45 protein-coding genes and 1 tRNA gene (2 of these 46 running past the window's edge) are annotated in these 57671 nt (G+C 66.3%); 15 read left to right on the top strand and 31 right to left on the bottom strand.

Going from position 1 to position 57671, the window contains the following annotated elements; translation table 11 throughout:
• From KT882_RS26645 to KT882_RS26605, 8 genes are all read right to left on the bottom strand, one after another.
• A protein-coding gene (locus KT882_RS26645; protein ID WP_228893730.1) for a Maf family protein crosses the window boundary here: on the bottom strand, nucleotides 1-116 show its beginning. The gene continues 505 nt to the left of window position 1, outside the view; only the first 116 of its 621 coding nucleotides appear in the window; its start codon is at nucleotides 114-116; the stop codon falls past the left edge of the window.
• Between the two features lie 20 nt (nucleotides 117-136).
• The gene (rlmH, locus tag KT882_RS26640) at nucleotides 137-607 is read right to left on the bottom strand and encodes a 23S rRNA (pseudouridine(1915)-N(3))-methyltransferase RlmH (protein ID WP_161074074.1); all 471 of its coding nucleotides are present in this window, start codon (nucleotides 605-607) and stop codon (nucleotides 137-139) included.
• A 13-nt stretch (nucleotides 608-620) separates the two neighbouring features.
• Nucleotides 621-1352 carry a ribosome silencing factor gene (gene rsfS / locus KT882_RS26635; RefSeq protein ID WP_228893729.1) on the bottom strand — a complete coding sequence of 244 codons (732 nt, stop codon included), beginning with the start codon at nucleotides 1350-1352 and terminating at the stop codon, nucleotides 621-623.
• A complete protein-coding gene (locus KT882_RS26630) occupies nucleotides 1352-2014 on the bottom strand; it encodes a nicotinate-nucleotide adenylyltransferase (RefSeq protein ID WP_161074076.1) in 663 nt (220 codons plus the stop codon). Before KT882_RS26630 ends, rsfS begins: the two co-directional genes overlap by 1 nt.
• Before the next feature lie 20 nt (nucleotides 2015-2034).
• Nucleotides 2035-2946, bottom strand: a complete 912-nt coding sequence (hemF, locus tag KT882_RS26625; protein ID WP_228893728.1) for an oxygen-dependent coproporphyrinogen oxidase — start codon at nucleotides 2944-2946, stop codon at nucleotides 2035-2037.
• A gap of 112 nt (nucleotides 2947-3058) precedes the next feature.
• Nucleotides 3059-4327: a phosphoribosylamine--glycine ligase gene (gene purD / locus KT882_RS26620; RefSeq protein ID WP_161074078.1), complete on the bottom strand. Its 1269-nt coding sequence runs from the start codon at nucleotides 4325-4327 to the stop codon at nucleotides 3059-3061.
• A gap of 67 nt (nucleotides 4328-4394) precedes the next feature.
• Nucleotides 4395-5120, bottom strand: coding sequence for a YebC/PmpR family DNA-binding transcriptional regulator (locus KT882_RS26615; RefSeq protein ID WP_161074079.1), 726 nt, complete (start codon nucleotides 5118-5120; stop codon nucleotides 4395-4397).
• 82 nt (nucleotides 5121-5202) lie between these two features.
• On the bottom strand, nucleotides 5203-7653 hold the full coding sequence (locus KT882_RS26605; protein ID WP_267478625.1) for a DUF4214 domain-containing protein: 2451 nt from the start codon (nucleotides 7651-7653) through the stop codon (nucleotides 5203-5205).
• A gap of 104 nt (nucleotides 7654-7757) precedes the next feature.
• Here KT882_RS26605 and KT882_RS26600 point away from each other — a divergent pair, with 104 nt between their 5' ends.
• From KT882_RS26600 to KT882_RS30700, 4 genes are read left to right on the top strand one after another with little or no spacing between them, the layout of a single operon-like run.
• Nucleotides 7758-8657 carry a DMT family transporter gene (locus KT882_RS26600; RefSeq protein WP_161074081.1) on the top strand — a complete coding sequence of 300 codons (900 nt, stop codon included), beginning with the start codon at nucleotides 7758-7760 and terminating at the stop codon, nucleotides 8655-8657.
• 27 nt (nucleotides 8658-8684) lie between these two features.
• Nucleotides 8685-9065, top strand: a complete 381-nt coding sequence (locus KT882_RS26595) for a methylglyoxal synthase (protein WP_161074082.1) — start codon at nucleotides 8685-8687, stop codon at nucleotides 9063-9065.
• A gap of 9 nt (nucleotides 9066-9074) precedes the next feature.
• On the top strand, nucleotides 9075-10049 hold the full coding sequence (locus tag KT882_RS26590) for a quinone oxidoreductase family protein (protein ID WP_161074083.1): 975 nt from the start codon (nucleotides 9075-9077) through the stop codon (nucleotides 10047-10049).
• Between the two features lie 5 nt (nucleotides 10050-10054).
• Nucleotides 10055-10183 carry a hypothetical protein gene (locus tag KT882_RS30700; RefSeq protein WP_260048874.1) on the top strand — a complete coding sequence of 43 codons (129 nt, stop codon included), beginning with the start codon at nucleotides 10055-10057 and terminating at the stop codon, nucleotides 10181-10183.
• Between the two features lie 113 nt (nucleotides 10184-10296).
• Here the strand turns inward: KT882_RS30700 and KT882_RS26585 are convergent, their stop codons facing one another.
• Nucleotides 10297-13056, bottom strand: coding sequence for a M16 family metallopeptidase (locus KT882_RS26585; RefSeq protein WP_161074084.1), 2760 nt, complete (start codon nucleotides 13054-13056; stop codon nucleotides 10297-10299).
• Nucleotides 13057-13185: 129 nt separating this feature from the next.
• On the bottom strand, nucleotides 13186-13827 hold the full coding sequence (locus tag KT882_RS26580) for a DUF4136 domain-containing protein (protein WP_161074085.1): 642 nt from the start codon (nucleotides 13825-13827) through the stop codon (nucleotides 13186-13188).
• Nucleotides 13828-13989: 162 nt separating this feature from the next.
• Between KT882_RS26580 and pepN the strand changes: the two genes are divergently transcribed.
• The 3 genes from pepN to KT882_RS26565 all read left to right on the top strand — a co-directional run bounded on the left by pepN (nucleotide 13990) and on the right by KT882_RS26565 (nucleotide 17855).
• Nucleotides 13990-16635 carry an aminopeptidase N gene (gene pepN / locus KT882_RS26575; protein ID WP_228893727.1) on the top strand — a complete coding sequence of 882 codons (2646 nt, stop codon included), beginning with the start codon at nucleotides 13990-13992 and terminating at the stop codon, nucleotides 16633-16635.
• Nucleotides 16636-16664: 29 nt separating this feature from the next.
• Nucleotides 16665-17666: a class 1 fructose-bisphosphatase gene (locus KT882_RS26570; RefSeq protein ID WP_161074087.1), complete on the top strand. Its 1002-nt coding sequence runs from the start codon at nucleotides 16665-16667 to the stop codon at nucleotides 17664-17666.
• A 113-nt stretch (nucleotides 17667-17779) separates the two neighbouring features.
• Nucleotides 17780-17855: transfer RNA gene (locus KT882_RS26565), tRNA-Thr, on the top strand.
• A gap of 220 nt (nucleotides 17856-18075) precedes the next feature.
• Here the strand turns inward: KT882_RS26565 and KT882_RS26560 are convergent.
• A complete protein-coding gene (locus KT882_RS26560; RefSeq protein ID WP_228893726.1) occupies nucleotides 18076-19260 on the bottom strand; it encodes a hypothetical protein in 1185 nt (394 codons plus the stop codon).
• A 128-nt stretch (nucleotides 19261-19388) separates the two neighbouring features.
• Nucleotides 19389-20318, bottom strand: coding sequence for a LysR family transcriptional regulator (locus KT882_RS26555; RefSeq protein ID WP_228893725.1), 930 nt, complete (start codon nucleotides 20316-20318; stop codon nucleotides 19389-19391).
• Nucleotides 20319-20473: 155 nt separating this feature from the next.
• Here KT882_RS26555 and KT882_RS26550 point away from each other — a divergent pair, with 155 nt between their 5' ends.
• The 3 genes from KT882_RS26550 to KT882_RS26540 are packed head-to-tail and all read left to right on the top strand — an operon-like array spanning nucleotide 20474 to nucleotide 26390.
• The gene (locus tag KT882_RS26550) at nucleotides 20474-25051 is read left to right on the top strand and encodes a CHASE domain-containing protein (protein ID WP_228893724.1); all 4578 of its coding nucleotides are present in this window, start codon (nucleotides 20474-20476) and stop codon (nucleotides 25049-25051) included.
• A 17-nt stretch (nucleotides 25052-25068) separates the two neighbouring features.
• A complete protein-coding gene (locus KT882_RS26545) occupies nucleotides 25069-25503 on the top strand; it encodes a response regulator transcription factor (RefSeq protein ID WP_228893723.1) in 435 nt (144 codons plus the stop codon).
• On the top strand, nucleotides 25500-26390 hold the full coding sequence (locus KT882_RS26540; RefSeq protein WP_228893722.1) for a diguanylate cyclase domain-containing protein: 891 nt from the start codon (nucleotides 25500-25502) through the stop codon (nucleotides 26388-26390). The genes KT882_RS26545 and KT882_RS26540 overlap by 4 nt, the downstream gene beginning before the upstream one ends.
• A 30-nt stretch (nucleotides 26391-26420) precedes the next feature.
• Here KT882_RS26540 and KT882_RS26535 read toward each other — a convergent pair whose 3' ends face one another.
• Entirely contained in the window at nucleotides 26421-27446 is a 1026-nt protein-coding gene (locus tag KT882_RS26535; protein WP_228893721.1) for an FUSC family protein, read from the bottom strand.
• A gap of 138 nt (nucleotides 27447-27584) precedes the next feature.
• Between KT882_RS26535 and KT882_RS26530 the strand changes: the two genes are divergently transcribed.
• The 3 genes from KT882_RS26530 to KT882_RS26520 are packed head-to-tail and all read left to right on the top strand — an operon-like array spanning nucleotide 27585 to nucleotide 28929.
• Nucleotides 27585-27917 carry an ArsR/SmtB family transcription factor gene (locus KT882_RS26530; RefSeq protein WP_161074091.1) on the top strand — a complete coding sequence of 111 codons (333 nt, stop codon included), beginning with the start codon at nucleotides 27585-27587 and terminating at the stop codon, nucleotides 27915-27917.
• An 8-nt stretch (nucleotides 27918-27925) separates the two neighbouring features.
• Complete coding sequence (locus KT882_RS26525) at nucleotides 27926-28183, top strand: hypothetical protein (RefSeq protein WP_161074092.1); 258 nt, start codon at nucleotides 27926-27928, stop codon at nucleotides 28181-28183.
• A 26-nt stretch (nucleotides 28184-28209) separates the two neighbouring features.
• The gene (locus tag KT882_RS26520) at nucleotides 28210-28929 is read left to right on the top strand and encodes a DUF4386 domain-containing protein (RefSeq protein WP_161074093.1); all 720 of its coding nucleotides are present in this window, start codon (nucleotides 28210-28212) and stop codon (nucleotides 28927-28929) included.
• A gap of 4 nt (nucleotides 28930-28933) precedes the next feature.
• On the opposite strand, the gene KT882_RS26515 is transcribed toward KT882_RS26520, so the two are convergent.
• From KT882_RS26515 to KT882_RS26490, 6 genes are read right to left on the bottom strand one after another with little or no spacing between them, the layout of a single operon-like run.
• Entirely contained in the window at nucleotides 28934-30766 is a 1833-nt protein-coding gene (locus tag KT882_RS26515; RefSeq protein WP_228893720.1) for an MFS transporter, read from the bottom strand.
• A 14-nt stretch (nucleotides 30767-30780) separates the two neighbouring features.
• Nucleotides 30781-31878, bottom strand: coding sequence for an N-acetylglucosamine-6-phosphate deacetylase (locus KT882_RS26510; RefSeq protein WP_161074094.1), 1098 nt, complete (start codon nucleotides 31876-31878; stop codon nucleotides 30781-30783).
• Between the two features lie 3 nt (nucleotides 31879-31881).
• Nucleotides 31882-32649 carry a DeoR family transcriptional regulator gene (locus KT882_RS26505; RefSeq protein WP_161074095.1) on the bottom strand — a complete coding sequence of 256 codons (768 nt, stop codon included), beginning with the start codon at nucleotides 32647-32649 and terminating at the stop codon, nucleotides 31882-31884.
• A 34-nt stretch (nucleotides 32650-32683) separates the two neighbouring features.
• Nucleotides 32684-34024, bottom strand: coding sequence for a D-tagatose-bisphosphate aldolase, class II, non-catalytic subunit (locus tag KT882_RS26500; protein ID WP_228893719.1), 1341 nt, complete (start codon nucleotides 34022-34024; stop codon nucleotides 32684-32686).
• 5 nt (nucleotides 34025-34029) lie between these two features.
• Nucleotides 34030-35016, bottom strand: coding sequence for an ROK family protein (locus tag KT882_RS26495; protein ID WP_228893718.1), 987 nt, complete (start codon nucleotides 35014-35016; stop codon nucleotides 34030-34032).
• Nucleotides 35003-36172 carry an SIS domain-containing protein gene (locus KT882_RS26490; protein WP_161074097.1) on the bottom strand — a complete coding sequence of 390 codons (1170 nt, stop codon included), beginning with the start codon at nucleotides 36170-36172 and terminating at the stop codon, nucleotides 35003-35005. The genes KT882_RS26495 and KT882_RS26490 overlap by 14 nt, the downstream gene beginning before the upstream one ends.
• Before the next feature lie 322 nt (nucleotides 36173-36494).
• Between KT882_RS26490 and KT882_RS26485 the strand changes: the two genes are divergently transcribed.
• Nucleotides 36495-39530 carry a TonB-dependent receptor gene (locus KT882_RS26485; RefSeq protein WP_228893717.1) on the top strand — a complete coding sequence of 1012 codons (3036 nt, stop codon included), beginning with the start codon at nucleotides 36495-36497 and terminating at the stop codon, nucleotides 39528-39530.
• A gap of 19 nt (nucleotides 39531-39549) precedes the next feature.
• Entirely contained in the window at nucleotides 39550-40908 is a 1359-nt protein-coding gene (locus KT882_RS26480; RefSeq protein WP_161074099.1) for a Gfo/Idh/MocA family protein, read from the top strand.
• A gap of 57 nt (nucleotides 40909-40965) precedes the next feature.
• On the opposite strand, the gene KT882_RS26475 is transcribed toward KT882_RS26480, so the two are convergent.
• The 12 genes from KT882_RS26475 to KT882_RS26420 all read right to left on the bottom strand — a co-directional run.
• Nucleotides 40966-43689: a TonB-dependent receptor gene (locus tag KT882_RS26475; protein WP_228893716.1), complete on the bottom strand. Its 2724-nt coding sequence runs from the start codon at nucleotides 43687-43689 to the stop codon at nucleotides 40966-40968.
• A gap of 97 nt (nucleotides 43690-43786) precedes the next feature.
• Nucleotides 43787-44929, bottom strand: coding sequence for a branched-chain amino acid ABC transporter substrate-binding protein (locus KT882_RS26470; protein WP_161074101.1), 1143 nt, complete (start codon nucleotides 44927-44929; stop codon nucleotides 43787-43789).
• Between the two features lie 89 nt (nucleotides 44930-45018).
• Nucleotides 45019-45759 carry a substrate-binding periplasmic protein gene (locus tag KT882_RS26465; RefSeq protein ID WP_161074102.1) on the bottom strand — a complete coding sequence of 247 codons (741 nt, stop codon included), beginning with the start codon at nucleotides 45757-45759 and terminating at the stop codon, nucleotides 45019-45021.
• A 138-nt stretch (nucleotides 45760-45897) separates the two neighbouring features.
• Complete coding sequence (locus KT882_RS26460) at nucleotides 45898-47325, bottom strand: hypothetical protein (RefSeq protein ID WP_228893715.1); 1428 nt, start codon at nucleotides 47323-47325, stop codon at nucleotides 45898-45900.
• A 94-nt stretch (nucleotides 47326-47419) separates the two neighbouring features.
• A complete protein-coding gene (locus KT882_RS26455; protein WP_161074104.1) occupies nucleotides 47420-49807 on the bottom strand; it encodes a glycoside hydrolase family 3 N-terminal domain-containing protein in 2388 nt (795 codons plus the stop codon).
• 30 nt (nucleotides 49808-49837) lie between these two features.
• Nucleotides 49838-50971, bottom strand: a complete 1134-nt coding sequence (locus KT882_RS26450) for a sugar ABC transporter permease (protein ID WP_161074105.1) — start codon at nucleotides 50969-50971, stop codon at nucleotides 49838-49840.
• Nucleotides 50972-51091: 120 nt separating this feature from the next.
• Nucleotides 51092-52615, bottom strand: a complete 1524-nt coding sequence (xylG, locus tag KT882_RS26445; protein ID WP_161074617.1) for a D-xylose ABC transporter ATP-binding protein — start codon at nucleotides 52613-52615, stop codon at nucleotides 51092-51094.
• Between the two features lie 16 nt (nucleotides 52616-52631).
• Nucleotides 52632-53594 (bottom strand): D-xylose ABC transporter substrate-binding protein, encoded by a 963-nt coding sequence (gene xylF / locus KT882_RS26440; RefSeq protein WP_371869390.1) that lies wholly within the window; start codon nucleotides 53592-53594, stop codon nucleotides 52632-52634.
• Nucleotides 53595-53791: 197 nt separating this feature from the next.
• The gene (locus tag KT882_RS26435) at nucleotides 53792-55564 is read right to left on the bottom strand and encodes an IlvD/Edd family dehydratase (RefSeq protein ID WP_161074618.1); all 1773 of its coding nucleotides are present in this window, start codon (nucleotides 55562-55564) and stop codon (nucleotides 53792-53794) included.
• On the bottom strand, nucleotides 55564-56448 hold the full coding sequence (locus KT882_RS26430) for an SMP-30/gluconolactonase/LRE family protein (RefSeq protein WP_228893714.1): 885 nt from the start codon (nucleotides 56446-56448) through the stop codon (nucleotides 55564-55566). Before KT882_RS26430 ends, KT882_RS26435 begins: the two co-directional genes overlap by 1 nt.
• Complete coding sequence (locus tag KT882_RS26425) at nucleotides 56445-57212, bottom strand: SDR family NAD(P)-dependent oxidoreductase (protein WP_161074659.1); 768 nt, start codon at nucleotides 57210-57212, stop codon at nucleotides 56445-56447. Before KT882_RS26425 ends, KT882_RS26430 begins: the two co-directional genes overlap by 4 nt.
• A 31-nt stretch (nucleotides 57213-57243) precedes the next feature.
• Nucleotides 57244-57671: the 3' end of a fumarylacetoacetate hydrolase family protein gene (locus tag KT882_RS26420; RefSeq protein WP_228893713.1), read on the bottom strand. The gene runs 772 nt beyond the window's last position; the window shows 428 of its 1200 coding nt (coding positions 773-1200); the start codon falls outside the window, past its right edge; the stop codon is at nucleotides 57244-57246.

The raw sequence follows: 57671 nt of genomic DNA, 5'->3' as shown, positions 1-57671 counted from the left end.
CGCGGGCCGTCGCTGCGCAGCAGCAGCAGCTCGAAATCAACGCCGATCTGGCGCAGCAGTTCGCGCCGCCTCGGGCTTTTAGACGCCAGGTAGATTTTCTTGTCGACCGGTTTCATGATGTCGTGCTTTCACCGTTCTAAACGCGATGATAAGGGTGGTTCTGCGTAATGGTCCACGCCCGGTACAGCTGCTCGGCCAGCATCACGCGCACCATCCCATGCGGCAGCGTCATGCTGGAAATGCGTATCAAGCCTTCGGCGCGCGCTTTCAGGGCCGGGTCCAGCCCGTCGGCGCCGCCGATCAGGAAGGCCGTGTCGCGCCCGTCCTGCTGCCACAGCTCCAGCTGCTGGGACAGGCCCACGCTGGTCAAGTCCTTGCCGCGCTCGTCGAGCGCAATGATGCGCACCGACTTGGGCAGCGCCGCCTCGATGCGCTCGCGTTCGAGCGCCATGGCGGTGGCGGCGGTCTTGCTGCCGGAACGCTCGACCGGCTTGATTTCCTTGAGCACGATGCGCAGCTCGGGCGGCATGCGCTTCGTGTATTCGGCGTAGCCGGACTCGATCCAGGCCGGCATCTTGTGCCCGACTGCGGCGATAATCAGCTGCACTGCGTCCCCGGCCTTATTCGGCTGCCGCTTTTTTCAGGCGCTTGATCACGGTCTTGGCCGGCGCTTCGGCAGCGGCCTTGAGCTTGGAGGCGACCTTGGCTTTTTCTTCGCGGTTGGCCTTGGTGGAAGCGGTCAGCGACTTGGTGGCGCCCACTTTCACTTTTTTGCCTTCCGGGATGGACGGATCGATAGGCTCGGCTTTCTTGCGCGGCTTTTTCACCACGGCGTCGGTATCGACCGGCGCGGCCTTCGGCTTGGCCTTGGTCACGCCAGGCTTGCGCGCAGGGACGGCTTTCTTCTCGATGACAGGCTCGGCGGCTTTCTCTTTCTTGCCGGCGGCCAGGTGGCCCGACACTTTCTTCGGCGCGGCAGCTTCGGCGCCTTCGGTGGTGGACTTGCGCTTGGCCGCGCCCAGTTTCACCGGCTTGTCGCCCCAGATCTCTTCCAGGCGGTAGTAAGCGCGGATAGGCGCCTGCATGATGTGGACGATCATGTCGCCCAGGTCGACCAGCACCCATTCACCGGTGTCCTCGCCTTCCATGCCGATGACGTCGCCGCCGGCGGCTTTCACCTTGTCGCGCACCGAGGCGGCCAGCGCCTTGGTCTGGCGGTTGGAGGTGCCGGACACGATCGCGATGCGGTCGAACAGGCTGGTCAGGTGGGTGGTGTCGAACAGGGCGATTTCCTGGCCTTTAACGTCTTCCAGGGCGTCCACGACCAGGGTTTGCAGTTTTTTAATATCCATTATTCTTTGTAAAGATTATGTTGTTCAATATAGTCTAGCACTACCGGCGGAATAAGTAAGGCTGGCAAAGCCGGCCGCGTTCCGCGTTGTAATGCCGCACGAATGCCGGTGGCTGAGATGTCCAGCGCCAGATCGGGCGCCATGCACGTCAGTCCAGACGGCGATTTTCCTATTTGCTCCGGCGCAGCCGCGCGCCGGGCGAATTCTTGTGCCACTGCCGGCGGCAGGGCGTCCAGCCGGAAGCCGGGGCGGGCCGCCACGCACAGGTGGGCCAGCCCGAACAGCGCCTGCCAGTCATGCCAGGTGTCGAGCCGCTGCAGCTGGTCGGCCCCCATCAGGAAAGCGATGGACGCCTGCGGCCCCAGTTCGGCGCGCAGTTCGCGCAGCGTGTCGACCGTGTAGGTCGGCTGGCCGCGTTCCAGCTCGCGCCGGTCCACCGTCACCGGGAAAGGCTGGCCCGCGAAGGCCAGCGCCACCATCTCGGCGCGCTGGGCCGGCGTGGCCTTCAGCGCCGCCTTCTGCCAGGGCAGGGCGGGCAATACCACCAGCTCGTCGGCCTGCAGCAGGCGCATGAAATGCGCGCCGAGGGCAACGTGGCCGTTGTGGACCGGATCGAATGTGCCTCCCAGCAGGGCGATGCGGCGGGCCGGGGCGGGCTGCATGGCATCGGGCACCGTGTGCACTACGCCAGCCAGTCGCGGTGCGGCAGGAAGTCGGTGTACAGCGCCGCTTCCGGCGAACCGGGCTCGGGGTGCCAGTCGTAGCGCCATTTCACCACCGGCGGCATCGACATCAGGATGGCTTCGGTGCGCCCGCCCGACTGCAGGCCGAACAGGGTGCCGCGGTCGAACACCAGGTTGAATTCGACGTAGCGGCCGCGCCGGTAAGCCTGGAAGTCGCGCTCGCGTTCACCGTATGGGGTGTCCTTGCGGCGCGCCAGCACAGGCAGGTAGGCGTCCAGGAAGGCGTCGCCCACGCTGCGCACCATGGCGAAGCTTTGCTCGAAACCGGCGGCGTTGAAGTCATCGAAGAAGATGCCGCCCACGCCGCGCGCTTCCTTGCGGTGTTTCAGGTAAAAATAGTCGTCGCACCAGCGCTTGAAGCGCGGATGCAGATCATCGCCGAAGGGCGCCAGCGCGTTGGCGCAGGTCTGGTGGAAATGGCGCGCATCTTCCTCGAAGCCGTAGTAGGGCGTCAGGTCCATGCCGCCGCCGAACCACCACACCGGCGTGCCGTCGGCCGCCGTGGTGCTGAAGAAGCGCACATTCATATGCACCGTGGGCGCGTAGGGATTGCGCGGATGCAGCACCAGCGACACCCCGGTCGCCTCCCAGGCGCGGCCGCCCAGTTCCGGGCGGGCCGCCGCGGCGGACGGCGGCAGCGCCGCGCCCATCACGTGGGAAAAATTGCAGCCGCCGCGTTCCAGCACATTGCCCTCTTCCACCAGGCGCGAAACACCGCCGCCGCCTTCCGGACGCTCCCACGCGTCGCGCAGGAAAGGCGTGCCGTCCAGCGTCTCCAGCGCCTGCACGATGCGGTTCTGCAGCTCGAGCATGTAATCCTTGACGGCGGCAGGGGAGGGCGAAGACGACATTCGGCGGCGGGAAAAGAAATTGAAGGACGGGATTGTAACATGGGGTCAGTTCTGTCATCGCGTCATGCACTGGAGCATGACGCGATGACAGAACTGACCCCGGTGGTGGTGCTTAGTGTTTCAGGCCGCGCCAGCCGATGTCGCTGCGGTACTGCATGCCGTCGAAGTGGATCTTGTCGACCGATTCGTAGGCCTGCTTTTGCGCCATCTTGATGCTGTCGCCCAGGCCGACCACGCACAGCACGCGGCCGCCGCTGGTGACCAGCTTGCCTTCCACGTCGGCGGTGCCGGCGTGGAAGGTGACCGATTCCGGCGTCTCGGCCGGAATGCCGTCGATGATGTCGCCCTTGACCGGGCTGTCCGGGTAGCCGGCGGCGGCCAGCACCACGCCCACGGCGGTGCGGCGGTCCCATTCCAGTTCCACCGCGTCCAGCGTGCCGTTGACGGCGTGTTCCATCACCGTCAGCAGGTCGGTCTTCAGGCGCGCCATGATGGGCTGGGTTTCAGGGTCGCCCATGCGGCAGTTGAATTCCAGCGTCTTCGGGTTGCCCGCCGCGTCTATCATCAGGCCGGCGTACAGGAAGCCGGTGAAGGGGATGCCGTCCTTGTGCATGCCCGCGATGGTGGGGTTGATGATTTCGCGCATCACGCGCGCGTGCATGGCCGGGGTCACGATGGGGGCCGGCGAGTAGGCGCCCATGCCGCCGGTGTTCGGTCCCTGGTCGGCGTCCTGCAGGCGCTTGTGGTCCTGCGAGGTGGCCAGCGGCAGGATGTTCTTGCCGTCGCACATGACGATGAAGGACGCTTCTTCGCCGGCCAGGAATTCTTCGATCACGATGCGCGCGCCGGCGTCGCCGAAGCGGTTGTCGGCCAGCATGTGGTCCACCGCCTGGTGCGCTTCTTCCAGCGTCAGCGCCACGACCACGCCCTTGCCGGCGGCCAGGCCGTCGGCCTTGATGACGATGGGCGCGCCCTTGGCGTCCACGTAGGCGTGGGCCAGTTTCACGTCCGAGAAGGTCTGGTATTCGGCGGTGGGGATGCCGTGGCGCTGCATGAAGGCCTTGGCGAAGTCCTTCGACGATTCGAGCTGGGCCGCTTCGCGGGTGGGGCCGAAGACTTTCAGGCCGCGCGCGCGGAACAGGTTGACGATGCCGCCGGCCAGCGGGGTTTCCGGGCCGACCACGGTCAGGGCGATGTGTTCGCTTTCAACAAAGGCGGCCAGCTCGTGCAGGTCGGTGATGTTGATGTTTTTCAGGCGCGCGTCCAGCGCGGTGCCGCCGTTGCCGGGGGCAACGTAGACCATCTGCACGCGTTCCGATTGGGCCAGTTTCCAGGCCAGGGCGTGTTCGCGGCCGCCCGAGCCGACTACCAAAATTTTCATAAGACCGTTTCCGAATGTAAAACTGGGAAAGCGGCCCTGCGGCCGCTTGAAATGCTGCAGGCCGCGATCAGTCTTCGATCAGGGCGTTGGAGTAGACTTCCTGCACGTCGTCCAGGTTCTCCAGCGCGTCGAGCAGCTTTTGCATCTTGAGCGCGTCGTCGCCGGTGAACACGGTTTCGGTGGCGGGCTTCATGATGATCTCGGCCACTTCGGCCTTGAAGCCGGCCGCTTCCAGCGCGTCCTTGACGGCGGAGAAGTCGTGCGGGCCGCAGATGACTTCGAAGCCGCCTTCCTCGTCGGCCACCACGTCTTCGGCGCCGGCTTCGAGCGCCGCTTCCATCAGCTTGTCCTCGTCCGCGCCGGGCGCGAACAGGAACTGGCCGCAGTGCTTGAACATGAAGGCGACCGAGCCTTCGGTGCCCATGTTGCCGCCGTATTTGTTGAAGGCGTGGCGTACTTCGGCCACGGTGCGCACGCGGTTGTCGGTCATGCAGTCGACAATGATGGCCGCGCCGCCGATGCCGTAGCCTTCGTAGCGCACTTCCTCGTAGTTGGCGCCGTCCTCGCCGCCGGTGCCGCGCGTGATGGCGCGCTGAACATTGTCCTTGGGCATATTGGCGTCGGCCGCCTTGTCCACCGCCAGGCGCAGGCGCGGATTGGTGTTGATGTCGCCGCCGCCCATGCGTGCCGCGACGGTGATCTCCTTGATCAGGCGGGTCCAGATTTTGCCGCGTTTCGCGTCCGTTGCGGCCTTTTTATGCTTGATATTGGCCCATTTGCTGTGTCCAGCCATGTTCAATCTTCCTTCGACGGTATGCCAGTGAGGCCGGTATTTTAACATAAGGCCCCCCTGAAAACGCGCCTGGCGGGCCGGCCTAGCCGTAAGGCGTGTAGGCGAAGCCGTCGCCGATAGTGACGGCGAGCTGGGCGTAGTTTTCGCCGCTGTCGGCGAAGCCCAGCAGCACGTCCTCGCGGGTCACGCCCAGCTTGAGCACGCCGGTCCAGTAGTCGAAGCCGGCCTGTTCGTAGGGGCGGTGCAGCACGTTCTGGTAGAGCTGGGCGACAAGGGTCTCGTTGCTGAGCTTGGCGCCGTAGCGGTCCGCGAATTCCTGGCTGCCGATAAAGCTGGAGGCGATGCCGCGCATGGCCAGGCCCTGGTCGGCCATGGCGATCCAGTAGCCCAGGCCCACCAGGTCGGGCTGGCGGTCGAACGCGGCCTGGTACAGGCGGTAGACCAGGCCGCCGGTCTCGCCCGCGCCCACGTCCAGCGCCACCATGGTGTCGCTGAATTTAAGCCGTTCCATGGTGCTCAGCGTATCGACGCCGTCGGCGCCGGTCTTGTCGCTCAGCACCACCGCGCCGTTCTGGCGCTGCAGCGTGTAGCCGGCGCGCGCGCCGGCGTAGCTGGCGGTGTCCAGCCCGGCGCCGCCGTCCATCCTGTCGTTGCCTGCGCCGCCGGTCAGCACGTCGTTGCCTGCCGCGCCGGCCAGGCGGTTGTCCAGCGCGTTGCCGGTCAGGCGGTCGTTGCCTGCGCCGCCGAAGCCGTTTTCAATATCGCTGCCGAAATTGATGGTGACCTGGCCCGGCGCCGTGATGGTGGCGGCCTTGGCGCCGATGTGGCTCCAGTAGCCCGCTTCCAGGTAGAGCGTGAGGTCCTGCTTCAGGGCGCTGCCATCTATGGTGTCGCTGCCGCCGCCGTCCCAGATCATGCTGGAGGCGCCCGCGTCGAGCGCGTACACCGAGTCGCCCGCATGGGCCTGCGGCGCCACGCCGTACAGGGCCTGCAGGGCGGCGATGTCGAAGGGCGCGTAGACGTGGTAGCTGTCGCTGCCGCTGCGGTCCTCGGTGTAGCTCATGACGGTGACGCTGGTCTTGTCCTCCGCCGCCGGCAGCACGGCGGGCGGCAGGTCGAAGGGGTGTTTCAGGCCCAGCGAGTGGCCCAGTTCGTGCAGCAGGATGCGCCACATTTCCTTGCCGTTGTCGGTGCTGGGCGTCTCGGTCCACTTGGTGCTGCCGACCATCAGCACCGACGCGTGCCCGCCGTAGATGCTGGCCGCGTAGCCGCCCGAGGTGGGCTGGCGGTTGTAGCCGAAGACGATGCTGTAGGGCGTGTCGGCGGAGGCGGTTTCCACGAAGCGCACATTGAGCAGCGAGCTGGCGTAGGCCATCGCTTGCAGGGCGTAGCTTTTCTGTTCCGCGTTGAAGGGATGGAAGCCGTCCAGGTCGGTGGTGGTGAAGAAGCTGGCCGCAGCCTGGGCGAAGCTGTAGTACACCACGTGCTGCACGGTGTTGGCCGTGGTGAAGGCCGATTCATAGGTCAGCGCGTCGATCCAGTAGGGCAGCTTCTGCACGCCGGGCGCCCAGGTCCATTGCTCCACGGCGCTGTTGGTCTTGTACCAGTCGGCGTAGATCACCCCCTTGTCCTGGCCGCTGCTTTCCTGGATGCGGTCCAAGCGGCTGCGGATGATATAGGTGTCGTCGCCGCTGCCGCCCAGCAGCAGGTTGGCGCCGGCGCCGCCGTCCAGCGTGTCGTCGCCGTCCTCGCCCCACAGCTCGTCGTCGCCGTCGCCGCCGTAGATGGTGTCCTTGCCGGCGCCGGCGTAGAGCTTGTCGTTGCCGGCGCCGCCGCTCATCACGTCGTCGCCGGCTTCGCCGAAGACTTCATCGTCGCCGTCGCCGCCGGACACGGTGTCGTTGCCGCCGCGCGCGTAGAGCTTGTCGTTGCCGCTGCCGCCGTCGATCACGTCGTTGCCTTCGCTGCCGAAGATGGTGTCCTTGCCGGCGCCGCCGTTCAGGATGTCGCCCAGCAGGTCGGGCAGGAAGGTGCCGGTGGCGTTGTCGTACAGCTGGCCGCTTTGCAGGTAGTCGTCGCCGTCGCCGCCGTCGAGCTTGTCGGTGCCGCCGCCGCCGTCCAGGGTGTCGTTGCCGGCGCCGCCGTAGACGGTGTCGTTGCCGCCGTAGGCATACAGCTTGTCGTTGCCGTCGCCGCCGTCCAGCGTGTCGTTGCCGGCGCCGCCGTACAGGGTGTTGTCCAGCGCGCCGCCCAGCAGGAAGTCGCCGCCGTTGCCGGCCTGGACGGAACCGGAGGCGGTGTACAGCAGGCGGCCGCCGCCGGACAGCGTGACTTTCAGCTGGTCCAGCTGCAGCGCCGCGCCGCCCGGTCCCCGCAGCGTGAGCGCGCCGAGCGCGGCCGCGTCCAGCACCAGGGCGCCGTTCAGCGTCTGTGCCCGCAGCGCGCTGGCGGCGATGCCGCTGGCGTCTATGCTGTCGCCCGCGGCGAAGGTGATGGTCTTGGTTTCGCCGGGCTGCCAGGTATGGATGGTCATTGCAATGTAGAAATAATTCCTCGAGGATACACGTTACCATATTGCTAACGCTTAGTCCAGCGCCGGGCTCAGCGCCATACGTTGTTTGGCCTTACAATCCACGCATGACAAATGTATCGCCACTCTCCCGTCCGCAATATCTTGGCGGACTCGCCATCGCCGTAGGCGGCGCGGTGCTGTTCTCCACCAAGGCCGTGGTGGCCAAGCTGCTCTACCGCTACCATATCGACGCGGTCACCCTGATCGCCTTCCGCATGATCTTCTCGCTGCCGGTGTTCGCCGCCGTGGCGCTGTGGAAGATGCGCACCGAAGCGCCGCTGAGCCCGGCAGACCGCTGGCGCCTGGTGGGCCTGGGGCTGATCGGCTACTACCTGTCCAGCTTCCTCGACTTTCTCGGCCTGCAGTACATCTCGGTGGGCCTGGAGCGGCTGATCCTGTTCCTCACGCCCACCTTCGTGCTGATTATTTCCACCCTGTTCCTCAAGCAGCACATCAGCCGCAAGCAGTGGCTGGCGCTGGCCCTGTCCTATGCGGGCATTGTGCTGGTGTTCCTGCACGACCTGAAGGGCGGCGGGCCGGACATCGGCCTGGGCTCGCTGCTGGTGCTGGGCTCGGCCAGCTCCTACGCGCTCTACCTGCTGTTCTCGGGCGAGATGGTCAAGCGCCTCGGCTCGCTGCGCCTGGTGGCTTATGCCATGTGCGTGTCCAGCGTGGCCTGCATCGCCCAGTTCTTTGTCCTGCGCCCGGCCGGGCTGCTGATCCAGCCCATGCCGGTGTACTGGCTGTCGCTGGCCAACGGCATCTTCTGCACCGTGCTGCCGGTGTTCATGACCATGACCGCGGTGCAGCGCATTGGCGCGGGCACGGCCTCGCAGGCCGGCATGATAGGCCCGGTCTCCACCCTGTTCCTCGGCGCGCTGATACTCGGCGAGCCGGTCACCGACTGGCAGCTGGGCGGCACCGCGCTCGTGCTGGCCGGGATATATTTGCTGTCGAAAAAATAGCCCTTCAACCTTTACGATGGATGCCTTATGAAGCCCCGCATTGCCCTGATCGCGCACGACAAGAAAAAAGACGACATGATTAAGCTGGCCGCCGAATACCTCGGCTTCCTCCAGACCTGCACCCTGACGGCCACCGGCACCACCGGCGGCCGCCTGGCCAACGAGCTGGGGCTGGCGGTGGACCGCAAGCACTCCGGTCCCTTCGGCGGCGACCTGCAGATAGGCTCCATGCTGGTGGAGGGCGGCATCGACGCGGTGATCTTCCTGCGCGACCCGATGACCCCGCAGCCGCACGAACCGGACATCAATGCGCTGGTCCGCGCCTGCGACGTGCACAATGTGGCTTGCGCCACCAATTTATCGACGGCGCACCTGGTACTGTCCCAACTGCAACTGACGCAACAGTAAGGAGCCGGCATGAGCAAAGCGATACGCATGACCCGCACTGGCGGGCCGGAAGTGATGGAGTATGTGGACGTGGAGGTGGGCGCGCCCGCCCCCGGCGAGGCGACGGTGCGGCACGAGGCCATCGGCGTCAACTTTATCGATGTGTATTTCCGCACCGGCCTGTATCCGCAGCCGCTGCCGGCCGGCCTGGGCATGGAAGGCGCGGGCGTGGTGGAGGCGGTGGGCGAGGGCGTGACGGAAGTGAAAGTGGGCGACCGCGTGGCTTACGCGGGCCGGCCCAACGGCTCCTACGCGCAGGTGCGCAATATGCCGTCGGCGCAACTGCTGGTGCTGCCGGACAAGATCGATTTTGAAACCGGCGCGGCCATGATGCTGCAAGGCCTGACGGTGCAGTACCTGCTGCACCGCACCGTGGCCCTGAAGGCCGGCGACACCGTGCTGTTCCACGCGGCGGCCGGCGGCGTGGGCCTGATCGCCTGCCAGTGGGCCAAGGTGATGGGCGTGAACCTGATCGGCACCGTGGGTTCGGACGAGAAGGCGGCGCTGGCCATCGAGAACGGCGCGGCGCACGTGATCAACTACAACAAGGAAAACTTCACCGAGCGTGTGCGCGAGATTACCGGCGGCCAGGGCGTGTCGGTGGTTTACGATTCGATCGGCAAGGATACGTTCTTTGGTTCGCTCGACTGCCTGGCGCCGCTGGGCACCATGGTCAGTTTCGGCAACGCGTCCGGCCCTGTGCCGCCGTTCAGCCTGAGCGAGCTGCAGTCGCGCGGCTCGCTGTTCGTGACGCGGCCCACGCTGATGTCGTACGCGGCCAAGCGCGAAGACCTGGAGGCCATGGCCCAGTCGCTGTTCGGCGTGGTCAGCAGCGGCGCGGTGAAGGTGCCGGTCATGCAGCGCTATAATCTGGCGGATGTGGGGCAAGCCCACATCGACCTGGAGTCGCGCAAGACGACAGGCTCCTCCATTTTGCTGCCATGAACGATATGAATTCAGAAGACCACACCAGCGACGACGACGGCAACCCCAAATTCGGGCGCCTGCTCGCCGTGCTGGTGAGCGCGGTGCTGCTGGTGGTGGCGATTACCTTCGCTTCCGAGGCTTACTTCAGCTGAGCCGGCGGGTTACGCGCGTTCCGCGCTAACCCGCCCAACGCAGCAATCCAGCAAGCCGGACCATCGTAGGGCGGGTTAGGCGCGGAGCGCCGTAACCCGCCGTGCACGCCGGCTTATCGCCCTACCGGCACGCCGTCGGCGCTGAGCACGCTGACTTCGCCCCAATTGAGCGAACGCACGCCCGCCTCGATCTTGCGCAGGTCGCCAATCACGATCCACACCACTTCATCCGGCTTGATGAACTTGGCCGCCGCATTGGCCAACTGCTGCTCGCTGAGCGCGCGGGTGCGGGCGGCGTAGCTGCTCCAGTGGTCGTCCGGCAGCCCCAGGTTCAAGGTGGTCAGCGCCGCGCTTTCCAGCGACTGGATGGTCTCGAAACGCCCGCTCAGGCGCGACGTCACCGTGCGCATGATGCTGGTGTATTCCTCACCCGTAATCGGACGCGCGCCGGCGATGTCCTTGATCTCCTTGGCGATCTCCTGCATCGACTCCTTGGTCTTGTCGGTCTGCACCGGCGCCACCACGAAGAAGGGACGCTGGCCGCGCGTGGCCGCGATCTGGCTGCTGGTGCCGTAGCTCCAGTGCTTGTCCAGGCGCAGGTTGCGGTTCAGGCGCGCGGTGGCCATGCCGCCGAAGTTGGTCATCACCGGCTCCAGCGCCAGGTCTTCCGGCTGGCCTTGCGTCTGCGAGATATGGGCCGCCATGATGGTCGATTGCGGCGCGTCCGGCTTGTCGATCAGGAAGATGCGCTTGCCTTGCGTGACCGGCGCGGTGACCAGCGCCTTGGCCGGCGCCTTGCCCGCTTTCCATTTGCCGAACGAGGCTTCCAGCATGGGTTTCAGCTGCGCCAGCGTGGTGTCGCCCGCGACCACGATGGTGGCGCTGCCCGGCTTGAACCAGTTGGCATGCCATTTCACCACGTCTTCGCGGGTGATAGCGGCCACGGTCTGCTCGTAGCCGCTCTGCGGACGGCCGTAGGCGCTGTCCGCGCCGTACAGCACCACCGGCATCACGCGCTGCACCAGCGCCGATGGCTGGGCTTTTTCCTGTGCGATTTCCTGCACGCGGCGCTCCTTGGCCAGCGTGAACTGGTCGGCCGGGAAGGTGGGCGTGAGCGCGGCTTCGGCCATCAGCTGCAGCGACGGCGCCAGGTTGGCGGTGGTCGCTTGCAGGCGGGTGATGGACTGGTCCTGCGTGGTGCCGCTGCGCAGGCGGCTGCCCAGCGAGTCCAGCGCTTCGGACAGCTGGAAGGTATTGTGCTTGGCCGTGCCCTTGTCCAGCAACTCCATGGTGAGCGAGGCCAGGCCGGCCTTGTCCTTGCTGTCCGAGGCGGCGCCGGCGTCGATGGCCAGCGCCACGCTGACGATGGGCGCGGAGTGGCGTTCCAGCAGCATCACGTTCACGCCGTTGGACAGCGTGGTGCGTTCGATGGCGGGGAACTTCACGTCCGGCGCCTCGCCCAGCGCGGGCAGCAGCTTGCGGTTCAGCGTGGACTTGGCGGCGGCCAGCTTGGCGAAGGGCTTGACCGTCATGGTGTAGTGGTTGGCGCGCAGCCACTGGTTGGCGGTGGCCTTGATTTCGGCCGGGGTGGCCTTGGTCATCACGTCCAGCTGGGCCATGTGGGCGTCCGGCGTGCCGCCGTAGGTCTGGTTCTCGGCCAGCTGGTTGGCGCGGCTGCCGATGCGCTCCATCTCGCGCGACAGGGAAGCCAGCTTGATGGTGCGCACGCGCGCCAGCTCTTCGGCGGTCGGGCCTTTTTCAAGCAGCTCTTTCACCGCCGCGTCGATGTCGCGTTCCACTTCGGCCTGGTCGGCGCCCGGCTTGAGCGTGGCGACGATCTGGAAGGTGCCGGCGATCTCGCCGCCGCGCGCAAAGGCGCTCACGCCGGTGGCCGTGCCCTTGTCGTACACCAGGCGCTTCACCAGGCGCGAGCTCTTGCCGCTGGCCAGCACGTCGGCCAGCAGGTCCAGGTGCTGCTGCTGCGGGTCTTTCCAGGCCGGCGCGTGCCAGGCGCGGTAGATGCGCACTTGCGGCACCTGGTCTTCCATCTCATCGCGGATGTTGCGGTCCAGCGCGGGGATCCAGGTCTCGGTGCGCGGCAGGGCAGGGCCGGGGGCGATGCCGTCGAAGTACTTCTTCACCAGCTCCAGCGCGCGTTCGGGCGTGATGTCGCCGGCCAGCGAGATGACGGCGTTGTTCGGGCCGTAGTAGGTCTTGTACCATTCCTTGATGTCGTCCAGCGAGGCGGCGTTCAGGTCGTCCATGCTGCCGATGGTGGTCCAGGAATACGGGTGGGAATACGGGTACATCTTGGCCGGCTGCTCAACGCGCACGCGGCCGTAGGGCTGGTTCTCGCCCTGGCGTTTTTCGTTCTGCACCACGCCGCGCTCGCGCTCCAGCATTTCCTTGGAAATGTAGTTGGCCAGGAAGCCCATCCGGTCCGCTTCCAGGTACAGCGTGCGCTCCAGCGCGGATACCGGCACGTCTTCAAAGAAGTTGGTGCGGTCGGTGTTGGTGGTGCCGTTGCGGTTGCTGGCGCCCAGGTCGTCCATCGCTTCGCGGAAGCCGTGCGGGTAGTTCTCGGAACCGTTGAAGAAGAAGTGCTCGAACAGGTGGGCAAAGCCGGTCTTGCCGCGCTTCTCGTTGCGCGAACCCACGTGGTACCACATGTTCACGGCCACCACGGGCACGTTGTGGTCTTCATGCACGATCAGCGTGAGGCCGTTCTGCAGCACGAACTTCTTGTAGTTCAGGGCGTAGGGCTTGAGGTCGATGGCTGGCGCGGCCTTGGCCGGCTTGGCCGTTTCCGCGGCAGTGGAGGGAAGGGTCTGCGCAAAGCAGAGTGCAAGCGCGAGCGCCAGTTTGGTCTTCATCGGTCACCTGTTGTAGTTTTGAATAAAAAGATGCGCGAGCGGGGTTGCCGTCGCGCATGCTGTCTTTATTCTAACAAGGTGTCCTTCGGCAGCGTGCGGAGAATTGTAGCTGCCTGATACAAATGGCTTTTATTTAAGTTCCAGCTCCACTTGCCGCACCTGGCCGTTTTGCGCCGGGAAGCCGGTGAAGGCGCTTTGCACCAGCGCCGGCATGATTTGCGGCGTGGACTGCTTGCGGCTGGTGTTCTGCACCGTCACGTCATACAGCTTCTGGCCGGCCACGGTGTTGATGGCCACGCGCAGCTGGCGCTCGTAGCTGTGGCGTATGGTTTCCCGCAGCGTGCTCGGGCCGTAGAAGAAGGGGTCGTAGAACGGGCTGTAGCCGCCCCAGCGCGAGTAGTACGGACGATAGAAGCCGCGGCCGTAGTAGTAGCTGCTGGTGAGGTAGGGACCGGTCCAGAACGGGTCATACGCTTCCAGCACGCGCACCGGGCGGTCTATGGTGCTGACGAAGACGCCCACTTTCAGCTTGGCGCTGTTGCCGTCGGCGGCAGGGGTGAAGCCCAGCTTGGCCAGCTCCTGGCCCACCATGGCCTGGTAGGTGCGCAGTTCCAGCGTGTCGTCCGGGCTGCGCGGCTGGTCGAACACATAGGATTTTTCCGGCAGGCTGGCGGGCCAGGCCTGGAAGGTGGTGACGTCGCTACGGATGGTGGTGGCGCAACCGCTCAGCAGCAAACTGGCCGCGGCTACCAGGATGGCTAGTGATTTCATGATATTGCTCTCCTGCAATAATAACAAAACAGTTGTGGCTTGATACAGTGTACGGCGGCAGCGAAAGTTGCGCTTAACTATTACAGAATGTTACGCAGCCGCGCTCCCCCGGGGCCGGTGTTGGTAGAATAGCTCTTTCCCTAGGTTCCGATCGAATACCCCATGCGCACTGACAGCCCACAGACGATCTTCCGTAAAGACTACACCCCTCCCAGCTACCTGGTTCACACGGTGGAACTGGGCTTCGACCTGGACCCGGCCCGCACCATCGTGGCCAACCGCGTCACGCTGAGCCGCAACCCGGCCAGCAAGAGCAAGGATCTTGTGCTGCACGGCGAGGAAATCGATCTGGTGGCGCTGCGCATGAACGGCAAGACCCTGGCGCCGGGCCAATACGTGCTGGGCAGCCATACGCTGACCATCCCGAAGGCGCCGGCCGAGGTGACGCTGGAAATCGAGACCCTGTGCGCGCCCGAGCTGAACACCACGCTGTCCGGCCTGTACGTGTCCAACGGCAGCTTCTACACCCAGTGCGAGGCCGAAGGCTTCCGCCGCATCACCTACTTCCCGGACCGGCCGGACGTGATGGCAAAGTACACCGTCATGCTGCGCGCCGACAAGCAGCGCTACCCGGTGCTGCTGTCGAACGGCAACCTGCTGGAGCAGGGCGACCTGGACGGCGGCCGCCACTACGCCAAGTGGGAAGACCCGTTCAAGAAACCGTCCTACCTGTTCGCGCTGGTGGCCGCGCGCCTGGTGTGCCAGGAGGAGACCTACACGCTCAAGTCCGGCCGCGAAGTGCTGCTGCAGGTGTGGGTGGAAGAGGGCAACCTGGACAAGACCGACTACGCCATGCAGTCGCTGAAAAACTCCATCCGCTGGGACGAGGAGCGCTTCGGCCTGGAGCTGGACCTGGACCGCTTCATGATCGTCGCAGTGGGCGACTTCAACATGGGCGCCATGGAGAACAAGGGCCTGAACATCTTCAACACCAAGTTCGTGCTGGCCAATCCGCGCGTGGCGACCGACATCGACTACGCCGGCATTGAAGCGGTGGTGGGCCACGAGTACTTCCACAACTGGACCGGCAACCGCGTGACCTGCCGTGACTGGTTCCAGCTGTCGCTGAAGGAAGGCCTGACCGTGTTCCGCGACCAGGAATTCAGCGCCGACATGATAGGCACGGCCAGCGGCCGCGCCGTCACGCGCATCGACCAGGTGCGCACCTTGCGCCAGGCCCAGTTCCCGGAAGACGCCGGCCCGATGGCGCACCCGGTGCGTCCCGACTCCTTCGTCGAGATCAACAACTTCTACACCGTCACCGTGTACGAAAAAGGCGCCGAAGTGGTGCGCATGTACCAGACCCTGCTGGGCCGCGAAGGCTTCCGCAAAGGCATGGACCTGTACTTCCAGCGCCACGACGAGCAGGCCGTGCAGTGCGACGACTTCCGCGCCGCCATGGCCGACGCCAACGGCCGCGACCTGGCCCAGTTCGAGCGCTGGTACAGCCAGGCCGGCACGCCCGTCGTCACCGCCAGCACGCGCTACGACGCCGCCGCGCAGACCTATGACATCACCCTGAGCCAGCGCTGCCCGGACACGCCCGGCCAGACCGGCAAGCTGCCCTTCCACATTCCGGTGGCCGTGGGCCTGCTGGGCGCGGACGGCAAGGACATGGCGCTGGCGCTGGACGGCGAGGTAGTGGGTGCGACCACCGCCGTGCTGGAGCTGAAAGAAGCCGAGCAGACCTTCCGCTTCACCAGCGTGCGCGAGCAGCCGGTGCCGTCCATCCTGCGCGACTTCTCCGCGCCGGTGGTGCTGGAATACCCGTACACGGACGCCGAACTGCTGCACCTCTTCCGCTACGACAGCGACGCCGTGAACCGCTGGGAAGCCGGCCAGCGCCTGGCCATGGCGCGCCTGCTCAAGCTCACCGCCGCCGTCGCGCAGGGCGCCACGCTGGCGCTGGACGACACCTTCATCGCCGCCCAGCGCGCCGTGCTGGTGGACGAAACGCTGGACGCGGCCTTCCGCGAGCTGGCGCTGGTGCTGCCGTCCGAAACCATCATCGCCGAGCAGATGGAAGTGGTGGACCCGCACGCCATCCACGCCGCGCGCCAGTTCATGCGCCGCACCATCGCGCGCGAACTCGCGCCCGAGCTGCTGGCGCAATACCAGGCCAACCAGACGCCCGGCCCCTACAGCCCGGACGCCCAGTCGGCCGGCAAGCGCGGCCTGAAAAACCTGGCGCTGGCCTACCTGCTGATCGACCCGGGCAGCGCGGAGCTGAAGCTGGCGCAGCGCCAGTTCGAGCAGGCCACCAATATGACCGACCGCGCCGCCGCGCTGTCCGCGCTGATCCACAGCGGCGAAGACGTGCGCGCCTCCCTGCAAAGCTTCTACGACGACTTCGCCGGCGAAGCGCTGGTGGTCGACAAGTGGTTCGCCATGCAGGGCGCCGCGCCCAACACCGACGTGGCTGTCGTGCGCAAGCTGATGCAGCACCCGGCCTTCACGCTGAAGAACCCGAACCGCGCGCGCAGCCTGCTGTTCAGCTTCTGCCACGCCAACCCATCGCAGTTCCACGCCAAGGACGGCAGCGCCTACGACTTCTGGGCCGAGCATGTGATCGCGCTGGACGCGCTGAACCCGCAAGTGGCCGCGCGCCTGGCGCGCAGCATGGACCGCTGGCGCCGCTACGCGCCCGCGCTGCAGGATCAGATGCGCGCCGCGCTGGAGCGCGTGGCGCGCGCCGCGCCGCTGTCGAACGACGTGATGGAAGTCGTCAGCAAAGCCCTGGCCAACTAATTCGAAATCTGTAAAACCAAAGGAAAACAATGAAACGCATCAGCCTGACCCAGTACCTGGTGGAAGAACAACGCCTCCACAACACCATCCCGGCCGAACTGCGCCTGCTGATCGAAGTGGTGGCGCGCTCCTGCAAAACCATTTCGCACAGCGTAGGCAAGGGCGCGCTGGGCGACGTGCTGGGCGCGCTGGAGACCGAGAACGTGCAGGGCGAAGTGCAGAAGAAGCTGGACGTCATCTCGAACGAGATCCTGCTCGAAGCGAACGAATGGGGCGGCCACCTGGCGGCCATGGCGTCGGAAGAAATGGAAACCATCCACCCGATCCCGAACCGCTACCCGATGGGCGAATACCTGCTGGTGTTCGACCCGCTGGACGGCTCCTCCAACATCGACGTGAACGTCTCCATCGGCACCATCTTCTCCGTGCTGAAAGCGCCGGACGGCATGGTCACGCCGTCCGAGCAGGACTTCCTGCAGCCGGGCGCGCAGCAGGTGGCGGCGGGCTACGCGGTGTACGGCCCGCAAACCCAGCTGGTGCTGACCACCGGCCACGGCGTGAACTGCTTCACGCTGGACCGCGAGATGGGTTCCTGGGTGCTGACCCAGCGCGGCATGCAGATTCCCGCCACGACCAAGGAATTCGCCATCAACATGTCCAACGCGCGCCACTGGCACGCGCCGGTCACGCGCTATGTGAACGAACTGCTGGCCGGCGACACCGGCCCGCGCGGCAAGAACTTCAATATGCGCTGGATCGCCTCCATGGTGGCGGACGTGCACCGCATCCTGAACCGCGGCGGCGTGTTCATGTACCCGGCCGACACGCGCGACACCTCCATGCCCGGCAAGCTGCGCCTGATGTATGAAGCGAACCCGATGGCCTTCATCGTCGAACAGGCCGGCGGCGCCGCCACCGACGGCAAGCAGCGCATCATGGACATCCAGCCGCACAAGCTGCACCAGCGCGTGCCGGTGTTCCTGGGCTCGCGCGACGAGGTGGCCGTGGTGACCGGCTATCACGCGGAATGATATTTTGGCAATGTGCTTAAAAAGCACTAGCGCATTCCGGTGGTTTATTGTTAGAATGCGAGCCTCCTTGCTGTAGCTGGTCACGTATCGCTACAGCTCCAAGGTACAGTTTCGCCGCTGTAGCTCAGTCGGTAGAGCAGCGCATTCGTAATGCGAAGGTCACCAGTTCGATTCCGGTCAGCGGCACCAGTAGGAAGAAAAAGGGTTGTATGCGAGAGCATGCAGCCCTTTTTTCATTTCCGGGCGCCGGCGTATCATGGACTCTTACCGCGAGGGTCATGCCATGAATGTCTTGGAAAACTGTAACGAACCGTTGAATTCCTGCTCACGTCATAATTGAGGAAATTGACAGTGGGTACAAAGATGGTCGAAGATGGCGCGCCCGATCTCAGGGGCGCTTTGATCTTGGCTATTTCGCAGAAACGATAGTGTCGATCATTTGCTGGGAATAGGCAGCGCCCGTCGCTTCGGTCGCCTCCATCATGGCGCGCCAAAGCGGGACGATGCCGACGCCCAGCTTGTCGAAGCGCATCAGGCCGCAGGCATAGATGCCGTCAAAGGTATCGACGGCGCCGCCAAGCTTCTCGCAGGTCGCGGCCTGCTTCGCGCGGTAGGCCTTCACTGCTTCTTCGCTGTACAGGCCAGTCTGGGCCAGGGCGTCGAGTGCCATGGCCTCCGCGCCGCCCTCGTGGATCCACGGACCCTGGTCGTCGCCCACGCCGCCGCGTGCAATCGCCAGTTGCCAGATATGCGCCATCTCGTGCGCCACGGTCTTGGTCGCGTGCTCGCGCAGTTTCGGATGGTCGAGCTGCACTTGCTTGCCTTCCAGCAGATACGAGACCTGGCCCGCGCCCAGAATGGCGCCCCCTTTCATCGAAAAGCCCGGCGATTCGACGTTGCCAACGGCAACCATGATCAGCAGTTCGTCCTTTAACTGGCGCTGATAGGCCTTCTCGTAATACCCGGACGTTTTCGCGCCGACATCTAGTATGGTTTCGCGCAGCCACTGCGGGGCTTTTGGATCGATCACGACTTTCACCGCACCAGCGAGGACTGCCTGCGCCGGTCCGAAGTAGGCATAGCCACGTGGACCACCGGGGTGCAGCCGGTTGGCTGGCGGCGCGATGACGTTTTCCTGCCCCAGGCCAGCCAACTTGAAGTCGGTGCGCATGGCGAGCGTCTTATCGCCTTGTTCGACGTCGCCTTGCAGGTGGCCGAGGTAGACCGATGTCCCGCCATCGCTGAAACGGTTGAACGAGACATAGTCCTTGGGCGACCAGCCGTCGAAAGTCCTGATCTGCACGCTGGCCGCCTTGAACGGCTTGCCCTTGGACGCAATGACATCGAAGTCCGGTCCGGATGTCATGCCCATGCCGGGCGTGAGCACCGTCCACTCCTGCTTGCGGAACGCGCCGATGGAATGAAGTTTGACCGCCGTCACGGCTTGCGCGAAGCGGTAATCCACGCGCCAGAGGTCTCTCGACACATGGCGCACGTCCACTGCTGCGGCAAGCCCAGGCTGCTGCTCCGCATGCACGAGTGGAGCAGCACACAACATCAAGAAGGCGGCGCACAGGCCAAGGAATCGATGCATCGGGAGGTTCTTCAATGACTAGCATGGATCCATTTTACTTGTTGAATTAAAAACAATGCAAATTCAAATGAGGCCATGATGCGTGCGGTGGCCGGTGCGTTGCACAGCATGGTAGGGCGGAATGCGGGCTATCGGCTTATTTGGCTGCGCAGCCAGGTCAGGGCGGGGTCGCTGTCGCTGCGGTTGTGCCAGATGGCTTGCATCTGCCGGCTGCGCGCGGGGTAGGGAATCGGCGCGGCGGGCAGGCCTTCGCGTTCGGCGAACAGCTTGCTGAGGGACGAGGGCAGCACGGCCAGCATGTCGCTGGAGCGCAGCAGGGAGGGCACGGCCAGCGAGTGCGGCACCAGCATGCGCAGCCGCGCCGTTTCGGGCAGCGCGGCGCGGTCGAACATGTCGGACTCGCGCGCCAGGCCGCGTTCGGACAGGAAGCCGTCCACCGCGCCTTCTTCGGCGCCGCCCAGCGAGACGGCGAGCAGCGGATAAGTAGCCAGGTCTTCGGCAGTGACTTTGCGGCCTGCCAGCGGGTGGCCGGGGCGCATGGACAGGGTGTCGGTCTGGGTCCATAGCGGCATGGCGCTGAAGCGGGACGGGATGTCGGCGAACACGCCTATGGCCACGTCGATGCGCCCCAGGTCCAGCTGGCCCGCCAGGTCGATGCGCGTGGATGGGCGGATGACCAGGTTCGCCAACGGGGCCAGTTCCTGCAGTTGCGCGCTCAGGCGCTCCAGCAGCAGGAGCGTGACGTAGTCGGTGGCGGCAATGACGAAGTCGCGCTGCGCGGTGGCGGGCGCGAAGGGCTCGTTGCCCAGCGCGCCGCTGATCTGCAGCAGCGCATTGCGCAGCGGCGCGGCCATGGCCTGGGCGCGGGCCGTGGGCTGCATGCCGCCGGCGGTGCGCACAAACAGTTCGTCGCCCAGCGCTTCGCGCAGGCGCCCGAGCGCGTGGCTGATGGCGGAGTGGCTCAGGTTCAGCCGCCGCGACGCGCGCTGCAGGTTGCGCTCTTCAAACACGATGTTGAAGACGCGCAACAGGTTCAAATCGATGCGATCGACATTCATGGGGGCATGGTGCATTGGGGAGTGGCCATCATAACGCACAGAGCGTGCTCTGCACGGCCCCGCCGGTGTGCCGGGCACGTCCTTTTTTTGCCATTTGGAATCTATTTTGGCTGTGCCGGTGATAAGCTGTTCAATGCACCGGCCGGAGGATAAGCTTGAAGCGGATTCCCTTTCTGTCCCTACTGACGATCAATGCCGCACTGGCGCTGGCCTACTACGGGGCCGCGCGCCTGGGCCTGCTGCTGGCTTTCGCCTCCACCAATGTCTCCCCCGTGTGGCCGCCGTCCGGCATCGGCTTCGCCGCCTTGCTGCTGCTTGGGCGGCGTTATTGGCCCGGCATTTTGCTGGGCGCATTCGCTGCGAATTTCGTGGAGTTTTCCGTCAACGCCACCCTGGACGGCGTGCCGGCCTTGGTCACGTCCTTCACGATCGCAGTGGGCAATACGATGGAAGCGCTGTGTGGCTGCTGGCTGTTGCGGCGCATCGCCGGGCCGGGGCCGTTGCTGGGCGAGCCCAGGGGGATTTATGTTTTCGTGGCCGTGGCGGCGGTCATGTCTCTGGTCGGCGCCGCGCTGGGCCTGGCCAGCCTGCTGGTCTCCGGGGTCGTGCCCTGGGCGGCGGCGTACCAGCTTGGGATGATGTGGTGGCTGGGCGACGCCGCCGGCATCCTGGTCGTGACTCCCTGTTTCGTGGCGTGGTCGCGCCGCCCTGCGGGCTGGCGCTGGGACGCGCGCGTGGCCATCGTCACGGTGGCTTGCCTGCTGGTGCTGGCGCTGGCCTTGTACCTGCTGTTCGGCCGCCATTTCGACCAGACGCATTCTCACCGGGCCCTGGTCTTGCTGTTGCTGCCTACGATTGGCTGGGCCTGTTTCCGCTATGGCATGCGCGGTGTGACCTTGCTGCTGCTGTTGCTGAACGGCGCGGCTGTGGTTGGCACCACCCAGGGCCTGGGGCCTTTTGCAGCCGGCACGCTGAACGACGCGCTGTCCTCGCTCGAGGTGTTCATCGCCCTGAGCAGCATGGTGGGCATGGTGCTGGCGTCCGACCGGGAAGCGCATCTTCAGCGCCTGGGGCAGGCCAGTAATGGCGTGCGGCGGGCGACCCGGCTGTACCTGTTTCACTGGTCGGTGCTGTTCGTGTGCCTGGCGCTGACCATCGTGGCCTGGCATTACGTGGCCAGCGGCACCGAGCAGCGCGCCAGGGACCTGTTCGAGGCCAAGGTGGAGGATATCCGGCGCCGCGTCACCGAGCGCATGGACGCGTATACCCAGGTTCTCACCAGCGGCAAGGCCTTGTTCCAGGCATCCGATTCCATCACCTACAGCGAATGGCGCGATTATGTCTCCAGCTTGAACGTCTACCGGAAGTACCCCGGCATCCAGGTGCTGGGCGTGGCTGAGCGCACCACCGATCCGGAACAGCTGGCGCGCAAGATGCGCGCCGAAGGCCTGGCCGGCTACCGGGTCTGGCCGGAGGGCGTGCGCGACAGCTATGTGGCGGTGGCCTATCCGGAACCGCTGGGCGCATCCAATGCGCGCGCGCTCGGTTTCGATTTGCAGTCCGAACCGGTGCGCCGGGCCGCGCTGCAGCGCGCCGCCGAAAGCGGTGAGCTGGCCACCAGCGGCCGGGTCACCCTGGTGCAGGCCGGCGCTGCGGGACGCGCCGGCTTCCTGATGTTCGTTCCGATTTTCCGCGCCGGCGCGCCGGTGGCCACGCCAGCCGAGCGGCGCCAGGCCGTCGAGCATTACGTGTACGCGGCCTTTCAGATGGACGACTTGATGCGGGGCGTGTTTCCCACCCCGGTGTCCAAGGTGGCGCTGGAGATTTTCGACGGCCGTTCAACCTCGCCCGAGACCCGGATTTACTCCAATCTGGAGCGGGAGGACGGGCCGCAGGCGGCCTATCCCCATCCCTATCTGGGCGTGGTGGACGTGGCGGTGGGCGATGCCTGGTGGACGCTGCGCGTCACTTCGCGGCCGGAGTTCGAGGCCTATATCGACCACGACAAGGCCTTGATCGTGCTGGTATGCGGAATGATGATCAGCCTGCTGTTCTTCAGCGTGGTGCGCTCGCTGACGTCCAACCGGGAAGAAGCGATCCAGCACGCGCGGGCCACCACCAGTGCGCTGCGCCAGTCCGAGCGCAAGTTCGGCACGCTGGTGGAGTCGGCCATCGCCTTTTCCATCATCTCCACCGATCTGGACGGCGTGATCCAGGTGTTTAGCGTGGGCGCCGAGCGCATGCTGGGCTATAGCGCCGACGAAATGGTGGGGCGGCAGACGCCCGCACTGATCCATGTGGACGGGGAGGTGGCGCAGCGCGCCGCCGCCCTGAGCCTGGAAGTGGGCCGCGACGTGCGCGGCTTTGCCGTGTTTACGGAACTGGCGCTGATGGGGCGGGTCGAGAGCCGGGAATGGACCTATGTGCGGCGCGATGGCAGCACGCTGCCGGTGCGGCTGACCGTCACGGCCATCAAGGACGAGCACGGCGTGGTGACCGGCTTCCTGGGCATCGCCAAGGACATCACCGCGCAGCTGCAGACCGAGCAGGACTTGCGCGCGGCCAAGCAGCAGGCCGACGACGCCAGCGAGGCCAAGAGCCAGTTCGTGGCCAACATGAGCCATGAGCTGCGCACGCCGCTGAACGCGGTGCTGGGCCTGGCCGAGCTGCTGAGCCGGACCGACATGAGCGCCGAGCAGCACCGCGACCTGGACTTGATACGGCAGTCAGGCCACTCCTTGCTGGGCATCCTGAACGACATCCTCGATTTCTCGAAGATCGAAGCCGGCAAGATGGATTTGTCGCCGGCGCCGTTCGAGCTCGACGCGCTGCTGGCGGCCGTGGCGGTGGTGATGGGGGTCAATGCCGGCGGTAGCGGCGTGGAGCCGGTGATCGACGTCGCGCCTGGCCTGCCCGCCGTGCTGCTGGGGGATGCGCTGCGCCTGCAGCAGGTGCTGGTCAACCTGGTCGGCAACGCGATCAAGTTCACGGCGCGCGGCAGCGTCACGCTGCACGTCAGCGGCACGGTATCGGCGGACGGCGTGGCCGCGCTGCGCTTCGCGGTGCGCGACACCGGCATCGGCATGTCCGCCGAGCAGCTCGGACGCCTGTTCACCGCCTTTACCCAGGCCGATTCCTCGATGACGCGGCGCTTCGGCGGCACCGGCCTGGGCTTGGCCATCTCGCGCCGGCTGGTGGGCATGATGGGCGGCGAGATTGCCGTCGACAGCCGCGAGGGCGAAGGCAGCGTGTTCACCGTGTCGCTGGCCCTGCAGGCGGTCCGCGCGGCGGCCGCGCCGGCGCCGGCCGCGGCAGCGCAGCTGGTGCAGGTGGTCGCCGCCAATGCGGCCGCCGGCGTGGCCCTGGCGCATGCGGCGCAGCGCCTGGGCTGGCAGGCGCGCACGGCCAGCGAGGGCGAGCTGGCCGCCTTGCGCGGCGGTGGTCCGGCGCCCGGCGGGCCGCCTGCCGACCTGGTCCTGCTGGACTGGGGCGCCTGCGCCGGCGGCGACGCGGCCGCCATGCTGCGGCGCTTGCGCACCCAGTCCTCCACCATCGTGCTGGTCCTTGCCAGCTGCCATGAGCGCGCGCGCCTCGAACCCGAGCTGGCGGCGCTGGGCGCCGAGCTATGCCTCGACAAGCCCGCCACTGCCGCCAGCCTGGACGCAGCCGTGCGCGGCGCCAGCCGGCAGCGCCTGCAAGGCATGGCCGTGCGCTGCGAACCGGCGCAGGCCGCCCTGGCGCCGCTGGCGGGCCGGGTGCTGCTGGTGGAGGATAACGAGTTGAATCAATACATCGCCAAGGCCATGCTCGCCGCGCTCGGGCTGACCGTGGAAGTGGCCGGCAACGGCCAGCTGGCGCTGGACCTGCTGCGGGCGCGCCCGGACGATTTCGCGCTGGTGCTGATGGACATGCAGATGCCGGTCATGGACGGCTTTGCCGCCACCAGCGCCATCCGGCAGCAGCTGGGGCTGACCTTGCCGGTGGTGGCGATGACGGCAGGGGTCATGGAAAGCGAACGCAGCCGCTGCGTCGCGGCCGGCATGGATGACTTTATCGCCAAGCCCGTTATTCCGGCCCAGCTGCGTGACGTGCTGGCGCGCTACCTGCCGGGCGCGGACTCCTGCGCGGACGCGGCTGCGCAGGCTGAGCCGTCGGCGCCGGCCACGGTGTTCGACGTCAGCACCTTGCTGAGCGCCATGTCCGCCTATCCGGGGCACCGGCAGACCATGGTGCAACTGGTCCAGGCCTTTGTGGATGGCGGCAGCGCCGGCCTCGACACAGCCCGGCAGCAATGGCAGTCCGGCCAGGGCGACGCTGCCGCCAGGACGCTGCACGGCATGCGCGGCAGCATCGGCACGCTGGGCGCGCTACGCTTCGCTGCAGTGTGCCTGGAGCTGGAGCAGGCGATCGCGCAGGGCGACGCGCCCGCCGCCGCTGGCCTGTTCAGCGCTGTGGCGGCGCAGTTGCAGGCCACGCTGGCGGCTGCGCAAGCGTGGCTTGCGCAGCCGGAGGCAGAGCCGGACGCGGCGCCAGGGCCGGTGAGCGCAGCGGGACTGGCGCTGTTGCGCCAGCAGCTCGCTGAATACAATGTCGCTGCGGTTGCGCAGTATGAATCGATCCACTTGGGATTGCTGGGGGAGCTGGGCGAGGAGCGTGCCGGCGCGTTGCGCGGCGCCATGGACCGCCTGGACTTTGACGCGGCGCTGGCGGCGCTGGCGCCGTCAGCGCCATAACTGCAAAGGAAGCGAGCATGGCTACAAGCAAGCCGGCCAGTGTGCTGATCATTGATGACAACGAATTGACACGCACCGTACTGCGCATGATTATCCAGGGGAACGGCTACGACGTGGTGGGCGAGGCCGCCCTGGCGAAGACCGGTATTGAACGCGCACTGCGGCTCAATCCGGACATCATCTGCCTGGATATCCAGATGCCGGACCTCGACGGCCTGGAAGTGCTGACGGCGCTGATCGCGTGCCTGCCGGGCACCTCGGTGCTGATGGTGAGCGCCCACAACCACAAAGACTCCGTGCATACGGCGCTGGCGCGCGGGGCGCAGGGGTTTATCGTCAAGCCATTCAACAGCGGCACGGTGCTGGACACGCTCAATGCGGTGCGGGCCAGCCGGCAGCAGGGACGCCCGCTGCCGTACTACGGCGCGCGGCAGGAGGATGAAAAGCCATGAGCGAGCTGATACTGATCATCGACGACGCGCCCGAGATGGTGAGGATGCTGAGCGCGGTGCTGCAAGGGGAAGGGGACATCCTGTTCGCCCTGAACGGCGAGGCGGGCTTGCGCCTGGTGCGCGAGCGGCGTCCTGCTCTGGTGCTGCTGGACGTCCACATGGCGGGCATGGACGGCTACGAAGTGTGCCGCCGGCTCAAGGCCGATCCAGCCGGCGCGGAGACGGCCGTCATCTTTGTCACGGCCAATCACAGCATGGAATGCGAAGTGCAGGCGCTGGAAGCGGGGGCGGCGGATTTTGTCACCAAGCCGCTGAATCCGCCGGTGGTGGTGGCCCGCGTGCGTACCCAGTTGCGCCTGTGGCGGCAGCGGAAGGCGCTGGCCGAGCTGGCCTGCAGCGACGGCTTGACCGGCTTGTACAACCGGCGCCATTTCGACGACCAGGCTGGGGGCGAGTTTGCGCGCCACCAGCGCCAGGGGCTGTCGTTGGGACTGTTGATGATCGATATCGATGCCTTCAAGCCGTATAACGACCACTACGGACACCAGGGCGGCGACGCCTGCCTGGTGGCGGTGGCGCAGGCGCTCAAGCGCGTGGCGCGGCGCCCTGGCGAACTGGTGGCCCGCTACGGCGGCGAGGAGTTCGTGGTGGTGCTGCCGAACAGCACGGCGGTGCAGGTGGCTGAATTTGGCGAATTGCTGCGCGACGCTGTCAAACAGCTCGCGCTGCCGCACATGGCCCAGCAGACCGGCCCTGTGGTCAGCGTCAGCGTCGGCGGCGCAGCCATGGCGCCCCAGGCCGGCGACACCTTGGAGCGCTTGCTTGCGGCGGCGGACGCGGCGCTGTACCGGGCCAAGCAGGCCGGGCGGGACCGGGTGATTATGTAGGCAGGCAAGCTGCGCCGGGGCGGTCCGGCGTCAGCGTGATGGCGCCGGTGGCGGCAGGCGCAGTGGCCGGAGTAGCGCGCAGACCGCAGTCTGCACGAGCACCGAGAGGGAGAGGCCTGCCGCGTCGTACAGGTATTGCGCACCGCCGCCGTTCCCGCCGACCAGGCTGCCGCCGGGGTAGCCGAGCATGCACAGCGTGATGCTGTAGCCCAGGCCTTGCGCCAGCGATTCCGGCCGGCCCGTCATCCATGCTCCCAGCGCAAGGGCGGGCGCATAGAGCAGATAAGGAGACAGCGGCAGGTGCGGGTAGCTGAGCTGAAGCGCGAGGCCGGCCGCGACGGCGAGCAGCGTGCCCCAGGTCATCTGCAGGGATGCGCGCACCGGCTGCGCGGCCAGCGCCACCAGCGCGCAATTGACCGTCGCGTTCAGCGTCGCCATCGGCCCGCCGCGCCAGGAGGTGGCCAGCCACAGCGTGCCCATGGCCGCCATGGCGATGGCCGGATGCAGGCCTGCCAGCGAGGCGCTGGCTGCCTTTGTGGGCAGTGCGGGGGAGGCGGGCCGCACTGCCGGCGCGCTTGCCTGGGGCGCGCCCTTGCCGGGCCAGCGGCTGCTGGCATACGCCACCGCGCTTGCGCAGACGATGCCCAGCGCCACCTCGGCCAGGCGGCTGGCGGCGCTGGTGGCAATATGGCTCGCGTTCAGGGCCATGGGAATGGCGATGAGTATCGGCGTATAACCCGTCAGCAGAAGGGAATAGGCGGTCAGCTGGCTGTGGAAGGCGGCGATGGCGGTGAACAGTGCGACCCACACGCCAACCGCAGCCAGGAAGTGCGCCGGCGACTGGGGGGCCATCGCGGCCATTGCCCACGCGGCGAGCGCGCCGCCGATGGTGCCCAGCATCCGGTGGTAGCCCTTGGCGAAGACCTGCCGCGCCTGCGGCTGCATCACGATGAACACGCACACCATGGCGATCTGCGGCGCGGGGAGTCCGAGCCGCGTGGCGATGGCGATGGCCAGGAAGGCGGTGGTGACGGTATTGAAGATATGGCGCAGCATGGCTATTCCCCGGCGGTCTGACAATGCGGCAGCATGCCACGCGCCCGCCCGGGGCAGAAGCGATCATTGTTCAAGATGGTTGTGCACGGAATTCATGATGTGCTTGACCTTCTATCATGTGTCAGATATTGTTGACATGTGAGCGCAAAAAAACAATCCCTCAATGGCGACCAACTGCTGGCGGTGCTGGCAGCGCTGGCCAATCCGCACCGGCTGCGCATTATTGCGGCGCTGGTGAGCGGCGGGCGCAATTACGTGAGCCAGCTGGCGCGCGAGCTGGGCATCAGCCGTCCCTTGCTGCATCTGCACTTGCAGAAGCTGGAGGACGCGGGCCTGGTGGTCAGCCAGATGGAGCTGTCGCACGACGGCAAAGCCCTTAACTATTTTGAGCCCAGCAGCTTTTTAATCGAACTCTCGCCCGCCTCCATCGCGGAGATGGCGAAGACGCTTCAAGTCCCCAACGAACAGTAGAGGTGGTTATGTCTGAAAGCATATATTTGTTGACGATCTGCCTGCCGCTCGGCGCGGCCGTGCTCATTTTCGGCATGAAGTACTTCTCGGCGGCCTTTGCCGCCCGCGCCCGCGCCGAGAGCGACGCGGCCTACAGTGCGCTGGCGGAGAAGGCCGTGCAGGCGCAGGCTGCGCACCAGGCCACGCTGGCGGCCATGCAGGCGGAACTTGCCAAGCTGTCCGGCAGCGTGGCCTCGGTAGAAAAAATCCTCAAGCAAGTCGAATAATCCGCAGTCTCTCACCGGGAGCAAGCATGGACGGCAGCAGTCTGATTCAACCGCCGCGCGCAGCGCTGCAAAGCTATGCGCGGCTGGGCGGCGTGCTGTACCTGATTATTATCGTCATCGGCCTGCTGGGCGAGGCGCTGATACGCGGAACGCTGGTGGTGGGCGGCGACCCTGCCGCCACCGTGCGCCGCATCCAGGAGTCGGAATGGCTGTGGCGCCTGGGCGTGGCGGCGCAGATGCTGCTGCTGGTGTGCGCGGTGGCGCTGACATGGATCTTCTACGTGCTGCTGCGGCCCGTGAGCAAAAATCTGAGCTTGCTGGTGGTGCTGTTTGCGATCACCTCGCTGGCTGTGGAAAGCGTGAGCGCGCTGCAGCTGCAGTCCATGCTCGATACGCTGGCCATGGCCAAGTATCTGAAGCCGGACGACCTGCCGCAGCTGCACGTCATGGCTTACCTGACGGTGCTGTCGCACGCGCAGGCGTTCGGCCTGGCGCTGATTTTCTTCGGCGTGGAAATCCTGATCGTCGGCTACGTGATCTGGAAGTCTGGCTATATCCCCAAGGCCATCGGCGTGCTGATGCAGCTGGCGGGCGTGTGCTACCTGATCAACAGCTTCAGCATGGTGCTCAGCCCTGCGCTGGCAAGCATGCTGTTCCCCGCCATCCTGCTGCCCGCGCTGGTCGGCGAAAGCGCGTTTTGCCTGTGGCTGCTGTTCAAGGGCGTAGGGCAGCCGGCGCAGCGCTGAGCGGTCAGGCGGCGCGCCTGCGGTCGAAGTGGGCTTCGATCGCCTCCAGCGTTTTCCCTTTGGTTTCCGGCAGCAGGAAGGCGGCGGTGAGGAAGTACAGCACCGCGCAGCCGGCGCCGTAGAAGAACATGGTGGCGTAGCCGTGCTGGCCCACGGTCGGCAGGAACACGGCCGCTATCACCGTCGATACAAACTGGTTGATCAGCAGGGCGATGCTCATGCCGTTCGAGCGTATGCGCGTGGGCATCAGCTCGGACAGCGCCAGCCACACGCACACGCCGGGGCCGACGGCGAAGCTGGCCACGAACAGGAAGATGGCCAGCGCCACCTGCCAGCCGTGCGCGGCGGGCGGCACTTGCGCCAGGTAGGCTTTTTCTATGCGCAGAGGCGCGTTGACGGCGTCGGCCGGATCGGCGAAGGGATTCAGGTGCAGGCGGCGGAAGAAGGCGCCGATCACGCTGTCCGGCTGCACGGTGTCCTCACGGCTCATGCGCAGCTCGGGCAGGGCGGCGTCGTCGCTGCGGCGGGTCTGCACGTTGGTGAAAGGGCCGTAGGCGTAGGCAACCACAAGTTGCTGCGCGGCGCCGCCGGTCTCCGCTGCGCCCAGCGCATGCAGGGTGGCGCTGTCGAGGCGCAGGGCCAGCGTGTTGGACTGGATGCGGGCTTCAACGGCGGGGCGCACGTCGCGCTGGTCCGCCTCCGCGCTGCGGAACAGCAGGCCCGCCGCCAGCAGGGCGAGGACGATGCCGCCGCTGCCCAGCATGAGCAGGAATTTGCGGCCCTTGCGGTCGACCAGCACCACGGCCACCATGGTCATCACCGCGTTCACCACTTTCAAACCCACGTCGGCCATGTTGGCGGTGGCGCCGGGCAGGCCGGCCTGGTCCAGGATGTTGACCACGTAGGCCAGGATGGAGTTGATACCGGTCGCTTGCGTGAGGGCGAGCACCAGGCAGGCCAGCAGGAAGGGCAGCATGTAGCGGCGGCTGAGCAGCGGGTCGCTGGCTCCGGACGGCGCAGCGGAGGCATTGCTGTCGGCGGCCGTGGCCGATTGCGCTTGCAGGATGTCCTGCAGTTCGGCCTGCGCTTCGTCGGCGGGGCGGGTGCGCAGCAGGGAGGCGAGGGCGGCTTCGGCGCGGCCACGGCGGGCCAGCCAGCGCGGCGATTCGGCCAGCAACAGCGCGCCGGCGGTGAACACCAGGCCGGGCGTGAGGCACATCCAGAAGATGCTGCGCCAGGCGTGGTCCTTGGCGGCGAACACGGTGGCGGCGCGCTCGGCTTCGGGCAGCGCCTGCGCGGCGGCGGTCACGCCGTCCACCGCGTGCGCCTGCGCCAGGCCGATGACGGCGGCGGCCACCAGGCCTATGGTGAGCAGCAGCTGGAACAGGGCCGCGCCGCGTCCGCGCTGCGAGGCGTGCAGGCATTCGGCCAGGTACAGCGGCACCACGACGCCGATCAAGCCGCCGCTCACGCCCTGCAGTAGGCGGCCGAGCAGCAGCGGCGTGTAGCCGTCGGCCAGCGCGATCAGCGGGATGCTGAGCGTGAACAGCACGCCGGACAAGGCCATGGCCCAGCGCCGCCCGATCAGGTCCGCCAGCGCGCCGGCGAACAGCGAGGACAGCACGGAGCCCAGCAGCACCGCCGCCACGATAAAGCTGAGCTGCTGCGCGCTGAGCTTCCACGCCAGCGAGGCGGTCGATTCCAGGTAGGGCAGCGCGCCGGCGATGATGCCCACGTCTATGCCGTACAGCAGGCCCCCCATGCCGGCAATGAACAGCATGAAGCGCTTGGCGCGGGCGGGGACGTGTGGCTGCGTGCTGGCGGTCATGCTGGACATGGTGGCTCCGTGTTCTAGTTGGAAGTAAGGTCGATGGCTTCGCCTTCGACGTAGACGGCGACCGGCTGCAGTTCGGCGTTGAGCACCACCATGTCGGCCCAGGCGCCGGGCGCCAGGCGTCCGCGTTCGGATTCGCCGAGGTAGTCGGCCGGGTAAAGCGAAAGGCGGTTGGATGCGTCGGCCAGGTCCAGTCCCAGGCCGACGAAGTTGCGCAGCGCCTGGTCCATGGTCAGCACGCTGCCGGCCAGCGAGCCGGTGGCCAGGCGCACGCAGCCCATGCATTTGAATACGCGCTGCGTGCCGAGCGCGTATTCGCCGTCCGGCATGCCGGTGGCGCTGGTGGCGTCGGTCACGCCGTACAGGCGGGGAATGCAGCGCAGGGCGCTTTGCAGCGCGCCCGGGCTCACGTGCATCAGGTCCGGTATCACTTCGGCATATTCCGCGTGCGCCAGCGCGGCGCCCACCATGCCGGGCTGGTAGTGGCCCATGCCGGTCATGCCGTTGAACAGGTGCGTAAAGCCCGCCACGCCCGCTTCAAGCGCGGCCACGCCGTCCTCATAGCTGCCGGCGCTGTGGCCGATCTGCACGCGGATGCCCATGGCCTTCAGCTGCGGGACCAATGCGAGATGGCCGTCCACTTCCGGCGCCAGCGTCAGCACGCGGATGGGCGCGACGGCGTGCAGGCTTTGCACCAGTTCCAGGCTGGCCACCATCACGTCCGGGGGCTGCGCGCCCAGGCGGTTCAGGTTGAGGAAGGGGCCTTCGAGATGCACGCCCAGCATGCGCGCGCCGCCTGCGGGCCTCTCTGCGATCACGCCGGCCAGGCCGGCCAGCGCGCGCCGTATCGACGGTTCCTTGGCGGTGAGGGTGGTGCCCAGCAGCGAGGTGGTGCCGTGGCGCGCGTGCGTGCGCGCCACGGTGGCGCCGGCATCGCCGCCCTGCATGATGTCGACGCCGGCGGCGCCGTGCACGTGCAGGTCCACGAAGCCGGGCAATATCGTCAGGCCGCTATGGCTTGCGGCAGGATCTTCCTGTATCTGCTGGATGCGCTGGCCGTAGCCTATGCTGCCTGTGATCCAACCGGTGGGGGTAAGTATTCTGCCGTGTAGCACGCTCTATTCCGCTATGAGTAATTCGACGCCCAGCTCGCGCAGCCCCTGGCTGTATTCCGGGCTGATGCTGGCGTCGGTGATGACGGTGTGGACGCGGTTCAGCTGCACGATGCGGTGCAGGCTGACGCGCCCAAACTTGGAGGCGTCCGTGAGGACGATGACTTTTTTCGCGCGCTCCACCATTTTCTGGTTCAGGCTCGCTTCCGCTTCGTGGTGGGTGGTCACGCCGAACTGCAGGTCGAAGCCGTCCACGCCGAGGAAGAGCTTGTCGAAGCTGTAGGCCTGCAAGCAGGCTTCGGCCTGCGCGCCCTGGATGGACAGCGACTGCTTGCGCAGCAGGCCGCCGGTCATGATCAGGTCCACACCCGGCGCGTCCGCCAGTTCCCAGGCGATGTTCAGGCCATTGGTCAGCACGGTCACTTCCTGCGCCTCGCGCAGATGGCGCGCCAGCGAGATGGTGGTGGTGCCGGAGTCGATGATGATGTTCTCGCCCGGCTGCACCAGGGTGGCGGCCAGCGCGCCGATGCGGTCCTTCTGCTGCTGGTTCAGCGCGTCCTTCTGGTGGATGCTTTGCTCGGCCACCGGCGTGCGGGTGAGGATGGCGCCGCCGTGGCTGCGCGTGGCCACGCCCTGGTTCTCGAGCGCCGTCAGGTCGCTGCGGATGGTCACGGCCGATACGCCGAACTGCTCCACCAGCGGCGTCACCTGGACGGAGCCTTGTTGGGTGAGCATTTGCAGGATGGATGCGCGGCGTTGGCTGGTATTTCGCATGATGGCGTTGGGTCGACTTTGAAAAACGTCGAGCTTAACAGATCGATGCGGCCGTGGTGGTGGCGGCGAAGTCCGAGTTATCCGCCGCGTTGCGGTTGCAGGCGCGCGCGTATTGCGCCAGCAGGCGGCCGATCTTGTGCTGCACCAGCGCGCCGGCGCTGGTGGCCAGCTGCCCTTGCAGCACTTCCAGGTACTGCTCCGGCAGGTGCTGGCTGAGCAGCGACAGCGGAATCTCGCGCGCGTCCAGGTTGGCGAACAGCGTTGCGGCGGCGGCCACCACCGGCGCTTCGCCCCAGTAGTAGCGGCAACGGTCGCTCAGGCCGTAGCGGCGCAGCAGGCGCTGCTCGGCGCTGCTGCCCGGATAGTGCTTGGCCCAGTGGCGAGGCTGCGCCAGCATCACTTCGTCCAGCACCTGCATCAGGCGCGAGCACTGCCCTGCGGGCACCAGCTCCTCCTCGATGCGGCACAGCGAGAGCATGGCCTCGCGCAGAGCGAAGGTGGCGGCCGGGCCGACCTTGAGGATGGCGAAGTGGTCGCGCACCATGCCGTGCAGCGCGCTTTCGCGCTGGTAGTCGGTGGAGTGGGCCTCGAACACCAGGCCGGGCTGGCCGGCCACAAAGGCGGACAGCTCGGCCGCCTGCGCGGCGTCGTAGTGCTGGATATGGCTATGGTCGAAGTCCACGCCGGGCTGCACCACCATGGCCACCACGCGGCGCCAGGCGGCGTTCAGACCGGCGTCCAGGAAGGCTTTGCGGTGCACTTCCAGCGTGCGCGCCGCCGCAGCGGGCGAGGTGACGGCGCCGGCCTTGGCGAGTTCTGCTTCGCCGCCTGGAATCGGCACTTCGGTGCCGATCACATACACCGGGGGCGGCAGGCCCGCCTGTCCGGCGGCCGCTTCCGCCACCAGGGCCAGGCGCACCGAGCGCGCGGCGATGGTTTCGTCGCTGAGCACTGCCGGGTCGTCGGCGCAGCGCATGCTGCAATCGAGGTGGATCTTGTGGAAGCCCGCCGCCGCGTAGGCCGCGATCAGCGTGTCCGCGTTCTGCATGGCGGTGCTTGCGTCCAGGTGCTGCCAGGCGTTGGGGCCGAGATGGTCGCCGCCCAGCACCAGCATCTCCTGCGGAAAATCTTCTTCGCGCGCCATCTCCATCACGTAGCGGTGGAAGACGGCGGGCGTCATGCCGGTGTAGCCGCCGAACTGGTCCACCTGGTTGGAGGTCGCCTCCACCAGCAGCAGCGTGCCGTAGGAAGACGCCACCTTCATCGCTGCGCGCAGCACCAGCGGGTGGCTGCAGCACACGCTGTACAGGCCGGCGGCCTCGCCGCGCCGGTGGGCTGCCACAACGTTCTGGATGGGGGATGCAGGTATGGTCATGGTGCTCACGCTGTCCTTGTTTGGTTGAGTGCCTGGTCTTCCAGCAACTGCCTGGCCAGCAGTGCCGCGCCGCGCGCGCCGCCCGCGTCGCCGAAGCGCGGCGGCAGGATGGGCGGTGTCTGCACGCCGGCGAACAGGTGGCGGCGCATGGCGCCCGGCAGGCGGTCGTACAGGTGGGCCAGCTGGGACAGGCCGCCACCCAGCACGATGGCGTGCGGGTCCAGCGTAATCACCAGCGTGGCGAGCGCATGGCCCAGCAGGTCGAGATGCACGGCCAGGGTCTGCTCGGCGATCTTGTCGCCGGCCTGCGCGCGCGCGGCGATGGCCAGCGGAGCGTCCCCTGCTCCGCCGAAGTGTGCATGCAGCTTGCTCATGCCGGGGCCGGACACGTAGCGTTCCATGCAGCCGCTGCGGCCGCATGGGCAGTCGAGTATGGGCACGGCGTGCTGGATCAGCAGCGCTGCGGGCACGGGCCAGTGGCCCCATTCGCCCGCAATGCCGTTCAGCCCGCGCAGCAGGCGGCCTTCCACGCAGTAGCCGCCCCCCGCGCCGGTGCCGATAATGGCGCCGAACATGCTGGGCAGACCCTGCGCCGCGCCGCCTTGCGCTTCGGACAGCGCGAAGCACTGGCAGTCGTTGCCGATGGCGACGGGGCGCTGCAAAGCCTCCTGCAGCGCGGACACCACCAGGCGGCCGTTCAGCGCGGGCACATTGGAGCTGAGCTGGCGGCCGGTGGCGCTGTCGATAATGCCGGGCAGGCCTATGCCTGCGGGCGCGCGCCGGCCCAGCGCCGCATCGCCGCGCTGCACCAGCGCCACGACGGCTTGCACGAAGGCGTCGAAGTCGGTGCCGGGCGTGGCGATGCGTTCACGGTGGACTTCGGCCAGGCCGCCGTCATCCTTGTACGCCACCAGCTCTATCTTGCTGCCGCCGATGTCGATGCCGTGGAAGCCCATGCCTGTGCCCTCGTGCGCTGGTTCAGAATTCATCATGGCGGTAAATGGTGACGCCCTGCACAACACGGTTGACCGTGCCGCCGGTGAATGGATTGTCCGGCCGCAGCTGCAGCAGCGCGGACTGGTGCAGCGCGTACTGCTGCGCCATCAGCAGCCACAGTGGCGCCAGCCAGGCGTCGGTCAAGGCCGCAGCGGAGGATGCCGGCGCGGCGATGGCGATATCGGTGGCCTCGCCCCCGTCCACGCCGAAGCCCACGGTCAGGCAGCGGCCCGCCACCTGGTCGCGGCGCAGCTCAAGAAGCAGGTCGTGTTCGTATTTGCGCGCCAGCGGCTTGGCGCTGCGGAACAGCACCACCAGCGTCTCCGCGTCGAGCATGGCTTTCGGGCCGTGGCGGAAGCCGAGCGGGCTGTTGGCGACGGCCAGCACGCGGCCGCCGGTCAGCTCCAGTATCTTCAGCGCGGCTTCCTTCGCCAGCGCCTCCAGCGGGCCGCTGCCCAGGTAGACCACGCGCGACACCGGCTGCGCACCCAGCGCGGCCAGCGGCGCCACCCATGTTTGCAGCGCCTGTTCGGCCAGCGCGGCCAATTGCTCCAGCTTGTCCAGCTGCGGCTCGCGGCCCAGCACGGACAAGGCGGCCAGCAGCATGCAGGTGAAGCTGCTGGTCATGGCGAAACCACGGTCGCAGCTGGAGGCGGGCATCAGCAGATTGCAGGTGGCGGCGTCGTTCGCGCCTTGCTGCGCCAGCTGCCCGGCCGCATTGCAGGTGATGTTGAGGAAGCGCGCGCCCGGCACCAGGTCGCGCAGCAGGCTCACGGCCGCCGTGCTTTCAGGGCTGTTGCCGCTGCGGGCGAAGGAGACCAGCAGCGTAGGCGCGTCCGCTTCCAGATACAGCTCGGGGTGGGTGAGCAGGGTGGTGGTGGCCACGGCGCGCACTTGCGCAGGCCAGGCGGCGTTCAGTTCGTCCGCAATGATTTCCCCCGCATAGGCCGAACTGCCCGCGCCGGTGAGGATCACGCGCTGGCGCGGATCGTCCAGGCAGGCGCCGAGGAAGGCCGCCACGCGCGCCTGTTCGGCTGCCAGGCCGGCGGCCAGTTCGCGCCACATGGCTGGCTGGTGGACGATTTCTTCGGCGGTATCGAGGCCGCCGATGTCACGCCAGTCTTGGCTGGCACGCTGCAGTAGGGTAGTCATCGAAAGTTTTTCAGGTTGAAGTCATGAAAATGGTAAGGTTTAATTTTCGTTCTGTCAAACTCGAAAGATAAAAAGAAAGTTCCTGTGGCGCAATTTGACTATATTTCAGCCCATCAGGCAGCGGGATGTGGATCTTTTACTACGAAATAGAAAGTTTGTGGCGAATATAGATCGCAATACGAAAGATAATTTAATAAAAATTCGCATTTATTCTTTCTTTTTGTTGACCTTGTTTGTTTTTATTCCTAGAGTGGCTTCACAAGAAACAGAAAAATCTTTCGATTTGCTGATACAACAACTGTCATATAAGGGAGAGAACAGCATGCATCCACAACGAGACATAATGCACCGCTTTGAGCTGAAGGACGGCGCCGCAGCGGTATTGCTGGCGCTGGCCGTGGGCGGCGCGGCGCCGGCCTGGGCGCAGTCCAACGCCACCACCACCATCTTCGGCGAGGTGGCGTCTCCCGCCGGCGCCACCGTGGTGCTGGAAAACCTGGACACCGGCGTCAAGCGCACGCTGACTCCCGACGCGGCCGGCCGCTACGTGGCCAACTCCATGCCGCCGGGCCGCTATGCCGCCCGCGTGCTGCGTGGCGGCGCGGTGGCGGCGTCGCGGGAAGTGGAGGCGGTGATCGGCTCGGGCGCGGAAGCAAACTTCGGCGCCGTGGAGAACGCCGCCACCGTGGTGGTGCGCGCCAGCCGCAACCCTATCGACGTATCGAACACCAATAACGGCGTGGTCTTCACCGCCAAGGAGCTGAAAGCGCTGCCGGTGGCCAGCGACGTGGCGGCCGTGGTGCAGCTCACGCCCGGCGTATCGCGCGGCACCAACAGCCAGTACGGAAGCGCGCCGCAGATCGGCGGCTCAGGCCAGTCCGAAAACGCCTTCTATCTGAACGGCTTCCCGATTACGAACATCCTCACGCAGGTGGGCGCGTCCGAACTGCCCTTCGGCGCCATCTCGAATATGCAGGTGCTGTCCGGCGGCTACGGCGCGGAGTTCGGCCGCTCCACGGGCGGCGTGGTCAACATCACCAGCAAGAGCGGCGGCAACAAGTTTGAGTTCGGCGGCAAAGTCGCCACCGTCCCTGGGCGCCTGAAAGGCTCGCCGGAGGACACCTACTATCCCCGCACCGGCGCCCATCCGGACACGGACGGCAAGCTGCTGTTCCGCAATCACGACAACAGCAGCACCAGCAAGGTGGCGGGCCTGTACGGCAGCGGTCCGCTGATCCGCAACAAGCTGTTTGCCTTCGTCGCGCTGGAGCGCACCAAGACCGATTCTGAATCGGTAGGGGCCTCCAGCGACGCCACCGCCAAAACGCTGCTCACCGGCTGGAACACCAGCGAATCCAAGGTGGACCGCTACCTGGCCAAGCTCGATTACAACCTGACCGAGGACCATCACTTCGAGTACACCAAGCTGTACGACCGCACCCGCAGCAGCAGCCGCGCCTACGGCTACAGCTATGCCACCGGGCAGCACGACAACGTGCCGGGCAACGCGGGCGAATCCACGCGCAACTGCTGCGGCGCCTCGGCTGCACCGGGCGCCAATCTCGACATATTCAAATACACCGGCTACCTCACCGACGACCTGACCGTCACCGCGCTGTACGGCAAATCGCGCACCAGCCACGGCCGCACGCCGAACGGCTACGATCCCAAGCTGGCGCAGACCGCCGGCGGCACCACCGTGCAGGTCCCAGGCCTGAACTACCCGAACCCGCAGTCCGTTACCGGCAACCTGGTGGACCCGGCATCGGGCGACCGCCAGACTGCCAAGCGCCTGGACGTGGAATACAAGCTGGGCAAGCACTCGCTGCGCGGCGGTATCGACCGCATCGACGTGGAATCCGTGGTCGGCTTCATGCTGGCCGGCGGCTACCGCTGGACCTACCGCAAAGCCAGCGATCCCACGCGCGCCATCAACGGCGCCTTCGAAACCCCGGCGCAGGGCGGTGGCTACGGCACGCAGGGCTACTACGTGAGCCGCGACTATTACAGCAACCTGGCGCGCCCCACCAGCGAACAGTCGGCGCAATACATCCAGGACCACTACCAGGTGACCGACCGGGTGCTGCTGGACCTGGGGCTGCGCCGCGAACAATTCACCAACTACACCAGCACGGGCGACGCCTTCATCTCCCAGCGCAGCATGATAGCGCCGCGCCTGGGCGCCACCTGGGACTACCACGGCGACAGCTCGCTCAAGTTCTCGCTGAACGCGGGCCGCTACCACTTGCCGGTGCCGTCCAACCTGTCGTCGAATATGGCCGCGCCGTTCACGTCCACCAGCGAATTCTTCACCTACACCGGCGTGGACCAGGCCACCGGGGCGCCTACCGGCCTGCACGCCATCAGCAAGCCGTATTCGGCCAACAACGCCTACGGCCAGAGCCGCGATGCGCGCGAAGTCACGGCCATCGGCCTCAAGCCGCTGTCGCAGGACGAAATCACCATGGGCTTTGAGCGTGCCTTCAGCCAGCAGTGGGTGGCCGGCGCCAGCGTTCAGTACCGCCGCCTGAACGACACCAACGACGATACCTGCGACCAGCGTCCCATCGACGCCTGGGCCGCGCGCAACAAGGTGGACACCTCGCACTGGGGCGGCTTCCAGTGCGCCATCATCAACCCCGGCCGCGACGGCAACCTGATGATAGACTTCGCCGACGGCAAGGGGCTGCGCCGGGTGGACATCACGGCAGCGGACTGGGGCAATCCGAGGCCGGACCGCAGCTACCGCGCGCTGCACCTGTCGCTGGAGCATCCGCTCAGCAGCGGCTGGTACGGCAAAGTGACCTACACGCTGTCCAGGCTGAAGGGCAATATGGAAGGCCAGACCGACACCAATGGCGGCGGCGACGTGGGCCTGACCGTCAGCGACGACCACAAGGAGCTGATGTACAACGCCTACGGCTACCTGCCGGGCGACCATCGCCACGCCGTCAAGGCCTACGGTTTCGTGCAGGCGCTGCCTGAGTTGAACGTGGGCGCCAATCTGACGCTGCTGTCGGGCGCGCCCCGCAATTGCATAGGAGAGCTGCCGGACGCGCTGCGCTTCGACCACGACTACGGAGCGGCCTACTTCTACTGCAACGGCAAGCCCACGCCGCGCGGCACCCAGGGCCGGCTGCCGTGGCAGGCCACGCTGGATCTGAACATGGTCTACCTGCCACGCTTTGCCAAGGGCCTGAGCCTGAAGGCCGACGTGTTCAATGTGTTTGACCGCCAGAGCATCACCCGCTATAACGAAACCCGTGAAGACGGCGGCGCCATCGCGCGCAACTACCTGCAAGTGACCGGCCGCACGGCACCGCGCTCGGTGCGCCTTACCGCGGAATACGCATTCTAAGAGGAACAGCATGAATCAAATGAAACGACGAGACTTCCTGACCGCCGGCGCAGCGCTGCTGGGCAGTGCGCTGCTGGCGCCAAGCGCTTTCGGCGCGAGCCGTGAACGCGTGCGCGTCGGCATGATAGGCACCGGCATGCGCGGCCAGGTGCTGCTGCAGGAACTGCTGCGCCGCGACGACGTGGAAGTGGCCGCGCTGTGCGACATCGAACCCATCATGCTGGGCAAGGCGCTGGCGCAGGTGGAGAAATTCGGCAAGCCGCGTCCCGCCACCTTCGGCGAGGACGGCGACAAGCACGCCTACCGCCGCCTGCTGGACGGCGCCAAGGTCAAGGGCGGCAAGCTCGACGCCGTCATCATCGCCACGCCGTGGGAATGGCACGCGCAGATGTCCATCGAGGCCATGCAGGCCAAGGTGCCGGTTGGCTGCGAAGTGGTGGCCGGCGTCACGCTGCAGGACCACTGGGACGTGCTCAACGCGCAGCTCAAGTCCGGCACGCCTTATATGCTGCTGGAGAACGTGTGCTTCCGCCGCGACGTGATGGCGGTGCTGCAGATGGTGCGTTCCGGCCTGTTCGGCGAACTGGTGCACCTGCAGGGCGGCTACCAGCACGACCTGCGGGCCGTGAAGTTCAACAACGGCGATCCGGCCAAGCCTTACGGCAGCGGCCTGGAATTCGGCGCCAAGGGCTGGTCCGAGGCGCGCTGGCGCACGGAGCACTCGGTGCGCCGCAACGGCGAGCTGTATCCCAGCCACGGCATCGGCCCCTGCGCCATGTACACCAATATCAACCGGGGCAACCGCTTCACGCGCATCAACGCCTTCGCCACCAAGGCGCGCGGCCTGCACGACTACATCACCAAGCAGCCGGGCGGCGCGCAGCATCCGAGCGCGAAGACGGAATTCAGGCTGGGCGACGTGGTCACCACCACGCTGGCCTGCGAGAACGGCGAAACCATTTTGCTGCAGCACGACACTTCGCTGCCGCGCCCTTACTCGCTGGGCTTCCGCGTGCAGGGCACGGACGGGCTGTGGATGGATGTGAACCACTCCATCCATATCGAGGGCAAGAGCAAGCCGCACCAGTGGGAGGACTTCCAGGCCTACCAGGACAAGTACGACCATCCGCTGTGGCGCAAATACGCATCGCGCGCGGAAGGCGCGGGCCACGGCGGCATGGACTTCTTCGTTATCCACGCCTTCATCGAGGCGCTGAAGGCCGAGGCGCCGATGCCGATCGATATCTACGACGCGGTGACGTGGAGCGCCATCACGCCGCTGTCCGAGCAGTCCATCGCGCAAAACTTCCAGACGCTGGACTTCCCGGACTTTACCAACGGCCAGTGGCGCACGCGCAAGCCAATCTTCGCTCTGTAAGGACGGATGGCGATTGCGTAGGGCGGGTTAGGACGCAGTCCGTAACCCGCCAAACCGTCAGCGGAAGGCGTAGCTCGCGTTGGCGTAGAAGCGCCGGCCGCGCGGGTCGGTGTAGCTTGGGTCGTAGCCCGAGATGAAGAAGTAGGCCTGGTTGGAGTACGGCGGGCTCTTGTCGAACATGTTCTGCACGCCCACGCGCAGCTTGAGCGAAGACGTCGCCGCATACGCCGCCGACATATCCCACAGCGAATACGCCTTCACCTTGTTGGCCGCCACCACGCTGCCGTCGTCGATATTGATGGCCGAGTTCTGGTCGTCATACCCGCTGTAGAAGGTGTTGGACAGGCTGGCCGACAGCGGACCCTGGTCCCAGTCGAACGACACCGTGTGCCGCCAGCGCTGCACCACGCTGTCGGTCACGAACTTGTTCAGATTGCTCACATAGGCGTCGCCCGGGCTGTTCTGGATTTTGGAGGTCAGCACATACGTGCCGTTCAGGCGCCCGCCGAAGCGGCCCACCGCCGTGTTCACGCCGCTCAGGTTGATGGCCAGATCCAGCCCCTTGGCCAGCTGCGCGCCGCGGTTCTCCTTGCGCAGTTCGATATAGTCGATCAGGCCGTCCTCGTCGCGGTGCACCAGCTTGCCGTACTTTTCCAGGTTGCCGAGAATGACGTCGTCGCCGATTTCGCTGATCAAATCCGTGCGCTTGATGTTCCAGTAGTCCAGCGTCAGATTCAAGTTGCGGCTGGGCGCGAAGGCGGCGCCCAGCGAGAGCTGGCGGCTGCGCTCGGGCTTCAGCTTGGTGTTGCTGTAGCGGCGCGTGTCCCAGTTGTCCGCGCAGTCGGAATAGTTGTTGTCGACTGTGGCGCAGTAGGCCGGGTCGGGCAGCGTGGCGGTCTGGCTGTAGACGGTGGGACGGAACAGGTCCGTCATGGACGGCGCGCGGAAGCCGCGTCCGGCCGAGGCGCGCAGCAGCAGTTCGGAGGTGGGGCGGTAGCTCACGCCGGCCTTGGGACTGGCCGCCCCGCCCACCACCTGGTAGTGGTCGTAGCGGCCGGAGAGCTGGGCTTCCCACTGTTTGGCGAACGGCATCAGCAGTTCGCCGTACACGCCGGCGATATTGCGCTTGTCGCTGGTGGGCTTGCCGCCTTCGGGCGCCGCGTCGTTGTTGATGTTGTCGCTCAGGAGCAGGGCCGAGGGCGTGAAGTCGGTGCGTTCGCGCCGCGCCTCGCCGCCTATGGCCAGCGCCAGGTCGCCGCCGGCCATGGGCATCAGCGCGCGCGAGAACTTGAAGTCCACCGAGTCCATGGTGCCGCGCGCATGGCGCACGTCGTCGTTCACCTGGATGCTGTTGAGCAGCGCCACGCCCGCCGGGCTGGAAGGCCCGAAGGGGTTGATGCGGCCGTCCGCTATGCCTTCCAGCAGCTCGTTGTAGAGCACATAGCCGTGCGTGTCCTTGTCCTTCACGGTGTTCACGCTGTGGTTCAGCGCCACGTCGTAGTCCCAGCCGCCCAGCACGCCGGTAACGCCGGCCACGAAGCGCACGCCGTCGCTGGTCAGTTCGCTGGTGCGGCGGCCGGCTTCGTTCAGGCGCATGCGCACTTCCAGCTCGCCGGGAATGTCGTCGTCCAGCTGATCCAGGCCGGTGTTGGCCAGCTGCGGCACCTTGCGGTAGTCGATATAGCCGGTCACGCGCGCGGACGAGCCCACGTAGTGCGTCTTGGCGCGGCTCAGCGACGCTTCCGCGTAGAGCTGGTGGCCGCCGTCCAGGCGCAGCACGCCCCGGCTCAGCACACTGGCTTTTTCGGACTTGGGAAACAGCTCGGTGTCGCCCATGTAGTTATAGGTGCAGGCGTCCACGCCGCCAGTGCCGGCCGGCAGGTAGACGTTGGCGGGCGGCGCGCAGCCCGGCACCGACAGGTTGATCTGGCGGTTGGTAATGGGCTTGCCGTTGATCTTGAAGCCGATGTCCTGCAGATGGTCGCGCTGGGCGGAGGTCAGGCGGATATTGGCAGGGCTGGTGAAGCTGGACAGCAAATGGCCCAGGCGCTGCTCGATCTGCAGTTCCGGGATAAAGCTGCGCTGCGAGGTGCTCAGCGAGTTGGTGCGCTGGTAGTCCAGCACCGCGAAGACGTTGTAGCCGTCGCGCGCAATGTCGCCGGTGCCGGCGGCGATGCTGGCGGTGCGCTTGCCGGCGCCGCCTTCGCGCGTGCCGAGCACGTAGGCGTTCAGTTCCAGGCCCTGGAAGTCCTTGCGGGTGATGAAGTTGATCACGCCGCCGATGGCGTCGGTGCCGTACAGCGAGGAGGCGCCGTCCAGCAGCACTTCCACGCGCTGCAGCGCGGCGGCGGGGATGTTGTTCAGGTCCACGCCGCTGTCGTCGCCGGGCGAGGCGAAATTGGCCATGCGGCGGCCGTTCAGCAGCACCAGGGTGGACGAGGTGCCGATGCCGCGCAGGTTGGCGCTGTTGAAGCCGCGCTGGTCGCCGCCCACGTTGATGCTGGCGCCGTCGGTCAGCCCGCCGCTGTTGGCGGCGATGCGCGTCATCAGTTCGGCGGCGGTGGTGACGCCGGCTTTTTCAATCTCGGCGCGCGTAATGATCTGCACCGGCAGCGAGGTTTCCGCTTCCAAGCGCTTGATGGCCGAGCCGGTGATTTCCACCGTGGCCATGGGCGCTTGCTGCGCCAGCGCGGGCCAGGCTGCGCCGGCGGCGGCGATCGCCGCGCCGGCCAGCAAGGTTGCACGGACCGCGCGGGCGGTGGTTTTCAGCCTGGTGTTCATCTGCTCTCCCCATGTATTTTTGCCATTGTTGGCTAGATCGTCTTAATACACAAGTAAAGCAGCCCGGCCGGGAGGCCGGGTGTTGCTGAAATGCGGGTCAGTAGCTGCTGATCGGCGTGGGCTGGCCGTTCTTGAAGGTGAAGATGGTGACCGGCGATTCCTTCATGTCGCCCTTGGCGTCGAAGGCATAGGTGCCGGCCACGCCCTTGTAGGAACCGGACGAGATCACCGCGCCCACCTTGGCCGGGTCGAGCGAATTCGCTTTCTGCATGGCCTGCGCGTACATCATGGTGGCGTCGTAGTAGGAGGCGGCGTAGACGTCGGCGTCGCGGTTGTAGCGCTTCTTGAACGCGGCCTTGAACTGCGGGCCGCTGGCGGCCTTGTCCAGGATGGCGCCGCCCTGCGAGCACAGCACGTTGTCGGCCACGGCGTCGCCGCCCAGTTTGCCCATTTCGGCGGTGCAGATGGTGTCGCCGCCCAGCAGCTTGGCGGTGATGCCCAGCTGTTTCATCTGGCGCGCCATCGGGGCGCCCTGCGGCGCGTAGCCGCCGAAGAAAATGGCGTCCACTTTCTTCGGTTTCAGCTTGGTCAGGATGGCGGTGAAGTCGAAGGCCTTGTCGGTGGTGAACTCGTGGCCGGCTACGGTCATGCCGGAGGCCTTGGCCTGCTTCTTGAATTCTTCTGCCACGCCCTGGCCGAAGGCGGTGCGGTCGTCGATCACGGCCACGGTCTTGAACTTCAGTTCCTGCGCGGCGTACATGGCCATTTTCGAGCCCAGCTGGGTGTCGCTGGCGTTCACGCGGTACAGGCCCTTGTAGCCCTGCTGCGTGATTTTCGGATTGGTGGCCACGGTGGAGAAGATCACGCCGGCGTCGTTGTAGGCGCGCGAGGCGGGGATGGCCACGCCGGAGTTATAGGGGCCGACCACGTATTTCACGCCGCTGTCGATGAATTTCTGCGCCACCTGCACGCCCGCTTTCGGGTCGCCCTGGTCGTCCTCGGACTGCAGCTCGAACTTGATCTTCTTGCCGGCCACGGTGATGGGCTTGGCATTCAGCTCCTCCACCGCCAGGCGGGCGCCGTTTTCATTGTCCTTGCCGGAAAAGGCCTGCGGGCCGGACAGCGGGCCGCTGTGGCCGATTTTGACGATGGCGTCTTGCGCCGCTGCGGTGCTCATGGTGCCGATGGCGCTGATGGCGCCCAGCAGGGCCAGTGCGCCCGTGGTCAGTTGCAAATTCATTGTGTCTCCTTGTGGGTCGATATGCGCGTGCATTATCGCCAAGTGGGCAGGGCAGGGCAACTGAAACTTGGCGCGGTGTTAGTGCAGTTTCAGCGCTGCGCGAGCCTGCGCTGGCGCGCCAGGGCGGTGTTGATGCGGTCGATCAGGCCGTCGTCGCGGCTGCGGGCGATGGCGAAATGCATGCCGTTTTCCACCTGCACAGGCTTGGGCAGCACGGCCAGGCGCACGCCGGGCGGCAGCGCCAGTTCCTTCAGGTAGGGCTGGATGAACTGCGCCAGCGCCGCCTCGATGTCGGCCGGGCTTTCGCCGGAGGGCTGGTAGAGCAGCAGCGCGTCCACCCGTTTCAGCAGCAGGCGCTGGAGGCGCGTGGCGCGCGAGGCGATGTCCTCGTCCACCTTGAACAGCTTGTTGTTGCGGGCGATTTCGAATTCGTCGCTGTAGCTGTAGCCACGCACCGCGCCTACGGTTTTGCCGCGCAGGTCGGCCATGCTGCGGAAGGGGAAGGTGGCGTCGCTGCGCGTCACCAGCCATAGCGTGTTGCTGGAGGCCGCGTCGGAATAGCGCAGTTCGCGCAGGCGGTCGGCGCTCTTGGGCAGGGCGAAGATCAGGCCGTCGCCGTCGCGCGCGTGGCGCTCGGCGCGCGGCCAGGGATAGGCCTTGATCTCGAAGCTGATGTTCAGTTCCTGCTCGAGGTAGCTGAACAGCTTGCGGCGCCATGGCTTGAGGGGCTGCTGCCGGCCGGCCAGGTCCAGCGTGTCGCCCAGCAGCAGCGTCACCGTCTGCGGCGGCGGCCGCCCGGCGGGGTCTGCCACCGCCATCCTGGCTGGCATGATGCAAGCAAGTGCGCCAGTTAGCAGAAAATTACGCTTGCTGAAATTCGCCATGCAGGGACGCTCGTGTGTTCCGTCGACGGCTGATTATTGCAGAAATCGGCGGGCAGGTGCAGCTTTGCGGCGCGCAGTGGCTGGTCAGCGCGTGGTCCTTGTGGTGTCGCCGCCACCGCTGTCGGCTGGCTGTACAGGAGTGACTGCCGTCACTGGCGCGGCGCGGCCGACATTGTCGGCGGCTGGTGCAGGTATGGGCGCGCGGGCCCCGGCGGCGGCTGCGATGTTGGCGGAATTGTATGCTGCGATGGCTGCGGCGAGGGCGGGATCGGCGGCATTCGGGACAGGGTTGCCGCTGGCTTCGCGCGCGGCGGCAAGGCGCCGGGCCTCGGCAGTGCGCGCGGCGTCTGCGCGTTGCTCCACCGCGCGTTGCTCGGCGGCGGCTTGCGCGGAACGGAGGTCGGCGGCGCGTTCCTCCGCAGCCTGGATTGCGTCAATCTCCTCCGACTGGGCTGGCTGCTCCTGAGCCGGGACGCGCTGTGTATCAAGCCGGTCCGCGAGGATGGCGCGGGCGGTCGCTGCATCCTGGCGCTGCGCCGCCAGCCGTTCGTCTTCCATACGGTCTGCCAGTGCGCTGGCGGCCTGGTCCTGCTCGCGGGTGCTGGCCAGTTGGCGCGCCTCGGCAGCGCGGTTGGCGGCAAGGCGATCGGCCTGGGTCTCCGGCAGGACGTTGCCGGCCTGCTCGCCGATTACCCGCCGCGCCACCTCAAGCTGCTGCTGGCGCAACTGCTCGGCCGGCGTGAGTGCTGGAGCGCTGACGCTGATGGCGTCCCGCAAAGCCTGATCGTTGATCTGGAGCTGGGAGAAGGCGGTTTCCGCCTGGAGCGCTGCCGACGCCGAAGTGGCCAGCGCAGCTTGCGCGCTCTGCGTGGCCTGCGCCGCTTGCTGGGCCGCCTGCGCCGCCGCCGTAATCTGGCGCGCCAGCGTGGTACCCACCGTGTTGAACTGCTCGTTCGTCTGCGTCAGCAGCTTCAGGGTGCCGTCACGGTCCAGCTGGAAGGCTGCCTCCAGCACCTGTTTGTTCACGTTCAGCGATTCGCTGATGGACTCGGGCGCCAGCGGATCCAGCGTCACGCCGATGGATGCCAGTGTCGTGGCGCTGAAAGGCGTAGTGGGGCGCGCTGCCGCGCCTTGCTGCCGCAGGCTGTCCGCCAGGCGTTGGGCCAGCGTGGAGGCGCCGTTTTCATCTTTCAGCAAGGGCGTCAGGCTGCTGGAAACCGGCGGCAACTGGTTGAAGGCCTGCCGTATCGCCTCGGCCGCGTCGTTGAGCAGCGCCAGTTGCGCCTCGCCGGGCAATGCTTCGTCACGCGCGCCTTGCAGCTCAAGCAATTGCCGGCGCGACAGCGCCACTGTCGACAGGAATTGCCCCAGGTCGGAAAACTCGACGGTGGCAGCCAGGGGCTGAACATTCGCCGCGACGGCTTCCGCCGCGCTGGCTTCAGGCGCGGAACTGATGGGCAGGACGGGGGAAGTGGCGGCGGTATTGTCCGCGTTGGAAATGGGGGGCAGCATGGCTTCACCTTGCGGGATGTCAGGGACAGTCCCGCGAGGATGCGCCCTTGCGCCGCCGCCGTCTGTGGGCTGGCGAACACAAGGGCGGCTTGCTTCAGCTCACCATCAGTTTCACGGACTTCAACTCCACGCTGTTCGGTCCCGCGTGAATGGTGAACGATCCCGGCTCGACCACGCGCTTCATGTCCATATTGAAGAACCACAGGTCGGACGGCTTGATGTCGAAGCTCAGCGTTTTCGCCTCGCCCGGCGCCAGCGTCACGCGCTTGAAGGCCTTCAGCTCCAGCACCGGCCGCGTGACGGAACTCACGTCGTCGCGGATGTAGATCTGCACCACTTCGTCGCCCTGCACGGCGCCGGTGTTGCGCACCTCGACCGAGACCTGGGTGGACTCGCCCGCGCGGATGCTTGCCCTGGACAAGCGCGGCTCGGAGATCGCAAAGGTGGTGTAGCTGAGGCCAAAGCCGAAGGGATACAGCGGCTTGGTGGAGCCGTCGATATAGCCGCGCCGCGCGGATGGCTTGTGGTTGTAAAAGATGGGCAGCTGGCCCACGCTGCGCGCGATCGACACCGGCAGCTTGCCGCCCGGATTGGCGCGGCCGAACAGCAGGTCGGCCGCAGCGTGGCCGGTTTCCTGGCCCAGGTACCAGCCCTCGATCAGCGCCGGCGCGCGCTCGGCCAGCAGGTTGACCGACAGCGGGCGGCCGTTCAGCAGGAACACCACGGTGGGCTTGCCCAGGTCGAAGATGGCTTGCGCCAGTTCGTTCTGCTGGCCCAGCATGTCCAGCGTTTCGCGGTCGCCCAGGTGGGTGTCGGCCCAGGCCTCGCGGCTGGTCTGCTCGTTGTCGCCCAGGACCATCACGATGGTGTCGGCCGTCTTGGCCGCTTCCAGCGCTTCGGCGATCAGGCGCGCGTTCTTTTCCCTGGGCGTGAACACGATCTCGTCCGCGCCCCACACGCGGCTTTCGGTGATGCGCACGGCCTCGGCGTAGGCCAGTTCGAAGCCGTGCTTCTCGCTCTCCGCCTTCAGGCCCTCGTAGATGGAGGCCACGTGGCGCGGCACATCCGAGTAGCCGCCGATGGGCGTGTCCTTGGCGTGGGTGCCGAGCAGCAGCAGCTTGCCCACTTTCTTCGGGTCCAGCGGCAGCACGCCCTTGTCGTTCTTCAGCAGCACGGCCGAGCGGCAGGCCGTCTCGCGCGCCAGCGCCACCGCGTCCGGCGTGGCGGTCAGGCTGTCGGCCGCTTTCACGTCCGCATACGGGTTTTCAAACAGGCCGGCCTGGAACTTCAGTTCCAGGATACGGGCCACGATGGCGTCGATTTCCGCCACCGACACGTGCTTCTCCTTCACCAGCGCGGCCAGTTCCTTGTATCCGAAACCGTCAGGCGTTTCGATGTCCACGCCGGCCTTGATGGCGCGCAGCGCCGCTTCCTTGGGCGTGGCGGCCAGCTTGTGGCGGGTGATGAGTTCCTTGATGCCCAGGTAGTCGGACACCATCACGCCCTTGAAGCCCCATTCCACGCGCGCCACCTGGTTCAGCAGCCAGCGGTTGGCGTGCGAGGGCACGCCGCCGATCTCGTTATACGACGGCATGATGGCCGCCACATTGGTTTCCTTCACCAGCTTTTCAAACGGCGGGAAGAATTCCTCGCGCAGCGTGCGCTCGGTGATTTCGGCCGGGCCGATATTGGTGCCGCTTTCCGGCTGGCCGTGGCCCGTCATGTGCTTGAGCGTGGTGTAGACCTTGTCCCTGGCCAGCTGCTTGCCCTCGCCCTGGAAGCCCAGCACGGCGGCCTTGCCCATTTCGCCGCACAGGTGCGGGTCTTCGCCGTAGGTTTCCTCGATGCGGCCCCAGCGCGGTTCGCGCGCCACGTCCACCACCGGCGCCAGCGCGAAGTTGGCGCCGCGCGCGCGCATCTCGCGCGCCGCCACGGAGAACACCTTGCGCACCATGTCCGGATCAAAAGAAGAAGCCAGCGCAATCGACTGCGGGAAGCTGGTGGCATCGCGCGCTGCGTAGCCGTGCAGCGCTTCCTCGTGCGTGAACATGGGGATGCCGAGGCGGGTCTGCTCCATCGCCCATTTCTGCGCGGCGTTCACATAGGTGGCCGTCTCCAGCGCGTTGCGGTTGATGCGGCGGCCGTCGTCGCCCGCAGCCACGGCCTTCTTGGCCTGGCCCACGCGATCCGAGGGACGGCCCAGCATGCCGATGCCGTTCGGGTAGTTGCGGCTGGCCTGCTCGGGGGAGAAATTGCCCTGGCCGTCCTCGATGTTTTTCTTGTCCTGCCAGATGCACTGCATCTGCTCGATTTTCTCTTCCAGCGTCATGCGGGACAGCAGGTCTTGCACGCGCTTGGCCACCGGCGCGGCGGGGTTTTTGTACGGCGGTACTGCTGCGGCGAAGGCCATGGGCGCGGGAAGGGCGGCCAGACCCGCCAGGCCTCCTGCGGTGGACAGGAATTGCCTGCGGTTTTTGCTCATTGCCTTTGTCTCCGTTATGGTTTTTTAGTTTTAACGCTTGGCCGAGCGCGTGCTGACGTCTATCCACACGGCCAGCGTGAGGATGAAGCCTTTGACGATCATCTGCCAGTAGGTGTCCACGTCCAGCATGGACATGCCGTTATCGAGGCTGGCCATCACCAGCGCGCCAATCAGCGCGCCGTACACGGTGCCGGAGCCGCCGCGCATGGAGGTGCCGCCGATGAAGCAGGCCGCGATCGCATCCAGTTCGCCCGAGGTGCCGGCCGAAGGCGAGCCCGCCGCCAGGCGCGCCGTGTTGATCACGCCGGCCAGCGCGCACATCAGGCCCATGATGCCGAAGATCCAGAGCTTGATGGACTTGACGTTGATGCCGGACAGGCGTGTCGCCTCCATATTGCTGCCCACGGCGTAGATGCGGCGGCCGAACACTGTCTGCGTGGTCATGTAGGTGAAGATGCCCAGCAGCGCGAGCAGCAGCAGCACCGGCAGCGGGATCCCTTCGTAAGAATTCAGCGTGACCACGAAAGCGGCCACGATGGCGCCGATGGCGGCCACTTTCACGCCATCGCGCCACAGCGGCGCGGTGTCCATGCCGTGCCCGGCGCGGCTGCGGCGCTGCTGCCAGGTGAGCGCCACGGCGATGGCGAACAGCGCGAGGCCGAGCAATATGCCCAGCTGCGGCGGCAGATAGCCCTGGCCCAGGTAGACCAGGTCGTCCGACACCGGCGCCACGGTGGTGCCGCCGGTTACGCCCAGCACAATGCCGCGATAGGCCAGCATGCCGCCCAGGCCCACGATGAAGGAGGGGATGCTCAGGTAGGCCGTGAGGTAGCCGTTGAACAGGCCGACCAGCAGGCCGAAGGCCAGCACCAGCAGCAGGTTGAGGGGCAGCGGCAAGTGGTGCGTCACGTCCAGCACGGCGGCCACGCCGCCCAGCAGACCGAGCAGGGAGCCGACCGAGAGGTCGATTTCGCCGGCGATGATCACCAGCGACATGCCGCAGGCGACGATGCCAGTAATGGCCATCTGGCGCATCAGGTTGGACAGGTTGCGGGGCGAGATGAAGCCGCCGTCGGTCTTCATGCTGAAGAAGCCCCAGATCAGCGCGATGGCGATCAGCAGGGCCAGCATCTTGTACTGCGTGAATAGTTTTTTGATGTTCATGGTGGTCTCTTTTTTTTTCCTGGCGGCGCTTGGCGGGTTACGCGCTTTGCGCTAACCCGCCCTACATGTTCAGGTTGCGTAGGGCGGGTTAGCGCGCGAGCGCGTAACCCGCCATGTCCGTTACGCCTGGTCCAGCGCTGCGGCCAGCACCGTTTCCTGGCTCAGGTTATCGTTGTCGAAGTTGCCGCGCAGCTGGCCTTCGCCTATCACCAGCACGCGGTCGGAGATGCCCAGCACTTCGGCCAGTTCGGACGAGACCATGATGATGGACATGCCTTGCGCAGCGAGGTCGAACATGAGCTGGTAGATCTCGAACTTGGCGCCCACGTCCACGCCGCGCGTGGGCTCGTCCAGTATCAGTATCTTCGGCTTGGTGAGCAGCATCTTGGACAGCACGGCCTTCTGCTGGTTGCCGCCGGAGAGGCCGGTGATGGGCAGGAAGGGGCTGGCGGTCTTCAGCTTGACGCTGGCGATTTCCGCCTTGATGGTCTTCAGCTCCGCTTCCTGGTCGATGCGCGTGGCACGCGCGTACTGGCCCAGCACGGACAGGGTGATGTTCTGCCCCACGCTCAGGTCCGGCACGATGCCGTGCTGCTTGCGGTCTTCCGGCACCATGGCCAGGCCGGCCTTGATGGCTTTCTGCGGCGTGCCGGTGTCCAGCTTGCGCCCATCCAGCCACACTTCGCCTTCGTGCGCGCCGGGGTAGGCGCCGAAGATGGCCGACACCAGTTCCGTGCGGCCCGCGCCCACCAGCCCCGCAATGCCGAGAATCTCGCCCTTGCGCAGCGAGAAGGAGATGTTGTCCACGCGCTTGCGCGCCGGGTTGTCCGCGTCGTAGCAGCTGATATTGCGCGCCTCGAACACCACTTCGCCCGGCGCATGCGCGCGCTGCGGGTAGAGCTGGTTCATTTCGCGCCCCACCATCTGCGCAATGATGCGGTCCACATTCATGTCGCTCATCGGCGTGGTGGCGATGTGCTGGCCGTCGCGTATCACCACGATGGTGTCGCAGATCGCTTCCACTTCGTCGAGCTTGTGCGAGATGTAGACGCAGGTGACGCCCTCCGCCTTGAGCCGGCGGATGATATTGAGCAGCACTTCGATTTCGGACGCCGTCAGCGAGGACGAGGGTTCATCCAGTATCAGCAGCTGCGCGCGCTTGTTGAGCGCCTTGGCGATCTCGATCAGCTGCTGGTGGCCGCCGCCGTACTTCTTCACCGGCTCCACCACGTTCACGTCGTGGATGTTCAGCCAGGTCAGGATCTCGGCGGCGCGGCGGTTCATGGCCGCGTAGTCCATGCGCCCGCCGGGCAGGGTGATCTCGTTGCCGAGGAAGATATTCTCCGCCACGGACAGTTCGGGCACCAGCATCAGCTCCTGGTGGATGATGACGATGCCCGCGTCCTCTGTGTCGCGGATGGACTGGGCGCGCAGCGGCTCGCCCTTCCACAGGATTTCGCCGTCCCAGGTGCCGTGCGGGTAGACCCCGGACAGCACCTTCATCAGCGTGGACTTGCCGGCGCCGTTTTCGCCGCACAGGCCGATGCACTCACCGGCCTTCATCTTGATGTCAATACCGTTTAACGCGCGCACACCGTCGAACTGCTTGACGATGCCCCTCATCTCCAGAAGATATTCAGCCATGCCGGGTCGCCGCCTGTCAGTTGGACAGCTGGGCCTTGGTGTAGAAGCCGTCTTCCACCAGCAGGTTGACGTTGGCCTTGGTCAGCGGAATGGGCTTGAGCAGCAGCGTGTCCACCTTCTTCATGCCGTTTTCATAGCTCGAGTTGTAGGCGGGCTTCTCGTTGCGCACCAGCTGCACGGCCAGCTTGGCCGCTTCGGCCGCGATCAGCTTGAGCGGCTTGTACACCGTCATCGCTTGCGTGCCGGCGATCACGCGCTTGACGGCCGCCAGGTCGGCGTCCTGGCCGGACACCGGCACCTTGCCGCCCAGTTTCTGCGCCGTCAGCGCCTGGATGGCGCCGCCGGCGGTGCCGTCGTTGGAGGCCACGATGGCGTCGATCTTGTTGCCGTTGGCGGTCAGCGCGTTTTCCACGATGGTCATCGCTTCGGCCGCGCTCCAGTCCTTCACCCACTGCTTGCCGACGATTTTGATGTCGCCCTTGTCCACCAGCGGCTGCAGCACCTTCATCTGGCCTTCGCGCAGCATCTTGGCGTTGTTGTCGGTGGGGGCGCCGCCCAGCAGGTAGTAGTTGCCCTTCGGTTTCAGCGCTACCACGCCCTGCGCCTGCAGCTCGCCGACCTTGGCGTTGTCGAAGGAGATGTAGGCGTCGATATCGGCGTTGAGTATCAGGCGGTCGTAGGAGAGCACCTTGATCTTCGCCTTCTTCGCTTCGCGGATGGCGTTGTTCAGCACCGTGGCGTTGTAGGGGACGATGACCAGCACGTCCACGCCGCGCGAGATCAGGTTCTCGATCTGGGCGATCTGGCGCTGCTCGCTGGCGTCGGCGGACTGGACGAACACCTTGGCGCCCAGCTTTTCGGCTTCGGCGTTGAAGAAGTCGCGGTCGCGGGTCCAGCGCTCCACGCGCAGATCGTCGATCGAGAAGCCGATTTTCGGATTCTTGGCGTCGGCGTGCGCGAAGCAGCTGGACAGGGCCATGACTGCGCCCGCAATTGCCGCTAGTGCTTTCAGTTTGGTGTTCATCATTGGTCTCCTAAGGTATATTTTTTTATGCGTCTTGGCGGGTTACGCGGGCGATGCCCGCTAACCCGCCCTACGTTTAATTTGCCACATCGGTACATCCGTGCTGCGTAGGGCGGGTTAGCGCCGCCAGGCGCGTAACCCGCCAGAGCCGCCTAGTGGTTATGGCGCGGCATGTTGTCCGCTACGCCGCGATACTTTACCGCCAATTCCATGCAAGCTCCGTCGTGCATCTGGCCCACGGTGGAACGGTAGATCTCCTGCCACGGCGTCTGGCTGGCAGGCACCGCCGGAATGCCTTCGGCTTTGCGGGCCGCCAGCACTTCTTCGGTGATCAGCATATCGCAGCTGCCGGTGTTCAGGTCGATGCGGATGGTGTCTCCGGTACGCACATAAGCCAGGCCGCCGCCCACGGCGCTTTCCGGCGACGCGTTCAGGATGGACGGGCTGTCCGAGGTGCCGGACTGGCGGCCATCGCCCAGCGTCGGCAGGTTCAGGATGCCGCGCTTGATCAGCGCATCCGGCGGTTGCATGTTCACCACCTCGGCCGAACCGGGCCAGCCCACCGGGCCTGCGCCGCGTATCACCAGGATGCAGTTCTCGTCGATGTTCAGCGAGGGATCGTTGATGCGGTTGTGGTAGTCGGTGGAGCCGTCGAACACCACGGCGCGGCACTCGAACACGTTCTCCGAGCCGGCGCGTTCCAGGTAGCGGGCGCGGAAGTCCGGCGAGATCACGCAGGTCTTCATGATGGCGAAGTCGAACAGATTGCCCTTCAGGACGAAGAAGCCGGCCTTGGTTTTCAGCGGCTGGTCGTAAGGGGTGATCATTTCGCGGTCGTTCGATTCGCGGCCCTGCAGGTTTTCCGCCATGGTCTTGCCGGTCACGGTGGCGCGCTTGGAGCGCAGCTTGCCTTGCTGTTCCAGCTCCCACATGATGGCGGGCACGCCGCCGGCGCGGTGGAAGCGCTCGCCGAGGTATTTGCCGGAAGGCTGCATGTTCAGCAGCAGCGGCACGTCGTGGCCGTATTCCATCCAGTCCGATTCGCGCAGCTCCACGCCCGCATGGCGCGCCATCGCGACGATGTGCTGCTGGGCGTTGGTGGAACCGCCGATGGCGGCGTTGACCACGATGGCGTCCAGGAAGGCTTCGCGCGACAGGATGCTGGACGGGCGGATGTCCTGCTTGGCCATCTCCACGATGCGGCGGCCGGTTTCATAGGCCATCTGGCCGCGTTCGCGGTAGGGCGCCGGAATGGCGGAGCAGCCGGTCAGCGACATGCCCAGCGCTTCGGCGATGGCGTTCATGGTCGACGCGGTGCCCATGGTGTTGCAGTGGCCAGCCGACGGCGCGGATGCGGCGCCGATCTGCAGGAACTTCTCGTTGTCGATCTCGCCTGCGGCCAGGCGGCGGCGCGCTTTCCAGATGGCCGAGCCGGAGCCTACCAGCTCGCCGTCCAGCCAGCCGTCCAGCATCGGGCCGCCGGACAGTACGATGGAAGGAATGTCCACCGTGGCGGCGGCCATGATCTGCGCGGGCGTGGTCTTGTCGCAGCCGGTGGTCAGCACCACGGCGTCGATAGGGTAGCCGTGCAGGATCTCCACCAGGCCCATATAGGCCAGGTTGCGGTCGATGGCGGCGGTGGGGCGGCGGCAGTTTTCAAAAATCGGGTGCAGCGGGAATTCCATGGCGATGCCGCCCGCGTCGCGGATGCCGTCGCGCACGCGCTTGGCCAGCTCCAGGTGGATGCGGTTGCACGGGCTGATGTCGCTGCCCGACTGCGCGATGCCGATGATAGGGCGGCCGCTGCGCAGTTCTTCCGGCGTGATGCCGTAGTTCATAAAGCGCTCGAGGTAGAGCGCGGTCATGTCGATATGGTCCGGATTGTCGAACCAGTCTTGCGAGCGGTAGCGGCGGTTCTGAGTCATTACAGGCTTCCTTTGTATTTATGTTGCTGCTGTCCCGGGGTCTCCACACGGAACGAGAATACACCGCCGGCTTGCGGATGGGCGGCGCGCGCCTCGTCCGTCATGCCTTTCCAGGCGGTGGAGGCGAAAACGGTGCGCAGGTCCGCGCCGCCGAATGCCACCTTGGTGATGTTGGGGCAGGGGAAGGCGACGGTCGCTACGACCTTGCCTTCCGGGGAATAGCGGTCCACGCGGGCGCCGCCGAACATGGCGACCCACACGCAGCCTTCCGAGTCCACCGCCGAGCCGTCCGGGTGGCCGGGTTCGGTCGTGCGCACGAACTCGCGCTTGTTGGACAGCGTGCCGTCCGGCCCCGCGTCGTAGGCGTACACCACTTTGCCCAGCGTGTCGGTATGGTAGAAGGTGCGGCCGTCCGGGCTGTGGCACGGGCCGTTGGTGATGACGATGCCGCTGTCTTTCTGCTGCAGCGCGCCGTCCGGGGACAGGCGGTACAGCGCGCCGGTGGGCGCGCTTTCGCCGTTGTCCATGGAGCCGAACCACAGGGCGCCCTGGCTGTCCACGTAGCCGTCGTTCAGGCGGTTGCCGGGGATGTCGGCTTCGAGTTCAAGCAGCGGCGTGAATGCGCCCGTTTCAGGCGAGAAGCGCAGCAGCTTGCCGGGCAGGCCGCACACCAGTCCTCCGCCTTCCATCGGCAGGGCGAAGCCGATTTCGGCCGGCATGTCCCAGCTTTGGCGCGCGCTGCCGTCTTCGGCGCAGCGGTGCAGGCGCCGGCCCTTGATGTCCACCAGGTACAGCGCCGCTTCGGCGGCGTGCCAGAACGGACCTTCGCCGAGCTTGGCGCCCAGCTCCCAGATGCATTGCGGGCCTTGGGCGGAAATGCTCATGCGCCGTACCAGCCCGCGTCGACGAAGTAGTCGCGGCCCGAGCAGCGGCCGGCGTTGTCGGAGGCCAGGAACAGGGCCAGCGCGGCCACGTCCTCGGTCTCCACGCGCTCGTGCAGGCACTGCGCGTTCAGGATGGCTGCCTCGTCTTCCGCCGAGTGCCACAGCGCCATCTGGCGCGGGGTTTTCACCGAGCCGGGGATGATGGTGTTGACGCGGATGCCGTCCGGGCCCAGGTCGCGGGCCAGGCCGCGCGTCAGGCCTTCGATGGCGGCCTTGGCCGTCATGTACAGCGACAGCTGCGGCAGCGCCAGGTGCCAGGAGATGGAGCCGAAGTTCAGGATCACGCCGCCGCCCTTGGCCTTCATTCCGGGCGCCACCGCCTGCGCGCAGAAGAACTGGTGGCGCAGGTTGACGGCCAGGCTGTCGTCCCAGTACTTGGCGGTGACGTCCTGCACCTGGTGGCGGTGGTCGTTGGCCGCGTTATTGAGCAGCACGTCCACTTTGCCGAAATCGATCTGGATGGCGGCGAAGGCGTTGCCCAGCGCGTCCAGGTCGGTCAGGTCGCAGCGCATGAAGCGCGGCGGGCGCGGGCAGCCGGCCAGGGCCTGCTCCAGTTCGCGCGAGGCTTCCTCGGCGATGTCCAGGAACACCACTTGCGCTCCCTGCTTGGCGAAGGCGTCCACCATGGCCGCGCCGATGCCGGTGCCGCCGCCGGTGATGACCACCAGCTTTTCGGCCAGGTCGTGGTAGGTGGCGTAGACCATGGGTTTGCGTTCAGTTTGCTGCGCCGCCATCTTAATTGGCTCCATTCGAGTTGTTCAGCAGGCCACGGCCCGCCAGGTTTTTGTAAAGGGCGCGAACGCCGAAAGTCCAGGGGGTGATCTCGTTGCTGCGGAATACGTGGTTGACCAGCGAGCCCAGTGCCGGGCTGGTGACGGTCACGCGGTCGCCCATGTGGTGGGTGAAACCGGCGCCGGCTTCGCCACGGTCCTTGATCGGCGAGAACATGGTGCCCAGGAAGAGCATGAAGCCGTCCGGATACTGGTGGTGGGCGCCGCAGGTTTGCGACACCAGGTCCAGCGGGTCGCGGCTGATCTCGCGCATGAAGCTGGCGCCGTCCAGGCGGAAGCCGTCGTCCTTGCCTTCGATGACCATGCGTACTTCGGCGTTGCGCACGGTGTCGATGGTGAAGTCGCCGTCGAACAGGCGGATGAAGGGGCCGA

This window comes from Pseudoduganella aquatica (assembly GCF_020865585.1).
Taxonomy (GTDB): domain Bacteria; phylum Pseudomonadota; class Gammaproteobacteria; order Burkholderiales; family Burkholderiaceae_D; genus Rugamonas; species Rugamonas aquatica_A.
Note: the sequence above shows the minus strand (reverse complement) of the source record. Positions and strands in the feature narration are given on the sequence as shown.

Excerpts from the sequence above, each read along its gene's own strand:
- rsfS (WP_228893729.1), bottom strand. The coding sequence starts at position 1,352 with ATGGATATTAAAAAACTGCAAACCCTGGTCGTGGACGCCCTGGAAGAC.
- KT882_RS26630 (WP_161074076.1), bottom strand. The coding sequence starts at position 2,014 with ATGCAGCCCGCCCCGGCCCGCCGCATCGCCCTGCTGGGAGGCACATTC.
- hemF (WP_228893728.1), bottom strand. The coding sequence starts at position 2,946 with ATGTCGTCTTCGCCCTCCCCTGCCGCCGTCAAGGATTACATGCTCGAG.
- purD (WP_161074078.1), bottom strand. The coding sequence starts at position 4,327 with ATGAAAATTTTGGTAGTCGGCTCGGGCGGCCGCGAACACGCCCTGGCC.
- KT882_RS26615 (WP_161074079.1), bottom strand. The coding sequence starts at position 5,120 with ATGGCTGGACACAGCAAATGGGCCAATATCAAGCATAAAAAGGCCGCA.
- KT882_RS26605 (WP_267478625.1), bottom strand. The coding sequence starts at position 7,653 with ATGACCATCCATACCTGGCAGCCCGGCGAAACCAAGACCATCACCTTC.
- KT882_RS26600 (WP_161074081.1), top strand. The coding sequence starts at position 7,758 with ATGACAAATGTATCGCCACTCTCCCGTCCGCAATATCTTGGCGGACTC.
- KT882_RS26595 (WP_161074082.1), top strand. The coding sequence starts at position 8,685 with ATGAAGCCCCGCATTGCCCTGATCGCGCACGACAAGAAAAAAGACGAC.
- KT882_RS26590 (WP_161074083.1), top strand. The coding sequence starts at position 9,075 with ATGAGCAAAGCGATACGCATGACCCGCACTGGCGGGCCGGAAGTGATG.
- KT882_RS30700 (WP_260048874.1), top strand. The coding sequence starts at position 10,055 with ATGAATTCAGAAGACCACACCAGCGACGACGACGGCAACCCCAAATTC.
- KT882_RS26585 (WP_161074084.1), bottom strand. The coding sequence starts at position 13,056 with ATGAAGACCAAACTGGCGCTCGCGCTTGCACTCTGCTTTGCGCAGACC.
- KT882_RS26580 (WP_161074085.1), bottom strand. The coding sequence starts at position 13,827 with ATGAAATCACTAGCCATCCTGGTAGCCGCGGCCAGTTTGCTGCTGAGC.
- pepN (WP_228893727.1), top strand. The coding sequence starts at position 13,990 with ATGCGCACTGACAGCCCACAGACGATCTTCCGTAAAGACTACACCCCT.
- KT882_RS26570 (WP_161074087.1), top strand. The coding sequence starts at position 16,665 with ATGAAACGCATCAGCCTGACCCAGTACCTGGTGGAAGAACAACGCCTC.
- KT882_RS26560 (WP_228893726.1), bottom strand. The coding sequence starts at position 19,260 with ATGCATCGATTCCTTGGCCTGTGCGCCGCCTTCTTGATGTTGTGTGCT.
- KT882_RS26555 (WP_228893725.1), bottom strand. The coding sequence starts at position 20,318 with ATGAATGTCGATCGCATCGATTTGAACCTGTTGCGCGTCTTCAACATC.
- KT882_RS26545 (WP_228893723.1), top strand. The coding sequence starts at position 25,069 with ATGGCTACAAGCAAGCCGGCCAGTGTGCTGATCATTGATGACAACGAA.
- KT882_RS26540 (WP_228893722.1), top strand. The coding sequence starts at position 25,500 with ATGAGCGAGCTGATACTGATCATCGACGACGCGCCCGAGATGGTGAGG.
- KT882_RS26535 (WP_228893721.1), bottom strand. The coding sequence starts at position 27,446 with ATGCTGCGCCATATCTTCAATACCGTCACCACCGCCTTCCTGGCCATC.
- KT882_RS26525 (WP_161074092.1), top strand. The coding sequence starts at position 27,926 with ATGTCTGAAAGCATATATTTGTTGACGATCTGCCTGCCGCTCGGCGCG.
- KT882_RS26520 (WP_161074093.1), top strand. The coding sequence starts at position 28,210 with ATGGACGGCAGCAGTCTGATTCAACCGCCGCGCGCAGCGCTGCAAAGC.
- KT882_RS26515 (WP_228893720.1), bottom strand. The coding sequence starts at position 30,766 with ATGTCCAGCATGACCGCCAGCACGCAGCCACACGTCCCCGCCCGCGCC.
- KT882_RS26505 (WP_161074095.1), bottom strand. The coding sequence starts at position 32,649 with ATGCGAAATACCAGCCAACGCCGCGCATCCATCCTGCAAATGCTCACC.
- KT882_RS26500 (WP_228893719.1), bottom strand. The coding sequence starts at position 34,024 with ATGACCATACCTGCATCCCCCATCCAGAACGTTGTGGCAGCCCACCGG.
- KT882_RS26495 (WP_228893718.1), bottom strand. The coding sequence starts at position 35,016 with ATGATGAATTCTGAACCAGCGCACGAGGGCACAGGCATGGGCTTCCAC.
- KT882_RS26490 (WP_161074097.1), bottom strand. The coding sequence starts at position 36,172 with ATGACTACCCTACTGCAGCGTGCCAGCCAAGACTGGCGTGACATCGGC.
- KT882_RS26485 (WP_228893717.1), top strand. The coding sequence starts at position 36,495 with ATGCATCCACAACGAGACATAATGCACCGCTTTGAGCTGAAGGACGGC.
- KT882_RS26480 (WP_161074099.1), top strand. The coding sequence starts at position 39,550 with ATGAAACGACGAGACTTCCTGACCGCCGGCGCAGCGCTGCTGGGCAGT.
- KT882_RS26475 (WP_228893716.1), bottom strand. The coding sequence starts at position 43,689 with ATGAACACCAGGCTGAAAACCACCGCCCGCGCGGTCCGTGCAACCTTG.
- KT882_RS26470 (WP_161074101.1), bottom strand. The coding sequence starts at position 44,929 with ATGAATTTGCAACTGACCACGGGCGCACTGGCCCTGCTGGGCGCCATC.
- KT882_RS26465 (WP_161074102.1), bottom strand. The coding sequence starts at position 45,759 with ATGCCAGCCAGGATGGCGGTGGCAGACCCCGCCGGGCGGCCGCCGCCG.
- KT882_RS26460 (WP_228893715.1), bottom strand. The coding sequence starts at position 47,325 with ATGCTGCCCCCCATTTCCAACGCGGACAATACCGCCGCCACTTCCCCC.
- KT882_RS26455 (WP_161074104.1), bottom strand. The coding sequence starts at position 49,807 with ATGAGCAAAAACCGCAGGCAATTCCTGTCCACCGCAGGAGGCCTGGCG.
- KT882_RS26450 (WP_161074105.1), bottom strand. The coding sequence starts at position 50,971 with ATGAACATCAAAAAACTATTCACGCAGTACAAGATGCTGGCCCTGCTG.
- xylG (WP_161074617.1), bottom strand. The coding sequence starts at position 52,615 with ATGGCTGAATATCTTCTGGAGATGAGGGGCATCGTCAAGCAGTTCGAC.
- xylF (WP_371869390.1), bottom strand. The coding sequence starts at position 53,594 with ATGGCCCTGTCCAGCTGCTTCGCGCACGCCGACGCCAAGAATCCGAAA.
- KT882_RS26435 (WP_161074618.1), bottom strand. The coding sequence starts at position 55,564 with ATGACTCAGAACCGCCGCTACCGCTCGCAAGACTGGTTCGACAATCCG.
- KT882_RS26430 (WP_228893714.1), bottom strand. The coding sequence starts at position 56,448 with ATGAGCATTTCCGCCCAAGGCCCGCAATGCATCTGGGAGCTGGGCGCC.
- KT882_RS26425 (WP_161074659.1), bottom strand. The coding sequence starts at position 57,212 with ATGGTCTACGCCACCTACCACGACCTGGCCGAAAAGCTGGTGGTCATC.